This is a genomic window from Sediminibacterium goheungense, assembly GCF_004361915.1.
GTDB lineage: Bacteria > Bacteroidota > Bacteroidia > Chitinophagales > Chitinophagaceae > Sediminibacterium > Sediminibacterium goheungense.
Map to the genome: position 1 here is coordinate 57672 of NZ_SNWP01000012.1, position 57671 is coordinate 115342.

Annotated in this window: 54 protein-coding genes and 1 tRNA gene (1 of these 55 only partly in view); 23 read left to right on the top strand and 32 right to left on the bottom strand. The window is 42.4% G+C overall.

From position 1 onward, the window contains the following. On the top strand, nt 1-1505 hold the 3' portion of the coding sequence (locus tag BC659_RS12765; protein WP_133475187.1) for a hypothetical protein. Its footprint begins 1147 nt before the window's first position; 1505 of the gene's 2652 nt are visible here — the last part of the coding sequence; its start codon lies off the left edge, out of view; it ends in the stop codon at nt 1503-1505. A 20-nt stretch (nt 1506-1525) separates the two neighbouring features. Then, a complete protein-coding gene (locus tag BC659_RS12770) occupies nt 1526-2155 on the top strand; it encodes a LysE family translocator (protein ID WP_133475188.1) in 630 nt (209 codons plus the stop codon). A 21-nt stretch (nt 2156-2176) separates the two neighbouring features. On the opposite strand, the gene BC659_RS12775 is transcribed toward BC659_RS12770, so the two are convergent. Both BC659_RS12775 and BC659_RS12780 read right to left on the bottom strand, forming a co-directional pair. Further along, nucleotides 2177-2506: a DHCW motif cupin fold protein gene (locus BC659_RS12775; protein WP_133475189.1), complete on the bottom strand. Its 330-nt coding sequence runs from the start codon at nt 2504-2506 to the stop codon at nt 2177-2179. A gap of 144 nt (nt 2507-2650) precedes the next feature. Further along, nucleotides 2651-3955, bottom strand: a complete 1305-nt coding sequence (locus BC659_RS12780) for a 4Fe-4S dicluster domain-containing protein (protein WP_133475190.1) — start codon at nt 3953-3955, stop codon at nt 2651-2653. A gap of 100 nt (nt 3956-4055) precedes the next feature. On the opposite strand from BC659_RS12780, the gene BC659_RS12785 reads away from it, so the two are divergent. Together BC659_RS12785 and BC659_RS12790 are read left to right on the top strand one after the other, a co-directional pair. Next, on the top strand, nt 4056-4556 hold the full coding sequence (locus BC659_RS12785) for a phosphoribosyltransferase family protein (RefSeq protein ID WP_133475191.1): 501 nt from the start codon (nt 4056-4058) through the stop codon (nt 4554-4556). Nucleotides 4557-4649: 93 nt separating this feature from the next. Further along, nucleotides 4650-6377, top strand: a complete 1728-nt coding sequence (locus tag BC659_RS12790) for a phospho-sugar mutase (RefSeq protein ID WP_133475192.1) — start codon at nt 4650-4652, stop codon at nt 6375-6377. A gap of 73 nt (nt 6378-6450) precedes the next feature. On the opposite strand, the gene BC659_RS12795 is transcribed toward BC659_RS12790, so the two are convergent. Further along, nucleotides 6451-6981, bottom strand: a complete 531-nt coding sequence (locus BC659_RS12795) for a hypothetical protein (RefSeq protein WP_133475193.1) — start codon at nt 6979-6981, stop codon at nt 6451-6453. A gap of 194 nt (nt 6982-7175) precedes the next feature. Here BC659_RS12795 and BC659_RS12800 point away from each other — a divergent pair, with 194 nt between their 5' ends. Further along, nucleotides 7176-7835 (top strand): protein-L-isoaspartate(D-aspartate) O-methyltransferase, encoded by a 660-nt coding sequence (locus tag BC659_RS12800; RefSeq protein ID WP_133475194.1) that lies wholly within the window; start codon nt 7176-7178, stop codon nt 7833-7835. Nucleotides 7836-7989: 154 nt separating this feature from the next. On the opposite strand, the gene BC659_RS12805 is transcribed toward BC659_RS12800, so the two are convergent. The 3 genes from BC659_RS12805 to BC659_RS12815 form a co-directional block, all read right to left on the bottom strand. Further along, nucleotides 7990-10668 carry a TonB-dependent receptor gene (locus BC659_RS12805; protein ID WP_133475195.1) on the bottom strand — a complete coding sequence of 893 codons (2679 nt, stop codon included), beginning with the start codon at nt 10666-10668 and terminating at the stop codon, nt 7990-7992. A 161-nt stretch (nt 10669-10829) separates the two neighbouring features. After that, on the bottom strand, nt 10830-11432 hold the full coding sequence (locus tag BC659_RS12810; RefSeq protein WP_133475196.1) for a DUF445 domain-containing protein: 603 nt from the start codon (nt 11430-11432) through the stop codon (nt 10830-10832). 50 nt (nt 11433-11482) lie between these two features. Then, nucleotides 11483-11556, bottom strand: a tRNA-His gene (locus BC659_RS12815). 151 nt (nt 11557-11707) lie between these two features. Here BC659_RS12815 and BC659_RS12820 point away from each other — a divergent pair. Beyond that, nucleotides 11708-13870 carry a carboxy terminal-processing peptidase gene (locus BC659_RS12820; protein ID WP_246027140.1) on the top strand — a complete coding sequence of 721 codons (2163 nt, stop codon included), beginning with the start codon at nt 11708-11710 and terminating at the stop codon, nt 13868-13870. Nucleotides 13871-13946: 76 nt separating this feature from the next. Further along, a complete protein-coding gene (locus BC659_RS12825; RefSeq protein ID WP_133475197.1) occupies nt 13947-14450 on the top strand; it encodes a UpxY family transcription antiterminator in 504 nt (167 codons plus the stop codon). Nucleotides 14451-14517: 67 nt separating this feature from the next. Here the strand turns inward: BC659_RS12825 and mtaB are convergent, their stop codons facing one another. Continuing rightward, complete coding sequence (gene mtaB, locus BC659_RS12830; RefSeq protein WP_133475198.1) at nt 14518-15789, bottom strand: tRNA (N(6)-L-threonylcarbamoyladenosine(37)-C(2))-methylthiotransferase MtaB; 1272 nt, start codon at nt 15787-15789, stop codon at nt 14518-14520. 203 nt (nt 15790-15992) lie between these two features. Here mtaB and BC659_RS12835 point away from each other — a divergent pair, with 203 nt between their 5' ends. Continuing rightward, a complete protein-coding gene (locus tag BC659_RS12835) occupies nt 15993-17300 on the top strand; it encodes a sensor histidine kinase (protein ID WP_133475199.1) in 1308 nt (435 codons plus the stop codon). 29 nt (nt 17301-17329) lie between these two features. On the opposite strand, the gene BC659_RS12840 is transcribed toward BC659_RS12835, so the two are convergent. The 4 genes from BC659_RS12840 to BC659_RS12855 form a co-directional block, all read right to left on the bottom strand. Continuing rightward, entirely contained in the window at nt 17330-17863 is a 534-nt protein-coding gene (locus BC659_RS12840) for a hypothetical protein (RefSeq protein WP_133475200.1), read from the bottom strand. Nucleotides 17864-17974: 111 nt separating this feature from the next. Next, nucleotides 17975-18421 carry a hypothetical protein gene (locus BC659_RS12845; protein WP_211340783.1) on the bottom strand — a complete coding sequence of 149 codons (447 nt, stop codon included), beginning with the start codon at nt 18419-18421 and terminating at the stop codon, nt 17975-17977. Between the two features lie 19 nt (nt 18422-18440). Further along, entirely contained in the window at nt 18441-18899 is a 459-nt protein-coding gene (locus BC659_RS12850) for a hypothetical protein (protein ID WP_133475201.1), read from the bottom strand. A 49-nt stretch (nt 18900-18948) separates the two neighbouring features. Next, a complete protein-coding gene (locus BC659_RS12855) occupies nt 18949-19137 on the bottom strand; it encodes a hypothetical protein (RefSeq protein WP_133475202.1) in 189 nt (62 codons plus the stop codon). Between the two features lie 467 nt (nt 19138-19604). On the opposite strand from BC659_RS12855, the gene BC659_RS17050 reads away from it, so the two are divergent. Then, the gene (locus BC659_RS17050) at nt 19605-22832 is read left to right on the top strand and encodes a glycosyltransferase family 117 protein (RefSeq protein ID WP_246027142.1); all 3228 of its coding nucleotides are present in this window, start codon (nt 19605-19607) and stop codon (nt 22830-22832) included. 180 nt (nt 22833-23012) lie between these two features. Here the strand turns inward: BC659_RS17050 and BC659_RS12865 are convergent, their stop codons facing one another. Then, entirely contained in the window at nt 23013-23369 is a 357-nt protein-coding gene (locus BC659_RS12865; RefSeq protein ID WP_133475203.1) for a hypothetical protein, read from the bottom strand. Nucleotides 23370-23738: 369 nt separating this feature from the next. Here BC659_RS12865 and BC659_RS12870 point away from each other — a divergent pair, with 369 nt between their 5' ends. Then, nucleotides 23739-24836: a vWA domain-containing protein gene (locus BC659_RS12870; protein WP_133475204.1), complete on the top strand. Its 1098-nt coding sequence runs from the start codon at nt 23739-23741 to the stop codon at nt 24834-24836. A 118-nt stretch (nt 24837-24954) separates the two neighbouring features. Further along, on the top strand, nt 24955-26508 hold the full coding sequence (locus tag BC659_RS12875; RefSeq protein ID WP_246027143.1) for a sigma 54-interacting transcriptional regulator: 1554 nt from the start codon (nt 24955-24957) through the stop codon (nt 26506-26508). Nucleotides 26509-26545: 37 nt separating this feature from the next. Here BC659_RS12875 and BC659_RS12880 read toward each other — a convergent pair whose 3' ends face one another. The 3 genes from BC659_RS12880 to glmM all read right to left on the bottom strand — a co-directional run bounded on the left by BC659_RS12880 (nt 26546) and on the right by glmM (nt 29827). Next, nucleotides 26546-27040, bottom strand: a complete 495-nt coding sequence (locus tag BC659_RS12880; protein WP_133475205.1) for a hypothetical protein — start codon at nt 27038-27040, stop codon at nt 26546-26548. Between the two features lie 98 nt (nt 27041-27138). Further along, entirely contained in the window at nt 27139-28266 is a 1128-nt protein-coding gene (locus BC659_RS12885) for a cysteine desulfurase family protein (protein ID WP_133475206.1), read from the bottom strand. Nucleotides 28267-28447: 181 nt separating this feature from the next. Beyond that, complete coding sequence (gene glmM / locus BC659_RS12890; protein ID WP_133475207.1) at nt 28448-29827, bottom strand: phosphoglucosamine mutase; 1380 nt, start codon at nt 29825-29827, stop codon at nt 28448-28450. A gap of 84 nt (nt 29828-29911) precedes the next feature. Here glmM and BC659_RS12895 point away from each other — a divergent pair, with 84 nt between their 5' ends. Further along, on the top strand, nt 29912-30655 hold the full coding sequence (locus tag BC659_RS12895; RefSeq protein ID WP_133475208.1) for a class I SAM-dependent methyltransferase: 744 nt from the start codon (nt 29912-29914) through the stop codon (nt 30653-30655). Nucleotides 30656-30722: 67 nt separating this feature from the next. Here the strand turns inward: BC659_RS12895 and BC659_RS12900 are convergent, their stop codons facing one another. Next, nucleotides 30723-31094 carry a hypothetical protein gene (locus BC659_RS12900; protein WP_133475209.1) on the bottom strand — a complete coding sequence of 124 codons (372 nt, stop codon included), beginning with the start codon at nt 31092-31094 and terminating at the stop codon, nt 30723-30725. 104 nt (nt 31095-31198) lie between these two features. On the opposite strand from BC659_RS12900, the gene BC659_RS12905 reads away from it, so the two are divergent. The 3 genes from BC659_RS12905 to BC659_RS12915 are packed head-to-tail and all read left to right on the top strand — an operon-like array spanning nt 31199 to nt 34786. Next, nucleotides 31199-31840, top strand: coding sequence for a phosphatase PAP2 family protein (locus BC659_RS12905; RefSeq protein ID WP_133475210.1), 642 nt, complete (start codon nt 31199-31201; stop codon nt 31838-31840). Then, on the top strand, nt 31833-33500 hold the full coding sequence (locus BC659_RS12910) for a glycosyltransferase family 39 protein (RefSeq protein WP_133475211.1): 1668 nt from the start codon (nt 31833-31835) through the stop codon (nt 33498-33500). Before BC659_RS12905 ends, BC659_RS12910 begins: the two co-directional genes overlap by 8 nt. A 14-nt stretch (nt 33501-33514) precedes the next feature. Then, complete coding sequence (locus BC659_RS12915; protein WP_133475212.1) at nt 33515-34786, top strand: hemolysin family protein; 1272 nt, start codon at nt 33515-33517, stop codon at nt 34784-34786. A gap of 67 nt (nt 34787-34853) precedes the next feature. Here the strand turns inward: BC659_RS12915 and BC659_RS12920 are convergent, their stop codons facing one another. Next, nucleotides 34854-35369: a DUF6702 family protein gene (locus BC659_RS12920; protein WP_133475213.1), complete on the bottom strand. Its 516-nt coding sequence runs from the start codon at nt 35367-35369 to the stop codon at nt 34854-34856. A 27-nt stretch (nt 35370-35396) separates the two neighbouring features. Between BC659_RS12920 and BC659_RS12925 the strand changes: the two genes are divergently transcribed. The 3 genes from BC659_RS12925 to BC659_RS12935 all read left to right on the top strand — a co-directional run bounded on the left by BC659_RS12925 (nt 35397) and on the right by BC659_RS12935 (nt 39269). Further along, nucleotides 35397-35981 (top strand): HupE/UreJ family protein, encoded by a 585-nt coding sequence (locus tag BC659_RS12925; RefSeq protein WP_133475214.1) that lies wholly within the window; start codon nt 35397-35399, stop codon nt 35979-35981. A gap of 11 nt (nt 35982-35992) precedes the next feature. After that, nucleotides 35993-38359 (top strand): M1 family metallopeptidase, encoded by a 2367-nt coding sequence (locus BC659_RS12930; RefSeq protein ID WP_133475215.1) that lies wholly within the window; start codon nt 35993-35995, stop codon nt 38357-38359. 67 nt (nt 38360-38426) lie between these two features. Further along, nucleotides 38427-39269, top strand: coding sequence for an alpha/beta hydrolase (locus BC659_RS12935; protein ID WP_133475216.1), 843 nt, complete (start codon nt 38427-38429; stop codon nt 39267-39269). Nucleotides 39270-39463: 194 nt separating this feature from the next. On the opposite strand, the gene BC659_RS12940 is transcribed toward BC659_RS12935, so the two are convergent. The 4 genes from BC659_RS12940 to BC659_RS12955 form a co-directional block, all read right to left on the bottom strand. Next, nucleotides 39464-40066, bottom strand: a complete 603-nt coding sequence (locus BC659_RS12940) for a c-type cytochrome (RefSeq protein WP_133475217.1) — start codon at nt 40064-40066, stop codon at nt 39464-39466. 32 nt (nt 40067-40098) lie between these two features. Beyond that, on the bottom strand, nt 40099-41427 hold the full coding sequence (locus BC659_RS12945; RefSeq protein ID WP_133475218.1) for a porin family protein: 1329 nt from the start codon (nt 41425-41427) through the stop codon (nt 40099-40101). Next, nucleotides 41420-41977 (bottom strand): RNA polymerase sigma factor, encoded by a 558-nt coding sequence (locus BC659_RS12950; RefSeq protein WP_133475219.1) that lies wholly within the window; start codon nt 41975-41977, stop codon nt 41420-41422. The genes BC659_RS12945 and BC659_RS12950 overlap by 8 nt, the downstream gene beginning before the upstream one ends. A gap of 210 nt (nt 41978-42187) precedes the next feature. After that, nucleotides 42188-42880, bottom strand: a complete 693-nt coding sequence (locus BC659_RS12955) for a toxin-antitoxin system YwqK family antitoxin (protein ID WP_133475220.1) — start codon at nt 42878-42880, stop codon at nt 42188-42190. Between the two features lie 46 nt (nt 42881-42926). On the opposite strand from BC659_RS12955, the gene BC659_RS12960 reads away from it, so the two are divergent. After that, complete coding sequence (locus BC659_RS12960; protein WP_133475221.1) at nt 42927-45410, top strand: WD40/YVTN/BNR-like repeat-containing protein; 2484 nt, start codon at nt 42927-42929, stop codon at nt 45408-45410. Nucleotides 45411-45622: 212 nt separating this feature from the next. Here BC659_RS12960 and BC659_RS12965 read toward each other — a convergent pair whose 3' ends face one another. The 4 genes from BC659_RS12965 to BC659_RS12980 all read right to left on the bottom strand — a co-directional run bounded on the left by BC659_RS12965 (nt 45623) and on the right by BC659_RS12980 (nt 48552). Then, nucleotides 45623-46378 carry a class I SAM-dependent methyltransferase gene (locus BC659_RS12965; RefSeq protein WP_162847430.1) on the bottom strand — a complete coding sequence of 252 codons (756 nt, stop codon included), beginning with the start codon at nt 46376-46378 and terminating at the stop codon, nt 45623-45625. A 269-nt stretch (nt 46379-46647) separates the two neighbouring features. After that, nucleotides 46648-46863 (bottom strand): helix-turn-helix domain-containing protein, encoded by a 216-nt coding sequence (locus BC659_RS12970; RefSeq protein WP_133475223.1) that lies wholly within the window; start codon nt 46861-46863, stop codon nt 46648-46650. Between the two features lie 2 nt (nt 46864-46865). Then, the gene (locus tag BC659_RS12975) at nt 46866-47402 is read right to left on the bottom strand and encodes a DUF2975 domain-containing protein (protein ID WP_133475224.1); all 537 of its coding nucleotides are present in this window, start codon (nt 47400-47402) and stop codon (nt 46866-46868) included. Between the two features lie 220 nt (nt 47403-47622). Further along, nucleotides 47623-48552 (bottom strand): hypothetical protein, encoded by a 930-nt coding sequence (locus BC659_RS12980; protein WP_133475225.1) that lies wholly within the window; start codon nt 48550-48552, stop codon nt 47623-47625. A 242-nt stretch (nt 48553-48794) separates the two neighbouring features. Between BC659_RS12980 and BC659_RS12985 the strand changes: the two genes are divergently transcribed. Then, a complete protein-coding gene (locus BC659_RS12985) occupies nt 48795-49463 on the top strand; it encodes a hypothetical protein (protein ID WP_133475226.1) in 669 nt (222 codons plus the stop codon). Here BC659_RS12985 and BC659_RS12990 read toward each other — a convergent pair. Beyond that, nucleotides 49460-50254 (bottom strand): MBL fold metallo-hydrolase, encoded by a 795-nt coding sequence (locus BC659_RS12990; protein WP_133475227.1) that lies wholly within the window; start codon nt 50252-50254, stop codon nt 49460-49462. The two genes, BC659_RS12985 and BC659_RS12990, sit on opposite strands and share 4 nt — an antisense overlap. Further along, nucleotides 50247-51089 carry a helix-turn-helix transcriptional regulator gene (locus BC659_RS12995; RefSeq protein ID WP_133475228.1) on the bottom strand — a complete coding sequence of 281 codons (843 nt, stop codon included), beginning with the start codon at nt 51087-51089 and terminating at the stop codon, nt 50247-50249. The genes BC659_RS12990 and BC659_RS12995 overlap by 8 nt, the downstream gene beginning before the upstream one ends. 134 nt (nt 51090-51223) lie before the next feature. Between BC659_RS12995 and BC659_RS13000 the strand changes: the two genes are divergently transcribed. Then, nucleotides 51224-52078 (top strand): alpha/beta hydrolase family protein, encoded by an 855-nt coding sequence (locus BC659_RS13000; RefSeq protein ID WP_133475229.1) that lies wholly within the window; start codon nt 51224-51226, stop codon nt 52076-52078. Between the two features lie 105 nt (nt 52079-52183). After that, on the top strand, nt 52184-52786 hold the full coding sequence (locus BC659_RS13005; RefSeq protein WP_133475230.1) for a hypothetical protein: 603 nt from the start codon (nt 52184-52186) through the stop codon (nt 52784-52786). Between the two features lie 73 nt (nt 52787-52859). Here the strand turns inward: BC659_RS13005 and BC659_RS13010 are convergent, their stop codons facing one another. Together BC659_RS13010 and BC659_RS13015 are read right to left on the bottom strand one after the other, a co-directional pair. After that, nucleotides 52860-53387, bottom strand: a complete 528-nt coding sequence (locus BC659_RS13010) for a DUF6438 domain-containing protein (RefSeq protein WP_133475231.1) — start codon at nt 53385-53387, stop codon at nt 52860-52862. Between the two features lie 171 nt (nt 53388-53558). Next, nucleotides 53559-53936: a Dabb family protein gene (locus BC659_RS13015; RefSeq protein ID WP_133475232.1), complete on the bottom strand. Its 378-nt coding sequence runs from the start codon at nt 53934-53936 to the stop codon at nt 53559-53561. Between the two features lie 553 nt (nt 53937-54489). Between BC659_RS13015 and BC659_RS13020 the strand changes: the two genes are divergently transcribed. Then, entirely contained in the window at nt 54490-55140 is a 651-nt protein-coding gene (locus BC659_RS13020) for a hypothetical protein (RefSeq protein WP_133475233.1), read from the top strand. A gap of 72 nt (nt 55141-55212) precedes the next feature. Here BC659_RS13020 and BC659_RS13025 read toward each other — a convergent pair whose 3' ends face one another. The 3 genes from BC659_RS13025 to BC659_RS13035 form a co-directional block, all read right to left on the bottom strand. Then, nucleotides 55213-55638: a hypothetical protein gene (locus tag BC659_RS13025; protein WP_133475234.1), complete on the bottom strand. Its 426-nt coding sequence runs from the start codon at nt 55636-55638 to the stop codon at nt 55213-55215. Between the two features lie 225 nt (nt 55639-55863). Then, nucleotides 55864-56967: a serine hydrolase domain-containing protein gene (locus BC659_RS13030; RefSeq protein WP_162847431.1), complete on the bottom strand. Its 1104-nt coding sequence runs from the start codon at nt 56965-56967 to the stop codon at nt 55864-55866. Nucleotides 56968-57049: 82 nt separating this feature from the next. Then, on the bottom strand, nt 57050-57619 hold the full coding sequence (locus BC659_RS13035) for a Crp/Fnr family transcriptional regulator (protein WP_133475236.1): 570 nt from the start codon (nt 57617-57619) through the stop codon (nt 57050-57052). Nucleotides 57620-57671 lie beyond the last annotated feature (52 nt).

The window sequence follows — 57671 nt, forward strand, 5'->3', positions numbered from 1 at the left end:
TCATAGCCGGGTTATTGATCCTTAGTTTTAACCTACTGGGTTTTAAAGCATCTTTATACCTTAATCTGCTTTTTCTGGCCGTATTGATCAGCTGGTTATTCATTACCAAAGCATCTTACAGACACTATTGTATGATGCTGGCTCAATTTGTAAAACAAAAATTTTCTACAGTAAGAAATAGTACTGCCAGTGAAACTGCTGCAAAAGCTGGAGAGGGTTCCATGATCAGGATGATCTCTCCGCAGGAGTGGACATTGTATCAGGAGATGAATGAATACATTGTAAATGCAGCGTCGGATAAATCGGTGAATGAGAAAAGGTATACCGCTTTCCTGCTTGAAACCATCTTGCCTGCTGTTTATTTTAAAGAATGGTTCGATAGGGATCCCCTGATTGCGCAACTCTTAAAAGCGCAGTTTCAGGCAAGTGAGCTATTAGGTGAACAGATACGCATACTTGATTTGCTTTCAGTAGTAAAAAAGGAAGAAGGGTTTATCAAACAACAACTGATGTCGAAGAACCCTTTTATTAGTCAAGTGGCGGCGATTTGTCTGCATAAACAAAAAGCAGTATTCGACGACAAAGAAAAAGCAGTCTGCAAAACATGGTTACAGGAAATGATGGGTAAGCAGCTATGGTATTTTGCCGCCATACAAGATATTGAAGATGATCCTTTGCTATATGACCTCCGAATGGCGATGGATAAAGAAAACAAAGCACTTACCCATCTGGTATTTGATGTGCTGGCTTTTATATATGAACCATCGGCGGTTGCTGAAATCAGGGAGGGAATTACCGGACAACAATCAGGTGACAGTAAAATGCTTGCACATGAATTGCTTGAGAACTTTTTTGACCAGGAAATAAGAGAAAAAATAACGGGACTGTATTTACATGAAGAAACTTCAACCCGGCTTCAGGTGTTACAGGATGTATATCCACAACAACAGCTATCAGTTGGGGAGCGATTGGTTGATATTGTTCGAAAAGAATACCAATTGGTTCCCTTGTGGTTGAAATTGCTTGCATTGGAAGCCATTACCGTGCGGGATGACCCTTTTAAGGAGGGGATATTGTTAGAATGTTTGCAAAGTGTACATCCTTTACTGGCCATGAGTGCAGCAGCGAATTTAAAAGTATCGTATCCGGAGAGTTATCTGCAGGCATTCGATAAACTGCCCTTGTTGCAACAGAAAAAAATGGAAACCCTTCCGTCCAGATGGCGCGAGGACCTGAAAGAGATAGCCAATCATGCCTTGCCACTCAATATTCCCAATGTATTGTTGCCAATACTTGCTCCTTATTCTATCAGAGAGCAGGAATCAACTACAGGCCATTCACTTTTTATGATACAGCCGAAAAATATATTCGATATACAAGATGCTGAAATGACACATGTAAACAGAGAGCAAAAAATGTATGTACCCCGTCATTCATCAGATATCTTTATAACGCAATCGACCGCCGGGTTTAAGTCGAACCCTGCTCTTTCATTTTTTAACTAAGGGATGATTGAAAGATAATTATGCTGTATATTTTTTTTATAGCTGCCCTCATCAGTTTTCTCGGTCAATTGCCGCTGGGTAATATGAGTATAACTGCCACCCAGATTGGTATTCAGGAAGGGTTTAAAAGAGCTTGGGTCTTTGCTATCGGGGTGGCCATTGTAGAAATGCTGTATCTCCGTTTTGCACTTACCGGTATGGATTGGGTAGTAAAACACCGGCTTTGGTTCCTTGTCCTGGGCTGGGTAACAGTGGCATTGTTTTTATTGCTGGGTATATTGTCTTTTATGTCAGCAAGAAAACAGCAGGAAGAAAAGAAATCAGTTATGCTAAATAACAGGATTCATCGTTTTTTACTGGGCTTGATGATGAGTGCACTGAATCCCGTTCAGATCCCATTCTGGTTTTTATGGACATCTACTATGATACAGACAAATGTTTTACCCATTACGGCTTCAGCTTATAATGTGTTTACGGCAGGTGCAGGGATAGGTACCATTGGCGGACTTGCCCTCTACATACATGGTGGTAACTGGCTGGTAAAGAAAAATAATACCAGTAATAAAACCCTGAATCAGATCATGGGGGCCATCTTTATTATTACTGCACTTATACAATTGTACCGGATGTTATATAAACCCTGGATCTAAATAGGGTTGGATGGGTATGGATCAATCCACGATGAAAAGTGTACAGCCTTCTTTTGAATAGGAGCGATGACCATCTGCCTGATCGCCTACTGTATACAGCTGTCCTTTATGCAGCATATGTTTGGTGCCGTTCTCCAGTTCTGTTTCCATTGCTCCTTCCACGCAAAATATAATATGCCCTTTATGGCACCAGTGATCGGCCAGGTATTCAGGAGAGTATTGTACCAACCGGATTCGAACTTCATCTTTCCAAAGTATTCTCCATTCTGCAAACCCCGTAATGCCCTGATGAATTTCAGGTACAATGTCTGTAAAGTCGGTAATTGAAAATGGGAAAGATGAAAATACCATGGGCTGAAAATATGAAATAAGAAATAAGAAATACGAAATAAGAAAGTGAATGAGACAAATAAAACCTGATAAACAATTACTTCCTTATTTCATATTCCCCTTCGACTACGCTCAGGGCAGGCTTTATTTCTCTGGTCCTCTGTTTTACACGCTCCATTTGTCTCTTTCATCGGGTGAAAATTTCCAGGGGGCGAAATTATTTTCTGTATTACTGAACATGCCGTTCCATTCCTGGGGGGCATTGCTTTCTTCCATGATGAGTGAGCGGCGCAGTTCCAGTATGATTTCAAGGGGCGAAATACTAACCGGACATTCTTCCACGCAGGCATTACAGGTAGTACAGGCGCGTAATTCTTCCACTGAAATATAGTCGTGCAAGAGAGATTTGCCATCATCTGTAAACTGCTTATTGGCATTGATGTTTTTACCTACCTCTTCCATTCTGTCGCGCGTAGCCATCATGATTTTACGGGGACTCAATAGTTTGCCGGTGGTATTGGCCGGACAAGCATCAGTACAACGACCACATTCTGTACAGCTATAGGCATCCAAAAGGTTTTTCCAGCTCAGGTCAAAAATGTCTTTTGCGCCAAAACGTGCCGGGGGAGCCGCATCGGCAGGAGCCAGTTCGGGCTGCATGGCATACAGTACTTCATTCTGTACGCTGGGCATATTTTTCATTTTACCTTGTACATCCAGTCTTGCATAATAGGCATTAGGAAAAGCCAGCATAATATGCAGGTGTTTGGAATAAGGCAGATAGTTTAGAAAAGCAAATATGCCGGCGATATGCAACCACCAGCAGGTTCGCTCAATGGCAACCAGTGTTCCATCGCTTAGTCCGGTGAAAAGACCGCTTAATAAACCGGAAAAATAAAACTGCCCGGTAACAGGATAATGACTGTTGCCTCTTTCCTGCAAGACCAGATCTGTGGCGTTCATGGTTAGGAACAAACTCATGAGTACAATCTCTGTAATAAGGATATAGTTGGCATCTGAACGGGGCCAGCCATTCAGGTCCTTATTTATAAAGCGTTTCAGCTTAATGATATTTCTCCTGCTGAGAAAAATAACACAGACCAGTATTACACCTGCAGCCAGAAATTCAAAAGCATTGATTAACCAGTTATAAAGGGAGCCCAAAGGAGCTGCAAATAAACGATGCTTACCCAATATGCCGTCCAGTACAATTTCGAGTACTTCAAGGTTGATAATCAGAAATCCGGCATAAATGATAAAATGCATGATGGCTACCAACGGATTGGAAAACATTTTTTTTTGCCCGAACGCCAGCAGGAGCAGGTTTTTCCAGCGTAAGGATGCATGATCGTTGAAGTTCTCATCTTTGCCGAGAAGTATATTACGGCGTATTTCACCAATTTTTTTGGCAAACAACCAGATGGATACTGCAGAAAGTGCCACGAATAAAATTTGCTGGATATACTGCATATATAAGGCTTAATGACGCTAAGATAATAGTTTTGTGTCTTAGCCCGGATGATTGTTGATTGCTTTTATTGTTATTACATTTGAAGTATAAACCCGATACATGTCTGAACGTAATTATATACTCGATAAAGCGGCTGCGGTTCGTAAAATGCACCGTATGGCCCTGGAACTGGCCGAACAGCTGAATGGTGATCTTACGCCCGTTGTCGTATTCGGTATCCGTAATAGTGGTTCAGTGATTGCAGCGCAAATAGCCGGTTATCTAAAGCAATATGTTACCAATGAGATACATACAGCATCTCTTACGCTCGATAAATCCAGACCGGTTGAGGTTGCAATGAATACTTCGGTTGACCTGAATGGGGTTCATGTGGTGATTGCTGATGATGTAACCAATAGTGGTAAAACGCTTTTGTATGCATTAAAGCCCTTACTGCAGTTTCATCCGAAAACCATCCAGACGCTTGTATTGGTTGAGCGTATGCATAAACTATTTCCGGTGAAACCCGATTTTGTAGGTCTATCGGTTGCTACCACCATTCAGGATCATATTCAGGTGGAAGTAAAGGATGGGGAAGTGGAAGGTGCCTATATCTCATAAAAAAAATTACCAATAGAAGGCTTAGCCTGAAAATGAACAAAGATTCCCAAAACTTATTATATTCAATCAACGCAATACTAAAAGCGATTAATTATGGATGCTGCCATACTCGAAAAAGTGAATAGCTGGCTTACCGGCAATTATGATGCGGATACCAAAGAGGCTATCCGGAAAATGCAGGAGAACCAGCCTGATGAACTTGCAGATGCCTTTTACCGAAACCTTGAATTCGGAACGGGTGGTTTACGCGGTATCATGGGCATCGGAACCAATCGTGTCAATAAATACACCATTGGTATGGCTACACAGGGTTTTGCCAATTATCTCAAAAAGTCTTACGGTGATCAGGAAATTAAAGTGGCTATTGGTCACGACAGTCGGAATAACAGCCGCTTTTTTGCTGAAACCACCGCCAATGTTTTTGCTGCAAACGGCATCAAAGTATTTCTATTTGAAGCTTTAAGGCCTACACCTGAACTTAGTTTTGCCATCAGGTACCTGGGATGTCAGGGTGGAGTGGTTTGTACAGCATCACATAACCCTAAAGAATATAACGGTTATAAAGCTTACTGGAATGATGGCGGTCAGTTGGTACCTCCACATGATAAGAACGTAATCAAAGAAGTGGAAGCGATTACGAATGTGAATGATGTGAAATGGGACGGTGGAGCTGCCAATATTACCCTGCTGGGGAGCGATATGGATGAAGCCTACATCAATATGGTAAAACAACTTAGTGTTTATCCGGATGTAATAGCGAAGCAGCATGATCTTAAAATTGTATATACACCCATTCATGGAACAGGTATTACACTGGTGCCTCAGGTATTGAAAACTTTTGGGTTTACCAATGTTACGGTGGTAGAAGAACAGTCTACACCAGATGGTAATTTCCCAACGGTTGTGTACCCGAATCCGGAAGAAAGTGAAACCATGGGTATCGGTTTACAGAAAGCCAGGGAACTGGATGCTGATATCCTTTTAGGGACTGATCCTGATGCAGACAGGGTTGGTATTGGTGTAAAAAATCATAAGGGTGAATGGGTACTGATGAATGGTAACCAGACTGCTGTACTTGCTTTTGCTTATATGATAGAAGCCAGAAAAGCCAAAGGTATTGCGGCCTCTAATGATATGGTGATCTCTACGATTGTTACGACCCAAATGATCAATGAAGTAGCAAGACAGAATCAGGTAGCCTGTTACAACGTACTTACCGGCTTCAAATGGATAGCAGAACTCATTAAGGAAAAAGAGGGGAAGGAAAACTATGTAATAGGAGGGGAAGAGAGTTTTGGCCTGATGATTGGCGATAAAATCCGTGATAAAGATGCGGTAAGTGCTGTGGCATTGATGTGTGAAATGGCGGCCTATGAAAAGGCAAAGGGCAGAACCCTGTTTGATAAAATGATTGAGTTGTATATCCAGTATGGCTTCTATTATGAAAACCTGATCAGTATTACCAAGAAAGGAATGAATGGTCAGAAGGAAATTGCTGCTATGATGGAAAGCTATCGTCAGCAGCCACCGGCTACTATCGACGGAGCAAAAGTTATTGAGTTGCTGGATTATGAATTGCAAACCGGTAAAAACCTGGTTACAGGTGAAAGCTGGAAAATCTCCTTGCCTAAGAGTAATGTGTTACAGTTTATTACAGAAGATGGTAGTAAGATATCGGCCAGACCATCGGGTACAGAGCCCAAGATTAAGTTTTATTTCAGTGTGAATACAACCCTGAAAGACAAAGCTTCATTTGATGTTCAATATGCGGCTTTGCAGGAAAAAGTGAACCGTATTATTGCGGATATGCAATTGAAATAAATACAAAGCTTACATAAAAAGCCATCCGCCCTAGGCGGATGGCTTTTTGTATGGAAAGATCAATTTTTCTTCTTTAGTTGATTCTTTTGATTTTCAGATGACTGAACCTGCCACCCTGAATAGGGTATTCTCCGGTTTTATTGGCCTGCTGATCGAAAGTGAAATAAGTGAACTGGAAACTACCACTGATATAATCAGCACCAATCTGCTCTATCACCAGTTGTCCTGACTGGAAGAAATGATATTTTCCATGGGTGGAATTTGTGGTTTCTTTCCATTCAATAAAGTGACCTGGGAAATTCGTAGTTAGCGGAAAAGTTTTGGAGCCCCCTGTATTGTTTCGGGTAAAGTCTTCCACCATAAACTGAATCAGTGTGCTGCTGTCGTTGCTCAGCTTTCTTTCAGCTGAAATCCGGAGCAGGTGTTTACCTCCTTCTACAATTTTTTCAGAAGTTACCGTGATCTTATTTTCAAAGCCAACTTCAATACCGGAAACAGTGGCCTTAAAAATGGGATCAGGAACCGTATAAACCGGTTTTTCCGATTCCTTGGTACAGGATAATAGTGCAAAAGATAAAGTGATAAAAACCAATAACTGCCTCATTGTTTAATTTTTTGCAATACTATTGGCAAAGTGTAGTTGAAAGAGGAAGTCTTTATATATCCGGTCATATCTAAGTAACAGAGGTTTTCCCTGTCACATGAATATGTGGGTAATTTACATCTGATGAAATTCTTTTCACACTTATCTGATTTTCTTATTCCAGCCATATGGAAAGAGTATATTCGTAATTGCTTATGAAACCAAAATTCGACGATACTTATCAGCATAAGGGGCTAAGACGGCAACTGATTCAATTGCTGCGTGAAAAGGGTATAACCGATGAGACGGTGCTGGACGCCATGAATAATATTCCCCGTCACTTTTTTCTGGATTCAGCTTTTGATAAAATAGCCTACGAAGACCGGGCTTTTCCTATAGGGGAGGGACAAACCATTTCACAACCTTATACGGTTGCTTACCAGACCCAGTTATTACAAGTGAAAAAAATGGAAAAGATTCTGGAGATCGGAACCGGTAGTATGTATCAGTCTTCGGTACTGGCAGAAATGGGTGCCCGTGTATTTACTATTGAACGGCAAAAAAAATTATACGACCAGCATGGTAGTTTTGTTTTCAAAGGCCGTTATCCCAACCTCAAGTTTTTTTATGGTGATGGCTTTGAAGGATTGCCCGCCTATCAACCCTACGATAAAATATTAATTACAGCAGCAGCTCCTTTTATACCTCCCAAATTAGTAGCGCAGTTAAAAACAGGCGGTATGATGGTATTACCGGTAGACGAAGGCGAAAACCAACGTATGCTGCGCCTCACCAAAATGGAAGACGGCTCCCTTGCCGAAGAAGCTTTTGAAGAGTTTTCTTTTGTACCCATGCTTACGGGGAAAAACAGATAGAACAGAGGAATAAGGAATAAGAAATATGGAATGAGGAAGTGTTTACTACTTTTCATTCCTTTTTTATCTCTATAAAATGGAAAAAGTCCAGGAGAAATGATCTGCCTGGACTTTTTCTGTTTCTTATTCCTTATTCCTCTGTTTCTCTGTTCTCTTACTGCTGTATCATATCCATTCCACCGCCCTGATCGGCTTTGGTATTTTTGCGTTTAAAGAGGGTAGCATCAAACTTGCCAAAGCGGAAGTTGAAGTTCAGGCGTAATACCTGAGGGTCTCTTCTGCGCTGACTTGTTTGCTGGAACAGGTTGCTTTCAGAATAAGATTCAAATAACTGGGTACGGAAAATATCATTCATGCTCAATGTTAAAGATCCGCTCTTTCCGTTTTTCCAGGTCCATTCTTTACGGATAGCGAGGTCAAATCCATAACGTGGCAGGTTGTAACCCTGAGCGGTACCTTGCATACCACCACCCCACATCATACCACCGCCGCCACCGCCACCGCCGCGACCACCACCGCCACCGCCACCTGGAGGTAATACGGTTTTGGCCTGGTAGTCACCACTGAACTGGATAGACAATGTTTTCGTTACTTTAAAGCTACTGTTCATTTTTGCAAACCAGCTTACACGGGCATTGTTATTAATATTCTGGCCAGGGATGGTTGCATTGATTTTTGCACTGAACAGGTTGGCACTCAAAGTGAGATCCCACCACTTGGTAACAGGCATTTTATTGCTCAGTTCCAAACCATAAGTAATACTGTTATCAGCATTGATATAAGAGTTATAGAATACCGGTGTAGTATCAGATGGGTTCAGCTCATTTTTGCCAGTATAAGAATACCGGGTAATGAGATTGGTACTGTATTTGAAGAAAGCTGTTACCAGAAAATTGGCACCACGCTTATAAGCATTATTATAAGAAACTTCAAATGAATTGGTGAACTCTGGTTTCAGTCCGGCATTACCGATATTGATATTCTGTGGATCAGAATAATCAGGGAAAGGCATTAACTGGAAGAAGTTAGGTCTGTTCACACGGCGAGAGTAGTTTAACTGTAAATCTTCCTTATCATTTACTTTATAAGTAATAAATGCACTAGGGAAAAGACTCAGTGGGAAATCCACTTTGAACTGAGACGAATCAGCGCCGGTTGTTTTCAATAATGTACCGGTGTAGTTTGAGCTCTCAGCACGTAAGCCGAGCTGGTAGCTGAATTTCTTTACTTTAAAGCTGTATGTAGCATAGGCAGCAAATACCTGGTCAGTAAATTTATAACGGTTACTGATGGCAGGAACCAATGTGTATTTGTTGGTGCCATAATCATATCTGTACTGGTTGCTGTTGTTTCCGAAATCGCGGAAAGCAGCACGTGCACCCAATTCCAGCTTGCTGTCATCACTTAAAGGATTTTCGTAGTCTGTCTGAAAAGTGTAGAACTTGTTGGTACCACTACCTGTTGTTTGTTGTAACAGGGCAGGAAACTTGATGGTATTATCAGTTTTATAGGTGCTGGTACCCGTATATGCGTTATTGTCGTTTTTGCTTGAGTTGAAGTTGATGTCTGCAGAGATATTTTCTCCGTTACGTGCAAAATTGTGTTTATAGCTTAATTGAGTACCAAAGTTTTCAAAATTACTACGACTGTTATTTTGAATCTGGTTGTAAGAAGTATAAATATTATTTACTGTAGAATCAACTTTCTGTGTATTTACGTTATCAAACTGTCCTTTGTTGTAGTTGGCAGCAATTGAAATGGTATTTCTGTTATCTACCAGGAAGTCGAGACCACCACGGAAGAAACCAAAATAACCATCACTTACGTTTTTACCGTTTGTTTTTACAATGCTTGGTGTGGTAAACAGGTTGGTTCTGTCTGTAAAGTTGTTGGAGATAGATTTACGTTGATTATAGTTCGCACTCAGGAATGCGTTTATTTTATTCTGACGTATATTGATATCAGCACCCAGGTTTACACGGGCACGTGAATCAATACCGGTTCTGACACCACCATTATAACCTACTTTTTTATTCTTTTTCAGTACAATGTTCAGGATACCTGCATTACCACCCGATGCATCAAATTTTGCAGAAGGGTTAGTTATGAGTTCTACTTTTTCAATGATATCTGCTGGCAACTGGTCCAGTGTAACCGTTGTTGGGCGACCATCAATGAAAATGGTAGGGGCAGCATTTCTGAGGGTCACATTACCATCCACATCTACGTTTAACGCAGGAATGTTTTTCATGATCTCAGTAGCTGTCTGACCTGCACTAACCAGGTTTTTATCAACGTTAAATATTTTTCTGTCGATACCCATTTCAAACTGGGGTTTGGCAGTTGCGGTAACGGTTACGTTACCCAGATCAGTCGCATCCTGCTCCATTTTAATATTGCCAAGGTCTTTATCGGTCATGCCAGCCATTTGCTGCATACCGCCGCCAGCCTGACCACCTTCTCCACGTGCGGGCATTTTAATGCCGAAGGATACGGTTTTTTCCAGCGCCGCATAGCCTAAAGCACTGAATTTCAGCTTAAAATCTCCGAATAGAGGGAGGTTATCAAAGCTGAAATCGCCATTGGCACGGGTAATCTGTGTATTTAAAACGGCCTGAGCCATTTTTTTGGTTACCGTATCGAAGCGGTTACCTGAAATTTGTACGGTCACGCCCTCGATACCTTTATTGGTCTTACTGTCAACGATTTTACCGTAAAAATGCCCCACATTCATACTGGCGGGGGCCCCACCACCCATTCTGGCGCCCGGAAACTGGGCAAAAAGGGTAGAAGAGAGAATCAGAAAAGCCAAACTTGTCAATAACTTACTCATGTTTTTATGTTGAATTATACTAATGCAAAGTTGCAACGTTGTTTTTGTTTGTTATTTTTCATTACACAGACGGTAGTATGACAATCATAAAAGGGTAAAGTTTGAAGTACCATACCCCTTAATGGATGACTTGTCGGTGATAGTGTGGTTTAATTCGGTGATCAGGCCAGCATACTGATAAAAACCTGCAGAAGACCAATGACAAAACCCAGAATGGCGCCCAGAATTTCAATAAAACGAAATTCTTTAGACATAATTGAAACCAATATACTTTCCAGTTTATCGGTTGAAAAGCCGGCTACCTTTTCTATTACAATACGTTCCAGATCGAGTTGCTGCTGCAGGTTACCCATATATCGCTGCATAATGACCGGGAAAAGTGTTTCCAGTTCTTTCAGAAACACTGTTTTTAACTGCTGTATGGTGTTTTCACCGATAAACATGCTGATGATGGGCATTTCGTCGGCCAGCTTCTTACGCAGAAACTGGTCTATATGTGCTTCCACTACCGGCATTAGCTGCTGAATATTATTAGGGTCTGTGATCTTTTTTTCGATATCTGCAAAAGACAGCAACTCCTCGCTTACCAGTTTACCCAGTTTTTCAGCGAATTGCTGTTGTCTTTTAGGGAATATCCCCTGAATGGTGATACCCAGTATCTTTTTGGGTTCACGCGGGTGAAACAGCATTTTAATCGCAATCCAGTTGGTAAACCAACCGATGAATGCAGAAATGATGGGGATAAGAAGTAAAGAATAGCTCATGTGTAAAAATTTAAAAAACCTATAAGCAGTCAACTTATAGGTTTTTTCAGGGAGAACGATGGGTCTCGAACCCACGGCCTTCAGTGCCACAAACTGACGCTCTAACCAACTGAGCTACGCTCTCCGTTTTATTGGAGTGCAAAAATAGGGGTAATTGAACATTTTTCATATAGAAATCACCTGTTTTTTTATAATAACCACTCATCAAAACCTTTGTTAATTGCTAAAAACAATGCATAACTGATCAGGCTTTTCAGTTATTTTTGGAGAGTATCATGCAAAAAATTAAGGATTTTATGATGAGCAGAAAAGGTTTGGTCGTTCTCGCCGTAGTATTATTCGGCGGTTTGTTCTTCGCATTCAGGTATACAGGTGGTGGAACAGATACGGTTTTATCGCAACGTCAGCGTTTATTATCAGCAGTAGGCTCTTTATTGGAGTCGCAGCATTACAGTCCCAAAAATATCAACAACGATTTTTCAAAAAAACTATTTCAGAAGTTTCTGGATGAGTTAGATGGTGATAAAAGTTTCTTTCTTAAGTCTGATATTGCTGCTTTGCAGAAATATGAACTTACCCTGGATGATGAAATAAAGGGAGCAGAAATTCGCTTTGCCCCGGCAGTGGGTGTTATTTATGAAAAACGCCTTGCTGAAGTTAGTGCCTTATACAAAGACATCCTGGCACAACCATTCGATTTTACGAAGGATGAATCTACCATGCTTGATGGCTCCAAACTGCCTTATGCAGCGAATGAAGCGGAACAAAAAGACCGCTGGCGAAAGCTCCTTAAATATTATACGCTGGAAAGATATGCGGAGTTGGTAGACCAACGCGAGCAGAATAAGGATAAAAAAGATTTTCAGGTTAAGACGGATGCAGAACTTGAAGCAGAAGCAAGAGGACTGGTACTGAAAGCCATGAACAAACGTTTTGATCGTATCAAGAATACAGTGAAAGAAGAACAGCGTTTCAATACATTCATCAATTCTGTAACCAGCCTGATGGATCCGCATACAGATTATTTTGCACCGGTAGAAAAAAGATCATTCGATGAACAGATGAGTGGTCGTTTTTATGGAATTGGTGCGCAACTTACCGAAGATGATTTCGGTGTGAAGATTGCATCCGTACAGCCGGGTGGTGCAGCATGGAAATCAGGAGAGCTGGCAGTGAATGATATGATATTGAAAGTGGCACAGGGTAATGCAGATCCTGTAGATGTAGCTGGTTATGCAACAGAGGATGTAGTAAAACTTATCAGAGGTAATAAAGGAACAGAAGTAAGGCTCACCGTAAAAAAATCAGATGGCACCATCAAAGTGATTGCCATGCAGCGTGATGAAATAGTGTTGGATGAAACTTTTGCACGCAGTGCCGTAGTTAACGAAGGTGGTAAGAAAATAGGCTATATATGGCTCCCTGAATTTTACGCTGATTACGAGCGTGAAAATGGTAACCGTTGTTCTGAAGATGTGGCCAAGGAAATCATTAAACTGAAAAAAGAAAATATTCAGGGACTGGTAATGGACCTTCGCAATAACGGCGGTGGATCATTGTATGAAGTAATACAGATGGTAGGTCTGTTTATTAATCAGGGACCGGTGGTACAGGTGCGCGACAGAGACGGTAAGGCCAATGTTTATGGCGATCAGCGCCCCGGAACCTTGTATGATGGTCCGTTGGCGGTATTGGTAAATGAGCTCAGTGCATCGGCCAGTGAAATTTTTGCAGGCGCCATTCAGGATTACAGAAGGGGCGTGGTCATTGGCAGTACTTCTACGTATGGTAAAGGTACCGTCCAGAAAACCGTTCCTTTCGGAAATGTCGTAGACATGAACAGTGGCAGAACGGATATGGGTGCTGTAAAACTTACTTTTCAGATGTTCTATCGGATCAATGGTGGTTCTACACAGTTGAAAGGGATTGAACCGGATATCGTATTACCTGACTCATATGAATACCTCAAGATCAGGGAAAAAGATGTGCCGAATGCGTTGCCCTGGGATAAGATTGACAAAGCCACTTATTTAACCTGGCATAAGGATTATGGTCATGACCTCGTGATTCAAAATGAAAAAGACAGGGTGAAAGAGAATGCATCATTGAACCTCTTAAAAGACAACCTGATTTGGTTATCTAAATTGAATGATGAACCTGCCAGTCTGAATATTATTAAATACCGCGAATTGCAGAAGAGAATCCGTTCAACGGTGAACCAGAATAATACATTGCTGAAGCTGGGGCAGGAGTTGACAGTGAACCCTGCTGAAGCTGATAAGGATAAATTCTTCAATAATCCAGATAAAAATAAAGGAGAACGCTATCAGGCATGGCTTCGTTCGCTGAAGAGTGATATGCATATCGGAGAAACCATAAAAGTATTGAATGGACTTGCTTCCGAAATCACCAAAGCCACAGCTGCTGTAAATAAGTAAGCAATTAGACGAATTGTAGTAAATTTGCAGGTGACCTTGATACGGTCACCTGCTTTTTTTCTAAACAAAGTGAGCGATGGAGCCTGAAAAGAAATGGTTTGCCCTATATACGAAACCCCGATGGGAGAAAAAAATAGATTCGGTGCTTCTGAGAAAAGGGATCGAAAGCTGGTGCCCACTACAGAAAGTGGAGCGTCAGTGGAGTGATCGTAAAAAAATAATCGAGGACCCTTTATTCAAATCATATGTTTTTGTAAGGATTACGCCGGATGAGCGAACCAAAGTGTTAATGACGGATGGGGTACTCAATTTTGTTCATTATCTCGGCAAGCCTGCGGTCATCAAAGATGAAGAAGTAGAAACCATCAAAAAATACCTGGCTGAAAAAGATGCCAGTATTGCTATTCTCTCTGAAGAAGGTTTTCAGAATGAAATGAAGATCAAAGTAAATCATGGTGTTTTCATGGGCAATGAAGGAACCGTGATCAGAGGGGGCAAGAAAAAAGTCTATGTAAAACTCGAGAGCCTTGGTCAGGTAATGGTGGTTGAATTCCCGGCTGAGTACCTATCTGTTTTGTAAGAGCTTTTAGCATATGGTTCATAGCGTATAGCTATTGGCCCATACACTATGAACCATATGCTAAAAGCTACATCCTCCATTCCACAATTTCATTCGCCCATTCTTGTCTGTAAGGGGTTGTGATACGGATATAGTTATCGGTATAACCTTCCATCATGCCATTTTTCTCAAAAGCTTCAAACAATACTTTACGGGTCTGACCATTGTGCTGCTCAGTAAAATATTGCATCTTCATATAGGACAGATTGCGAAGTGTTTTATTTCTTTCATTCCTTGTATGAACAGGTATAACCGGTTTAATTTCCAGGGCTTTGGTATGATCGCGTTCAGAATAGGTAAATACATGCAGGTAAGAAATATCCAGCGAGTGCAGGAAATCAAAAGTTTCTTTAAAATGCGCATCTGTTTCTCCCGGAAAACCCACAATCACGTCTACGCCAATGGCACAATGCGGCATCAGTGTTTTAATAAGTTTCACCCTTTCTGCATACAATTCTCTCTTGTAACGTCGGCGCATCAGTCCCAGTATTTCATTGCTCCCGCTTTGTAAGGGGATATGAAAATGCGGCATGAATTTATCGCTGTTGGCAACAAATGCAATGATATCATTGGTGAGCAGGTTGGGTTCAATAGAAGAAATCCGGTATCGCTCAATGCCTTCCACTTTATCCAGTTCCTGGATCAGTCCAAAGAAATCTTCCTGGTGTTTATTGCCTTCGGGACCTTTTCCAAAATCGCCCAGGTTTACACCGGTTAATACAATTTCCTTTACACCATCGCTGGCCAGTTTACGTGCATGCTTTAATACATTTTCAATACTGTCGCTGCGGCTTTTGCCACGTGCCATGGGTATGGTACAGAAAGAGCAGTTATAATCACAGCCATCCTGCACTTTGAGAAAAGTACGGGTACGGTCGTTTTGCGAGAAGGAAGCATGAAACCCACTCACTTCATCAATATCGCAGCTACAGATGCGGGCGGGATCGCCTTTCGATAATTCGCGTATGTGTTGCGCTATATTGAATTTCTCCGCTGCGCCCAATACCAGGTCAACACCGGGTATCTCTGCAATTTCTTTGGGCTTAAGCTGGGCATAACAACCGGTGATTACCACAAAGCTTTCAGGGCTTCGGCGCTGAATCCGGCGAACCAGTTGCCGGCATTCTTTATCGGCATTATCGGTAACAGAGCAGGTATTGATCACATATACATCTGCAAGCCCATCAAAATCTCTCTTTTCAAAACCTTCCTGTTCCATCATCCGGGAAAGGGTGGAAGTCTCTGAGAAATTCAGTTTACAGCCTAATGTGTGAAATGCTACGCTACGTTTCTGACTCATGGGTTGCAAAGGTAGGAAGGAATGGGTAATTGTTATCTACCACGAAGCCGTGTTATGAAAAGTGGCCGCATAAATAATTGAAAATCAGCAAAATCCTTATTGTCTAGATGGCATAACATTAAAACAGGATTAATAGGTAAGACGATATCAGTAATACGCATTTTGTTTAATAACTTAGAATAAATCTGGTAATTGCCATTAACATGCTTGTCCTGGTAAAAAAACATATCTGGAACAGATGGATAGGGTCAGCAGAGCAGTTTACGCTGGAGCAAAGGATATTTCATGCCATTCTGCTGATTCTCCTTCCCATATTACTGATCTCTTCCATTTTCGATCTTTTGATCGGATTGATATGGATGGGGCTTTATATGTTATTTGCATTAGGCTGCCAGTTACTGGCATATTATCTTTCCCGCTACCGTAAAAAAAATACCATTGCCATCATACTCTTTGGTGTGAATGGTTATGGTTTTCTGGCTGTGAATTATTTTCTGAATTCCGGTATACAGGGCCCCACTTTATTATTGTTTTTATTGGCAGCCATGATTATACTGGTAGTGTCGCCCGACAAAATGAACCGGGTGTGGATGGGATTGAATCTGTTACTGGTAGCACTACTCGTTTGGCTTGATTACAGCCGACCCGGGTTTATTGAAATTACCTATGAAAGCAGATCCTTATTCTTCGCCGATATCAGCTTTTCCTACTGTTGCAGCCTGCTGGTGATTTATGGTATCACTACTTATATCAAATTCAATTATGCACGGGAACATAAACTTGCTACCGACAGGGCAGAAATAAATGCACAACAAAAAATTCAGTTAGAGAAAATTGATGAACAGAAGAATAAACTTTTTTCCATCATCGGTCATGATGTAAGAGGGCCTCTTACGCTGATACGTGGTTATCTCGATCTCATGGAGCATAAAGATGCACTCAATGAATCCGAATCGGAACAATTGAGATTGCAATTGCAGGAAAGTGTAGACGGTACCATTGAAATGCTCGAAAACCTCCTGGAGTGGTCAAGGTTACAGTACTTGCAGGAAACACAGTGGGAACAGGTAGATGTATCGGCCGCAATAGATCATGTACTCGTGCTGCTTGAAAAACAAGCTGCCAAAAAACAGATAGAGATCAGTAGAAACCGGACATCCGGAAAACAGATGATATCGGGTAATAAAAGAATCATAGAACTGGTACTCCGCAACGTAATCCAGAATGCCATCAAGTTTACACCCGTGCATGGTGCTATTCATATCTCTGAAACACTGTCTCCCGGGAAATACAATGTTGAAATAAAAGACAATGGCATGGGTATGTCTGAAGTACAGTTGAAAAGTCTCTTTACATTCAAAGCCAAGACCACTTATGGCACCAACCGCGAAAAAGGAACGGGTATGGGCCTTATGCTTTGTAAAGAATTATTAACAGGTATTGATGGAATGATTACGGCTTACAGCACAGAAGGGCAGGGTAGCCGGTTTTTGATACAATTTAAAATGTAATGGTGCGGTTTGTATGGCGGATCTTTCATTCAGAATAACCTGACCGACAATCCGAAGCTGAGGTATCCAAAATTACTGCTGTACAAACTGTTTTCCCTTAACACATGGTCAAAACTACAGTAGAACCCCAGTTTTTCTTTTTTTGATGTGAAAATTTGGATCGCTTGCCTGAATCCCAGTTTTGTTTCATTCAGGAAAAAGCTAGGTCCGACACTGGTATTTATCCAGCAGTTGTTTGCAATACGATAAGTTATTCCTGCATGGATACTGTTGATTGCATCTTTGGGTATCAGTGGCTCTCCGTTGATAATCAGAATATCCTTCGTTCCTCCCAATGCAAAGGCTGTACCTTCCATAAAGGCCTTGATTTTCTGATTGATGGGTACTGCAATTTGTACAGATCCTCCAAATCCAGTTCCGTTTTGCTGTCGGGTACGATCGTACAACATATTCACCACCTGGGCCTTGGCTGTAACGGATATTCCGGGGAGCTTATTTTTTTGTTGTGCATGTATCATTTCGCCACAAAAAACAAGTGCTATCAGGCATAAGATATTTTTCATACGAGGAAGAGAACAATCAGTATGAGAATGCTGCCTCATATAAAAGACTTTACCGCTATTGACTATTCAATAAACGGCAAAGTTGAGGGGGAACTAAAACTACAAGACGAATCAGAAATTTGCTGTGGTCAGCATCTTTTTACCAGTAGGATAAGATGTATTGGGTTCATTTTCGGCGGTTATATAAATCAGGGTGGGTTTCACCGATGACACCGTTTCAAATGAAACAGTTAAACGTTTGGATAGTAAACTACCTGAACTATTAATCCGGCCTATGTTTTTTACTGAATTGCTTTCCGATTCCATCCATACCACATAACTTTCTTTTGGAGGATCCAGTCTCTTTACTTCAGCCAGATTAGAGAGTTCCAGTTTGATCTGGTAATTGTTGTTATTGTCTTTACTTACCTTAACATATCCTCTGGCTGCCGGTACTTCAGCAGAGTTCTGGAAGTTTATTTTTTTGGAACATCCCTGCACGCTCAGCATAAGGATGGCTCCCAAACACAGGGTTCCCGATAGCATACGCCATGTATGGTAAACTGATGATATTTTCATTTGTATGCTGGTTTAATTATTAATCTTTTTTAGTGACAAAACCTGCAATGGCCTTGCCTAATTCATCCATATCGTTACCGAATTCGGTTTTAAAGGATGCCCAATTCCCTTTTTCTTTGTCATATGCATCAAGCCTGGCTTTCAGGTTTTTGTTCTGTACTTGCATGGCATTGATTTTAGAGGCATATACCGCATCCATTGTTTTACCCGATTTTGTCATTTTAACCCTTAATTCGGCAATCCGGATCTCATTGTTTGCAATGGTGGTTTCTGCATTGTTTTTATAAATTTTCCATTCCGCATCCGTGGCTTCTTTTTGTGCATCGGTAATGGTTGCTTCCTTAGCGTCTTTCAGATCAGTTTGCGCATTTTCTACTTTAATTTCAGCAGCTTCTTCTTTTTCTGCAGCAGTTTTACAGCCATGAATGGCAAATAGTATAGTAATTGATAAAACAGATGCAAATAGATTTTTTTTCATTTTTTAGAATTGATGGTGTGTTAATATATATGGTTGTAGGCAACCATTGTTACAGAAAGTGGTTGAATCTTTGTTCTGTGATGGTGAGGCCTGTTTTTTCTGGCAGCCATTGCCCCAGGTTGTTTTTAATCATCCATTCCTGCCATCTTTTTTTTAATGGCATAGAAGGGTCTTTTACGATGCGGTAATCTTTTTTCGGAATCAGGGGTAGGGGTACCCAGTTTTCTGGATTTGTCATGATGATAAATAGTATTCAATGATTCACAAAGGTGGTTCATTCAGTAGCATTGCTATTACAGCTATCACTATAAGAGTTACATCTTTTACATATAACGGATGGTTATCTTCAGCGCATGGGTATCGTCATCCATTTATTGTATCCGGATGATATTAGGGCCGGGTTTCATATTACAGTTTGTGAACAGGCCTGGAAACTAACCTGCCATTTGCTGCGGGTAGCACTACGGCGATACCTGGTGGTAAAACAGACGAAATAATGGGTGTTTTTAATATCTGTGGCCTAAATTGCCTGCATCAGGCACCCATTGATCTGGCCCCGGCTTATGCGCCTGCCGAAGGGATGAAATTGGCATATATAAGTTCCTGCTTTATAACATTTTCTTAAAAAAACGGAAACAGCTCCCGTCATTTTCAATTTTAGGATTAATAAGGTATGTTTGCCAGTCTTAAAAAACCAAAACGAATATGCAGTTTACCCGTATTAATAATCTGGTGGGTTGGGTAGTATGTTTTATTGCCTGTACCGTGTATGTTTTAACCGCTGAACCCGGAGGCAGTTTCTGGGATTGTGGTGAGTTTGTGAGCAGTTGCTACCGGTTACAGATACCTCACCCTCCCGGTGCCCCATTGTTTGTAATACTGGGTCGCCTGTTTATTGTTTTGTTTGGTGATGGTCCGATGGCCGCATCCAGAGCCGTGAATATCATGAGCGCACTGGCGAGTGGTTTTACGATCCTCTTCCTGTTCTGGACCATTACCCATTTCGCACGTCGTATTATCAATGTAAAAACAACAGATACCCTGAATGGTGGTCAGCTCTGGAGCATTATGGGTGCTGGTGTGGTAGGTGCGCTGGCTTATACCTTCAGCGATTCTTTCTGGTACAGTGCTGTGGAAGGTGAGGTTTATGCTTTGTCATCTTTCTTCACTGCCATTGTATTCTGGGCCATCCTCAAATGGGAAAACCATGCAGATGAACCCGGTGCAGACAGATGGATTGTTTTTATCTTCTTTATGATGGGGCTTTCCATCGGCGTTCACTTATTGAACCTCCTCACCATTCCTGCCATTGTAATGGTATACTATTTCAGAAAGAAAGACAATTTCAACTATACTGTTATCCGTAAATGGTTTTTACGTTTAACAGCCATCGGAGGTGTATTGGCATTTATCGGTGCATTGATTATGGCGAATGCAGATGTTACAGAACGTAACCCATCTATGGATAGTACACTGGCTGGTTTAATGATTCTGGCAACAGCGTTGGCTATTGGTCTGCTTTTCCTGGTAGAAGGTATCAATAAGCAGAAGAAAACATTGTATGGTGGTATCTATATATTCTTTGTACTGGCTTGTATTATTACAGGTGTGGTACAGGTGGGTGTGATTCAATACACTGTAAAGTTCGCAGGTACCTTTGACCGCTGGTTTGTAAATGGCTTTGGTATGCCTTTCTTCTCGGGTTTTGCTTTCTTCTTCATAATAATGGCCGGATTGATCTGGTATGGGCTAAAGTATGCCGCGAAGAAAAACTGGGCTTACCTGCGTCTGGGTTTATGGTGCGTTACTTTCATGCTGATCGGTTACAGTACTTATCTCACTACCATGATCCGTAGTAATGCGAATCCTTCGGTTGATATGTATAATGTAGACAACCCGATCAGTCTTGTTGGGTACCTCGGTCGTGAGCAGTATGGCGATTTCCCTTTGTTGTATGGACAGAAATTTACTGCACGCCCGGTTGACCTGAAATCAAATGGTATGCGTTACCAGAAAGCAAGGGATAAATACATAGAACTGGGTGAGGACAGAAAATATGCTTTTGCACCAGCTGATAAAATGATCTTCCCACGTGTATGGGACATGAGTAATGATCAGAACCACGCCGATTACTATGCGTTCTTCCTCGGCATCAACCGGATGAACGATGGCAGTTGGGAGCGTGATCCTACACAGGCCGATAACATTAAATTCTTCCTGCAATACCAGATGAACTGGATGTATTTCCGCTACTTCATGTGGAACTTTGCGGGTAAACAAAACGATAACCAGGGGCTCTTTGCGGGTAATGTAAGAGATGGTAACTGGATCACAGGTATCAAACCACTCGATAAATTTATTTATGGCGATCAGAACCTGATGCCCGACAGTCTAAAGAATAACAAGGCACACAATACACTATTTGCTTTACCCCTGATTCTCGGGTTATTAGGATTGTTCTATCACCTGAAAAAACGTGGAGACGATTTTGGGGTCAACTTCCTCATGTTCTTCTTTACCGGTTTTGCCATTGTACTTTACCTGAACCAGCCTGGCTATCAGCCACGTGAGCGTGACTATGCTTATGTGGGAAGTTTCTACGCCTTTGCGGTATGGATTGGTATCGGTGTACTCAAAGTAAGAGACTGGCTGGGTAAAGCCGTAAAACAGGCAGGTACTTCGGCGATGCTGGCTACTTTTATCTGCTTACTGGCTGTGCCTGTATTAATGGCGCAGCAGGAGTGGGACGACCATGACCGCAGCAAGAAAGTACTGGCACCAGACCTGGCAAAAGATTACCTGGAAAGCTGTGCACCCAATGCCATCCTGTTCACTTTTGGCGATAACGATACCTATCCTTTATGGTATGCACAGGAAGTGGAAGGCATCAGAAGAGATGTTCGTGTGATCAACTATAGTTTATTGGGTATCGACTGGTACATCAACCAGCTTCGTTATAAAGTAAATGAAAGTGCGCCTATCGACGTAATCTGGTCTCCTGAGCAGATTGAAGGTGGTAAGCGTGATTACATCGAATACAGACCCGATCCGAATATTCCTGAGAACAGGTATTATGATCTCTATGATCTGATGAAGAACTATGTAGGTAAAGACAATGAGCAGAATGAATACAGCTATCCTGTTAAGAAAGTATCTGTAGCTGTTGACCGCGACTTTGTTATTAAAAACGGAACAGCCAATGCTACCGACAGCATCGTAGGAGAAATGCGTTTTGAAATCGGCAAAAATGCCCTGATGAAAAACGATCTGGCCGTGCTGAACGTAATCGCAGCCAATAAATGGCAGCGTCCGATTTACTTTACTTCACCGCAAACAGAAGGGCTTGGTATTGATCAGTTCCTTCGTAGAGATGGTATGACGTACCGTCTGGTACCTGTAGAAAACGACAGGGTAAATACCAACTGGATGCTGGATAAAGTAACCAATAAATTCAGGTTTGGTAATGCCAATGTTCCGGGTGTTTATTTTGATGAAGAAAACCGTCGTCACCTCAACAGTATCCGTACAGCTTATGCTGATCTGGCATTGGATCTGGCATCTAAAAACAGAAAAGAAGAAGCTCGTAAAGTGCTGCACCAGGTTGATAGCATGATGCTGGAAAGCAATTTTGCTTATGGTATGTCGAGCCGCGGTAATATGCATAACAGAAACTCTCTGGTATTCCTCGAAGCCTGCTACCTGGCGGGTGATACCAAGCTGGCAGAAAAAGTGGCAGCTTCAGTAAAGAAAGATCTGGAGCAACAGGTAAGATTCTATAACTCACTTACCGGTAGAAAGGCAGAAGCTATGGATCCGGAAAAGCGTGGAGCTGAAAACTACCTGCAGGCTATATCGCAGATGCAGACCATGTATAACCCGCAATTACAGATTCCGGGTAAGATGATGGCAAAGGATACAGTGGGAAATAAGTAAGAAAATTCGTATCTTTATACAAGGGACTTTCTGAAAGGGAGGTCCCTTTTTATTTTGCCTACCTGAAAATTTCAATTGTCATTATCTATTTTAGGTAACCTTACAGATAGCTTAGTGGCTAATTCATTACCTGTATTGTAAAAACAGGGTTCTTGTCATATGCCAGGTGCAGGCATCCATTTACTTGTCATCATCATCCTGTTCAACATGTAATATGTGTAATAGCCGATGGATAATTGGCGCAAAGAAAACGGCTGTGATACTCAAAAAAGCCACTCCGCTATACAAGGCGTACAGCGATGAAAAAATTTTTGCTTCCGGGGCTTTCATTTCAACCACCGGTCCCATTCCTGTAAGAATCATACAGGCCATATGAAAGCTGTCTAACCAGGATATATTGCCATAATAGTGATACCCAAAGGTTCCCATCAATACTGAAAATACAATCAGCCCCAACGCAAATAGTCCATATCTGCCCAACCTGAACAGGAATTGTGGAAAGGGCGTTACTTTTTGGGTACGGTTTTCGAATTTCATTTTCCTGTGTTCCTTTATCATATTTGTCAATATTCTTTCCGAATGTACAGCATATCCGGATCAGGTTACCTAAAATCCAGCTTTCGTTTCTGCAAGGTAGACAGGAAGTATTTTATCCCTGATGAGGCTTTTGTAAAATTGTTGCTGTACTGAAATATACCATTCAATTTCTTATAGCCGGTAAACAAATGCTGTTGCAAGTATTTGATAATCTATTACTTATAAGGGTTGCCGATACCTGTCTTACATGTGGATGAATTGCCATCTGCGAAACGGGCATGCTGTGATCTTGGTATATCGAGACAGAACGATTTTCTTTTACGGAAATCGCAAACCTTCCCATTCCTTTGCTTGTTATCTTGCATACAGATGATTGGACACAGATTTATACATTTCGATCCCAATGAAAACAGTCAGAGTAAGTTTGAGCAGTTACTTAATCTTTTCATGCAACTGCTTACCTATACCAATGGCGATGCAGGAGAGGCTTTACAATGGCTGAATGAACTCGATAAACAATACCAACTTACCGATAATGAGTATGGTATGGGCGATTTTATTGAAGACCTAAAACAAAACGGTTATCTCAATGAAGATCCCGCCAGTGGTAATTTTAATATCACCGCTAAATCGGAACAGACCATCCGTAAAAAAAGCCTGGAAGAAATATTCGGAAAGCTTAAGAAAAGCAAACAGGGTAATCACCAGACTTTTAAACCCGGACAGGGTGATGAGATCAATCCGGATACCCGCCCCTTTCAGTTTGGTGATATGCTGGAACAGATTGATTTTACGGAGAGCATACGCAATGCGCAGATCAATCGTGGGGTAGAAAGTTTTACCATGCAGGAAGATGATTTGCAGATCAGGGAAAGTGATTTCAAAACACAAACTTCCACCGTGTTGATGATCGATATTTCACATTCCATGATTCTGTATGGTGAAGACAGGATCACGCCAGCCAAAAAAGTGGCCATGGCACTCAGTGAACTTATTACCACCAAATATCCCAAAGACACGCTTGATATTGTGGTTTTTGGCAACGATGCCTGGAGCATAGAAATAAAAGACCTGCCTTATCTGCAGGTAGGGCCCTATCATACCAATACGGTGGCAGGGCTGGAACTAGCCATGGATTTGCTTAGAAGAAGAAAGAATCCGAATAAGCAGATATTCATGATTACAGATGGTAAACCCACCTGTTTAAAAATAGGAGGGCGCTATTATAAAAATAGTTTTGGGTTAGACAGAAAAGTGGTGAACCGTTGTATCAATCTGGCCGCTCAGTGTAAGAAACTGAAGATACCGATTACTACATTTATGATTGCCTCTGATCCTTACCTGCAGAAGTTTGTGCAGGAGTTTACAGAAATGAACAATGGCAAAGCCTTCTTTGCCAGTCTTGATAAACTCGGCGCCTTTATTTTTAAAGACTTTGAAAGCGGAAAAAGAAGAACCGTTTATTGATAATATAACCCTGCGTAAACCCTCCGTTCTACTTTCTCTGCGGTGATCTTACTTAGAAAAATCACCGCAGAGAACATGGGTTAACGGAGATTACGCAGAGATGAATATAATATAAGCTATGATGAAGATTAAGGACATTAATACATTAGGACAACTGAAAAAGAGCGGGTACCAGCCACGCTCTGTAAAAGAAGAGATCAGGGCCAATTTAATTCGTACCATACAGCAGAAGGAACAACCCTTTACGGGCATTATCGGTTATGAAGACACCGTAATACCCGATACAGAAAGGGCTATTCTCAGTAAGCATAATATGCTGTTTCTCGGTTTACGTGGACAGGCTAAAACAAGAATGGCCCGGCAAATGGTGGATCTGCTGGATGAATATATTCCGGTGATTGCAGGTTCAGAGATCAATGATGACCCGCTGCAGCCATTGAGTAAGTTCGCCAGGGACCTGATTGCAGAACATGGTGATGAAACACCCATACGCTGGTTACACCGTAGTGAACGTTATGGCGAGAAACTGGCAACACCCGATGTAAGTGTGGCGGATCTGATTGGTGATATTGATCCCATCAAAGCGGCAAACCTGAAACTGAGTTTTGCCGATGAAAAAGTGATACACTATGGTATCATACCCAGAAGCAACAGGGGTATTTTTGTGATCAATGAACTGCCCGATCTGCAGGCAAGGATACAGGTAGCACTCTTTAATATTTTACAGGAAGGGGATATACAGATTCGTGGATTCAAATTGAGAATGCCGCTGGATATTCTCTTTGTATTTACCGCCAATCCGGAAGACTATACCAATCGTGGCAGTATTGTTACACCGTTGAAAGACAGGATACAGAGCCAGATACTTACGCACTATCCAAAAACCATTGAACATTCACTCGCTATTACCGAACAGGAAGCTTCCCTGAGTAAAGAGCAGGCATCGCTGGTAAATATCAGTGACCTTATTAAAAGACTCATTGAGCAGGTAGCTTTTGAAGCGCGTAACAATGAATATGTAGACAGGAAAAGTGGTGTTAGTGCGAGGCTTACCATTGCAGCTTTCGAAAATGCAGTAAGTACAGCTGAAAGAAGGGCCCTGATTCATGGCGAAACGCATACACAGGTCTGGATCAGCGATCTTAGTGGTATCATTCCTGCCATTACCGGAAAAATTGAATTGGTATATGAAGGTGAGCAGGAAGGACCCTATCAGGTAGCGGTTAACCTGCTAGACAAAGCCATCCGTTCCCAGTTTCTTACCTATTTTCCCAATCCTGAACAGGCCAAGAAAAGAAGACCGGTTGGAAAGAAATCAGTAGAAGAAAAAGAAGTAGAAAATCCATACAAAGCCATTATCCGCTGGTTTGATGCGGGTAACCACCTCGATCTTTTGATGGATAGCAAAGATGAAACACGAATACACAACCTGTACAAGGTAGATGGTCTGTATGCTTTTGTAAAAAAGCATTATCCGCAGGCCAATGAAATGCAGCAGGCTTTACTGATGGAATTTGTATTACACGGACTCGCAGCCTATTCACTGATCAGTAAGAAAACCATCGAAGGCAAAATTGAATTTAAGGATCTCATCGGTAGTATGATGAACCTTGGAGATATGAACCTTGGTGGAGAAGAAGAGGATGATTTTGATGAAAATGATTACAAATAATATTTATCGCCGGACTTGAAGTCCGGCGATAAATTTATCAGAACTTAAATCCTGCTGATATGCCCCCGTAAAAGGGAAATACTCCTGCACCTGTAATGAGTGGTGATATAAATACCCTTGCAGTAAATCCTTTTTTCTCCGGCTGATAGCGGTAGCCAAAATTGAGGTAGCCAAAAACCGTAGAGTTGCTGTTTTCAAAAAATGATTCTCCATCTGTAACCGTAATAGCGCTGGCTCCTGCGCCCAGTTCGAGATAATGTCCATCACTGCCTGATAAATGGTTAAAGCCTACCGGCACAGCAAACACCCCGGAGGTAAGAAAGCCAATGCCCCCCATGCCTACACGAAAACCCCATCCTTTCTGTCCTTTAAAACGCTGATCGTAGTTGGCTGAAAAAAGGCATGGTCCTCCAATCTCACCAAATACCGATCTGGCTGGTGGTTGGGGCACATCATCTAAATTTCTTTGTGCAAAAATGGGCTGGATACCAATAGTAAAAAGCAGGCATAATGCGAATAAGTTCAATTTCATGGTTCAGTTTTTTATCTGACACCAAAAATCTTTGATCCGCTGTTTTTGTTATTACCACTCATCCAATATCACCCATTCATGTGGGCAGGTGGGTGAGTTTATATCATGTCTTTTAACTGCTCAATTACCTTATCAATTTCTTCTTTGGTATTGCTTTTGGAGAAAGAAAAACGAACGGTAACCTGATTGGGGTTATTGTTAATGGCCCTGATGACATGTGAACCCTGATCGGCACCACTGGTACAGGCACTACCACCGCTGGCACAGATATTATTGATATCGAGATTGAAGAGAATCATCTCGCTTTTTTCTGTTTTAGGGAAGCTTACACTAAGAACTGTATACAGGGAACGACCCAGGGTATCGCCATTGAAAGAAACACCTTTGATATGTTTCTTCAACTGTTCCATCATGTAAATTTTCAAACCTTTGATATAGGCACTATCGTTTTCATAATGGGCAGTAGCCAGTTCCAGTGCTTTGGCAAAACCAACTATTCCATACAGGTTTTCTGTACCCGCACGCATATTTCTTTCCTGACTGCCACCATGTACAAAAGGTTTGATTTTTACATTTTCATTGATGTAAAGAAGTCCCACACCTTTTGGTCCATGAAACTTATGGCTGGCGCCGGTAATAAAGTGAACCGGTGTATTGCGCAGGTCGAATGGAAAATGACCAACCGTCTGTACCGTATCACTATGAAATATGGCACCGTATAATTTACAGAGTTCGCCTACTGCATGAATATCGAGGATATTGCCGATTTCATTATTGGCATGCATCAGGGTAACCAGACATTTCTCTTCACTCTCTGCGAGCAAACGCTCCAGGTCTTCCAGATCAATATGTCCGTTGGGTAACAATTTTACATAACTGAGTGCTGCTTCACCCGTATGGTAGAGGTATTCTACAGTATGGGTAGTAGCATGGTGCTCAATAACGGAAGAAATGATATGCCTGCAACCAAGGTCACGTACAGCAGCTGTAATGGCCGTATTACTGCTTTCAGTACCGCCACTGGTAAAGAAGATTTCTGCAGGATGCGCATTCAGGATTTTAGCCACTGTCTTACGTGCATTCTCAATAGCCAGACGGCTCTCACGGCCATAGCTGTAAATGGATGATGGATTGCCAAACTGATTTGTCAGATAAGGCATCATAGCATCTAAAACCACCGGATCCAGTGGGGTAGTAGCAGCATTATCGAGGTAAATCCTTTCCATGGCGCGAAGGTAAGAAAAAGTCAGTAGTCAGTAGTCAGTAGTGAGTAGTGAGCAGTGAGTGGGAGGGGGTGAATGGTGAATGGTCAATGGTGAATTTTAGGTTTACTCACTACTGACTACTCACTATTCACTACTCACCCCTTCTCATTCACCATTGACCATTGACCATTCACCATTCACACTACATCACTTCCTGAATATCCTTAATCAACTTCCCCGCAATATTAGCGGCAACGGTTTCTGAATTACTTTCTGCATAAATGCGGATGATGGGCTCTGTATTGCTGGTGCGTAGATGAACCCAATCGGTTTCAAATTCAATTTTCAATCCGTCTTCTGTATTGATGGGATGATTTTTATATTTCTTCTTGATGTGTTCGAAGATCTTCTTCAGGTCGAAGCCTGCAGTCAGTTCAATTTTATTTTTGCTCATGAAATAATCCGGATAGGTATTTCTGAGTTGTTTCGCCGATTTCTTTTCATTGGCAAGATGGGTCAGGAACAAGGCAATGCCAATGAGGGCATCACGTCCGTAATGCAGGTCGGGAACAATGATACCGCCGTTTCCTTCACCTCCGATCACGGCATTTACCGCTTTCATTTTGGTTACTACGTTCACTTCACCTACCGCACTGGGGGTATAAGTGCCACCATGTTTTACGGTTACATCTTTCAGGGCACGGGTAGACGACATATTACTAACCGTATTACCTTTTCTGTTTTGTAAAACATAGTCGGCTACGGCTACCAGCGTATATTCTTCACCAAACAATGAACCGTCTTCACAAACAAAACAAAGGCGGTCCACATCAGGATCCACGGCAATACCCAGGTGGGCATTTTGCTTGACCACTTCATTGCACAATTCACGCAGGTGTTCGGGTAAGGGTTCGGGATTGTGTGCAAAGCGGCCATTTACTTCTGCATTCAGTACCGTTACTTTTACGCCCAGTAATTTCAGCAAAGCAGGAACAGCAATAGCGCCGGTACTATTGATGGCATCCAATACCACGCTGAATTTAGCTTTTTTAATAGCAGCCACATCTACCAGCGGGTAAGCCAATACGGCATCTATATGTTGCTGTAAGGCCTGATCGTTCACTGTATAAGTACCCAGTTTATCTACCGGGGCAAATTCAAATTCATCTTTGGCGGCAATCTCAAGCATGGCAGCACCGTCGGCACCACTGATAAATTCGCCTTTTTCATTGAGAAGTTTTAAGGCGTTCCATTCTTTGGGGTTATGGCTCGCAGTAAGTATAATACCGCCTGCTGCTTTTTCAAATACAACCGCCATTTCAACCGTAGGGGTGGTGCTCAAACCAAGATCCACCACATCCAGTCCGAGTGCATTGAGTGTACTTACTACCAGTCTTTGTACCATTTCACCACTGATGCGTCCATCGCGTCCGATTACAATTTTTTTATTACTCCCCGACTGTTGTAATAGCCAGGTGCCATAAGCAGCTGTAAAACGAACAACGTCGAGAGGGCTCAATGTTTCACCGGGTTTGCCGCCAATGGTTCCGCGAATGCCTGAGATACTTTTAATCAATGCCATGACAGGGGTTTTTAACGGCTGCAAACATAATTCAAATTTTTTGTAAGGTTGCTTAGTGTAATTTTGTGCCAACAAAGTGTTTTTATGCCGGATAAAGCGTGGTTTAAGGATTGGTTTAACTCTCATTATTATCATTTGTTGTACCAGCACAGGGATGATCGTGAGGCTTTGGCATTTATAGACACGCTGATTGGCTATCTCAAACCCAAAGCCGGGGCCCTCATGCTCGATGTGGCCTGTGGAAAGGGCCGGCATAGCAAAGCTTTGGCAGAAATGGGTTTTGATGTAACCGGTATTGATTTATCTGCAGCATCCATTGCAGCAGCCAAAGAAGATGAAACAGATAAACTTTATTTTTACCAGCACGATATGCGTTTACCTTTCCGGGTAAACTATTACGATTACGCTTTTAATTTCTTTACCAGTTTCGGGTATTTCAGAACCCGTCGTGAGCATGATAATGCCATCAGAACCATTGCGCAGAGTTTACAGCATGAAGGTTATTTTATCATCGACTATCTCAATGTGCATTATGCGGAAGATAACCTGGAAAAATCTTTTACAAGCCAGATAGGAGATGTTACTTTTCATATCACCAAATGGCAGGACGAAGAACATTTTTTTAAACAGATACAGGTAACGGATCCTGCTCATAAAAGTCCGCAACATCTATTTACGGAGCGTGTGGCAAAATTTTCTTTGGGCGACTTTACCGATATGATGGCCTATCAGGGTATGCAGGTGCAGGAAGTGTTTGGCGATTATCAACTCGGCCGTTACGACGTGCGCCGCTCACCACGTATGATTATTATTGCCAGAAAAAATTAACGCTGCAAAAACTCCGCACCATCGCATTCTCTGCAGTGAAGATCAGGTCATTGCCACAAGAGGGTTATTAATCTTTCTTAGGAACCACTTTTTCCACCTGGGGCTTGATGAAAAAAACACCCCCTTTCACTTTTGTAGGGTCAAATGCATGGGTGCCGGGCATATTAAAGACATAGTCGCTATCCGGATACAAAACGGGCATGTTGTTTTTCATGTCCGCTTCTTTCAGCAACGGAAGTATATCAGCCATAGTTAACTGTTGTGCAACCGGCTCTTTCTTTTTGAAAAGCTGAAGGTAGGGTTGTGATGAAGCATCATTTTTCTGCTGGTTTTTCCAGTATTGTGACAGATTCAAAGGTTCATCAGACTCTTTTTTGATCTGGGCAAAAGATGCCATGGTAGCCAGCAGGGCACTGCCCAACAGCAGTAAGTTTTTCATAATAGAAAAATACGCAATTTGTTCTATTCCTGCAAGTTTTTCGTGTTAAAACTTTATCTATCTCCTTTTGTAAACCCTTGGGCTTATAGTACCTTTACGCTACAATGGTCCATAACTTATTGCTGGAGACTTTTTTTCAAAGGATAATCGATCAGGTAGTCGCATTCGATACCTGGTTGTTCCTGAAAATCAATACCGTATTTACCCATCCCATACTGGATACGGTATTACCGCTTTGGCGCGATTCTGAATTATGGGTGCCGCTGTATTTTTTCCTGATCATTTTTGCCATTATGAATTTTGGCAAACAGGGGTGGACCTGGATTTTATTTGCCATCATCAATGTAACCCTCACCGACCAGGCCAGCAGTTCGCTGATTAAAAAATGGGTAGCGCGTATCAGACCCTGCAATGAAGAAGCCCTGGTGGGAAAAATGAGACTCTTACTGGAACATTGTTCAGGTGGTTTTAGTTTTACTTCCTCACATGCTACCAATCATTTTGGTTTTGCGGTATTTGTGTTTCTTACTACCCGGCATTTTATGGGTAAATGGAGCCGCTGGTTATTGTTATGGGCCGCTACCATTAGTTATTCGCAGGTATATGTAGGGGTGCATTACCCTGTTGATGTATTGGTGGGAGCCCTGCTGGGCACCGGTATAGGTGCGCTTACTGCCAGGTATTACAATCAGAAAATCGGGCCGATCCGGATTGATCAGCCTTCTTTATCTTCTTCTCATGAATAATCGTTTATTTGGCTTTGTCCTTTCAGCCTGTGTGGTCGTCTACATCATTTCCATGTGGCAGATTCCTGTGATTGATATTGATGCAGCGCAGTATGCATCGATGAGCCGCGAAATGATGGAAAACGGATCGTACCTGAAACTGTATGATCTCGGGTTCGATTACCTCGACAAGCCTCCTATGTTGTTCTGGTTGTCCTCACTCAGTCTCAGTTTTTTTGGTGTATTCGACTGGGCATACCGTTTACCCTCGGTACTTATGTTATTACTGGGTATTTATGCAACCTATCAATTCACTTTATTATTTTACCAACGAACCATTGCACAGCTGGCCGCAATCATACTGGCTTCTTCGCAGGCGGTATTTTTAATGGTGCATGATGTGCGTTGCGATACCATGCTGTTAGGATGGGTCATGTTTAGCCTCTGGCAACTCGCCGCATGGTACGAGACGAATCAATGGAAGCATTTTTTCCTTGCTTTCGCAGCCATTGCGGGGGGCATGATGACAAAGGGGCCCATCGCATTGATGATACCGGTATTTGCCTTCGTACCACATTTTATGTTGAGAAGGGAGTGGAAGCAATTCTTCAGGTGGCAATACATTCCGGGGCTGCTCATTGTGGCTATATTACTCATACCCATGAGTATCGGACTCTACCAGCAGTTCGATTTGGAACCCGGCAAGGTATTTCATGGCAGGGCCATACAATCAGGATTGCGTTTTTACTACTGGACACAAAGCTTTGGTCGTTATACCGGCGAAAATGTATTCAATGAAATGAATCACTTTACTTTTTTGCTGGAGAATATGCTCTGGAGCTTTCTTCCCTGGATTCTCTTTTTTCTGGTGGGATTATGGCTCGTTATTCGTCAGCTCATACAACAGAAATGCAGGATCGGTAAAGAAGAAGAATGGATCAGTGCCGGCGGTTTTATCATCACCTATTGTATCCTGGCGAGAAGTCAGGCACAATTGCCGCATTATATTTTTGTGGTACTGCCACTGGCCGCCATCACCACAGCCAGAGCAGTTTATACTTTGTTGTTTGAGAAAAAATACCCACGGTTAACAAGGGTACTTTTCTGGATACATACAGTTATCTTTCTGTTATTATGGGCGGCTGCCATTGTCTTAATGGTATGGCCCTTCCCTGAAATACATTGGCTGGTGAAGCTGATCAGTATATTTGGTTTGTTGCTCTATGGCTGGGTACTTTTCAAACCCGGTGGTAGTTTACCCAAGCTCATGCGGATGGCACTGCTTACTGTTATAGGTGTAAACCTTTGTCTGGCAACTGGGTTTTATCCGCACCTGCTTCAATACCAGTTTGGTAATACGGTAGCCAAAGTACTGGATGAAAAAAAGATCCGTAAAGAGCGGGTGATATTGTACAATATCGATGAAAGCAGGGCCCTTCATTTTTATGGTAAGCATATTTTTCAGCGTAAAACAGATAGTCTTTCTCTACAGTCTGGCGATATACTCATCACCAGAAAAGAAAGTCTTTCCGCGCTTCAACAACGCTTTCCCAAGCTGAATACTATATTTGAGGGAGCATATTATGGGGTAAGCATGCTCAGCCTGCCTTTTCTAAACCCTCAAACAAGGTCAAAAGAAACGGTACCCTATGTGCTGGTTGTGCTGAACGGGCAACCTTAGAAATGTAAAAAATTATGACTGAAGTACTCATCATACTGGGTTTGATTATACTGAATGGTTTTTTTTCCATGGCTGAAATAGCACTGGTCTCGGCACGTAAGGCCCGTTTGGAAGCACAGGCAGCCAAAGGCGATGTAGATGCCCGGAGGGCACTGGAACTGGCCAATCATCCAGATACTTTTTTATCTACCATACAAATTGGTATTACGCTGGTGGGCGTGTTAACGGGTATTTATTCCGGTGATACTTTTAAGGAACCCTTAAAAGCCTGGCTGGAAGGGTATCAGATCAACAGTGATTATGCAGGTACCATTGCTACTATCATCATTGTGATCATCGTAACCTATTTATCATTGGTACTGGGCGAGCTGGTGCCAAAAAGAATCGGACTGAGCAATCCGGAAGGTATTGCTAAATCGGTAGCGGGTCCCATGCGTATTGTTTCCTGGATTACCTATCCATTTATCTGGTTATTGAGTAAATCATCACATGTTATCATCCGCCTGCTGAATATGAAGCCGAATGATAACCAGGTAACAGAAGAAGAAATCAAAGCCATCATTAGTGAGGGAACTGAGCAGGGAACCATAGAAGAAGCTGAGCAGGAAATCATTGAACGTGTATTTCACCTCAGCGATCGTAACATCACTTCTTTAATGACACACCGCAGCGATATTGTATGGCTTGAAGTAGATGATACGGTGCTGGTTGTTCGCGATGAAGTGATGGAGAACATGCACTCCGTTTACCCGGTTTGTGAAAAAGATATTGACCATATTAAAGGCGTGGTATCCTTAAAAGATTTATTTGCCGCCGAACCCGGCAGCAGCATCAGCGACCTGATGAAGGATGCCATGTATGTTCCTGAAAACAATACAGCCTATCAGGTGCTGGAAAAATTCAAGCAAACCAAAATTCATCATTGTTTTATTGTGGATGAATATGGTTCGGTGCTGGGACTGATTACGCTGAATGACATCCTTGAAGCCATTGTAGGCGATATTCCACAGGAAGAAGATGAAGCCTATGAAATTACTGAGCGGGCCGATGGCAGCTTCCTGGTTGATGCACAGATTCCTTTTTACGATTTTCTGACCCATTTCGATAAAACAGAATGGATGATGGAAGGCGACCGCGATTTCGATACACTGGCAGGCTTTATTATCCATGAACTGGAAAAAATACCGGTAACAGGGGATACCCTCGACTGGAAAATGTTCAAATTCGAAATCGTAGACATGGATCAGCACCGCATCGATAAAATCCTCGTTTCCTTAAGCGAATAAAGCCCTGCGGCTATCCCTGCGTACTCATGTTCTCTGTGTTGGATTGTTCACGTCACCGCAGGCTAATTTAGAAAGAAAAAGAGATATCCCGCCTTGGGTAATCGAGTTTGTGGGTTTTTTGTACGCCCTTTGATTTTACATGTACAATGTTCACCTGATTGGTTTCATAATCATATAAAAAACTACAGTCAACCGCTACCTGGTTCACCACCGGCTGTTTTTCAATTTCAAAATAGCACCAGGTACTTTCCATCTGTTGCTCATAACCCACCAATGTAAAGCGGACGGGTTTACCATTCACGTTTAATTTCAGGTGCTCAGTCATATAAGCCAGTAATTGTTTTTCAATGACTGGTTTGTCTTTAGGACTTAGGATATCGAGCTGTTGTTTGCTGTATTTTTCAAGTGTCTTTTCAAGATCGTCGCTGAATACACGTACGCTGATTTCTATACTGGCATCTTTGGCATTGTGGTTAATATCAATCACCGACATAAAAAAAGGGTGTACCACCGTCAGCATTCCTGTAAGCATCCATTGAATCAGTATATTTACCATTTTAAATGCGGCTTTATAACGCTGCAAATGTCACAATAAATTTGCAATTCATTTATGGATCAGTTTCTGACGTATTTCCAGGTAGGTTTTGAGCATATTGTGAGCCGTAACCTGGGTGTGGATCATATCTTATTTATCGTGGCGCTGGCTATCCGTTACCAGTTTGCCGACTGGAAGAAATTACTGGTACTGGTTACAGCATTTACCATCGGTCATTCTGTTACCCTGGCACTCAGTGTGTTGAATATGGTGAATTACTCGGTAAGCTGGATAGAGTTTCTGATACCGGTTACCATCGTTATTACGGCCCTCAGCAATTATGCGGTAAAGAAATTCAGTTTCAATACCCGGTTCCCGCTGATTTATTTCTTCGCATTATTTTTTGGTTTAATACATGGCCTGGGATTCAGTAATTACCTGAAAAGTATGCTGGGAAAGAATTCTTCCGTGATATGGGAGCTGTTTTCCTTTAATGTGGGGTTGGAAGCGGGTCAGTTGGTGATTGTACTGGCTATGTTGATCATTTCATTTATATTCGTCAATCTTTTTAAGTGCAACCGCAGGGAGTTTATGCTGTATATCAGCGGCGGCGCTTTTGCTGTAGCACTTTTAATGGCATTAGAAAGAGTTCCTTACTAAAAAAACAAACGATGAGAAAATTGGCTTTACTGGCACTGGGGTCAGTATGCATGATGGCTGTGCAGGCACAGAATATCATGAACAACCCTACATCCAATCATGGCAACAGGTTTGAGCAACTGGGTACCATTCTGCCAACCCCGAATGAATACCGTACTGCAAGTGGTGCGCCGGGCCCTAAATACTGGCAGCAGCGTGCCGATTACAACATTAAATGTGAACTGGATGAAGCGAACCTGAAATTAAAGGGAATCGAAACCGTTACCTACTATAATAACTCTCCGGATATGCTTACTTATATCTGGTTGCAGCTCGATGAGAATGAACACAATTCGCAGAAAAATGCGGGTTATGATGATCCATCCTCACTCCGTCAGGTATCAGCCAATGCACTCGATGCCCTTGAAGAACGTAAAACGGATAATGGTTATGGCCATATCATCAGCAAGCTTACCGATGCAACAGGTAAGGCACTGAAATATACCATCAACCGCACCATGATGCGTATCGACCTGCCTGCAGCTTTAAAGCCCGGACAGAAATTTGTATTCAATCTCGACTGGAGCTATAAAATTTCTGACCGTATGGTGAAAAATGGTCGTGGTGGTTATGAACTGGTAGATGGGAATCACCTGTTTACCATGGCACAGTGGTTTCCTCGTCTCTGTGTATACAGCGATTTTCAGGGATGGCAGAATCATCAGTTTACCGGAAGAGGAGAGTTCGCCCTCACTTTTGGTAACTATACCGTACAGATTACCGTACCAGCAGACCATGTGGTACTGAGTACCGGTGAGTGCCAGAACTATGCACAGGTATTAACACCTGCACAACAGGCACGTTGGGCAAAAGCACAAACGGCTACAGAGCCTGTTGAAATTGTAACCCTTGAAGAAGCCAAAAAAGCAGAGCAGGGCAAAAGCACACAAAAGAAAACCTGGATCTATAAAGCAGACAATGTTCGTGACTTTGCATGGACTTCAAGCCGCAAATATGTTTGGGATGCGATGCCTGCCTATGTTGAGGGCAAGAAGATTATGTGTATGAGTGGTTATGGTAAAGAAGCCTATGGTCTGTATAGAAAATATTCAACCAAAATAGTGGCGCATACCATTAAGTCTTATTCTAAATTCTCTATCCCATACCCATACCCTGTGGCACAAAGTATTGAAGCTGCCAATGGTATGGAATATCCAATGATCTGTTTCAACTACGGACGCACCAATCCTGATGGTACTTACAGTGAAGCTACCAAGAATGGTATGATTGGTGTGATCATCCATGAAGTAGGACATAACTTCTTCCCGATGATTGTGAACAGTGATGAGCGTCAGTGGTCATGGATGGATGAGGGTTTGAACACTTTTGTGGAATACCTGGCAGAAGAGTTGTGGGATAACAAGTTCCCTTCTCGTCGTGGGCCGGCCTGGGGCATTGTAGATTATATGAAATCTCCCAAGGAACAACTGGAACCTATTATGACCAATAGTGAGAACATCATTCAGTTTGGTCCAAATGCCTATGCTAAACCAGCTACCGGTTTAAATATTCTGCGTGAAACCATTATGGGCAGAGAGCTGTTCGACTTTGCTTTCCGTGAATATGCACGCCGTTGGGCTTTCAAGCACCCAACACCTGCAGATCTGTTCCGTACCATGGAAGATGCCAGTGCGGTTGATCTTGACTGGTTCTGGAGAGGTTGGTTCTATGGTATTGAGCCTTGCGATATTGCCATTGATACCGTTCGTTATGCCGTATTCGATGCCAATGCTGTACCACAGGCAAGAACTGGTGGAAGCCCACGCATGCTTTCGATCGACAAACCATTGGTGAATGCGTTTGAAGACATTTCAAAAATCAGAAACCGTGAAGATAAGAGTATTGTATTCCAGACCGATGCCGATACTTCTTTACGTGATTTTTACTGGAGATACGCACGTGGTTTAGAACCTTATGATTCAGTTACCAAAGTGCCGATGCCTTCTTTTGGTACCCCCGAAGTTTTATCAGAAGCCGAGAAAGCTAAATACAAAGACATGCACCTGTATGAAGTAACTTTCAGCAATAAGGGAGGTCTGGTAATGCCATTGATTGTAGAGTTTACTTTTGAAGATGGCACCAAAGAAACACAACGTTTATCTGCACAGATCTGGAGAAAGAATGAAAACAAGGTAACACGCGTTTTCATGACGAAGAAAAAAGCGGTAAGCATTAAGCAGGATCCTATGCGTGAAACAGCCGATATCAATGAAGGCAATAATACATGGCCCTCTGCAGCCGAGCCTACCAAGTTCCAGCTGTTTAAAATGGGTGGTGCTGCCCGCGGACAATCACAGGGTGTGAATCCGATGCAGAATGCACAGCAGAAGAAAAATTAATCGATATAAAAGTGTTGTTAGCCGTCCAGCCTCAGGCTGGACGGCTTTTTTTATTAATATTGTTACCATGAAAAAGAATACCCTCCTCCAGCTTTTTTTCTGTACCTGTTTTGTATGGATACTGAATTGTACGGTTACTGCGTCAACGGTTGATACCATTGATGTTCACAGTAAGGTGATGCATAAAAATATCAAGGCCGTTGTGATTACCCCACAGGGCTATGATGCGAAAAGCGGAAAAAAATATCCGGTTGTATACCTGTTGCATGGGCACAGCGCTAATTACCGTTCCTGGATAAAAGATGTACCCTCCATTAAAAAATCTGCAGATGAACTGGGACTGATTGTGGTTTGTCCGGATGGTGGTTTCAATAGCTGGTATATCAACAGCCCGGTAGATACATCCGTAAAATATGATAGCTATATTGCTGAAGAACTGGTGCCTTATATAGATGCCAACTATGCAACCATAGCCGATAAAAAGGCAAGGGCCATTTCAGGTTATAGTATGGGCGGACATGGTGCGCTTTACCTGGGTATCAAACATCCTGATCTTTTTGCCAATGTAGGTAGTATTTGTGGTGGGGTAGACCTGCGTCCTTTCCCCAATAACTGGCAGTTGAAAAATATACTGGGCGATTTACAGACAAGTCCTGCCAACTGGGATGCTTACTCCGTAATTAATATGGTGGATCTGTTGGGTAAGGGACAACTGAACCTGATGATTGATTGTGGTGTGGATGATTTTTTTCTGGCCGTAAACCGCAAGCTGCATGAAAAACTGGTGAACATGAAAATCTCCCATGAATACATTGAAAGGGAAGGAGGACATACCCGTAATTACTGGGCCAATAGTGTAGACTATCATTTCTTCTATTTCAAAAGAATGTTCACCCAGGCAGGGTATTGATTCTTTTAACACAGCATTACAGGAAGAAAAGAATGAAATACGAAGGATAATTATTTTACGGAATACACCTCCGTGTTTCACTTTCTGTAAACCTGGGGTTCATTTTATGAATACCTCAACACCTGCAAATAAAAAAAGCAACCTCCTGCCAAGGTTGCTTCGTACTGCATTGATTGTTTACAGTGGCCTCGTTATCAGTCACTATATTTACCACCTGCAGCAACCCAGTTAGTAATTTTTTGTTTATCTGTTGCATTCAATTGTCCGCCCTGTGGCATAAAGGATGGATTGCCATCTACTGCTCTTGCTTTAATGCGCGCAGCAGCATTCACAATATTACAATCGCTACCAAAATTTTGTCCACCCTGTGCAGCAGCGCCTGTATGACAGCTATTACAGTTGGCAACAATCACCGCTTTCACCGCTGCGAATAAAGGTCCGCTTGCGTTAGCAGCTACTGTTACGGTTGCCGATTTGGTACAGCCTTCGCCATCTTTTGCAATGATGGTATGGTCACCCGCACTTACATTACTGAAGGAAGCTGAGGATTGAAAAGTCCCACCATCGATATTATAGGTAAAATTCGTACTGCCACTTGCAGATACGGTAATGGTGCCGCCGGTACAACCAGCTGCATTGGTAGTGGTGGCATTCACCACAATATTTTTTGAGGCACAGCTACTACCGGCTGGTGGATTGGGTGATGGGGAATCACCTCCCTTACTACAGGCCACTACAACGATGGCGGTGGTTGCCATGGATAGAATAACAATTGCTGATTTACGTATCTGCTTCATAAATTGGTTTTAGATATTTAAACCTATATACGTTATTTCTTTTCTGAAGGTTGTCTGAGTTGTAAAGAAAAATTTAAGCCAAAACTGCTAAGTCTGATACTGCCAAACCCAACACCTCTTAAAGGCAAAGCTGCATAGGGTTCTATCAGTACACTAGCACCGGGACCTATATTTTTTCTCCAGCCTGCTGAGAGCCTGAGTATCGATAATAAATGTGTATTGCCATTTGGGTAATTACTATTGCGGGTTACCGGTTGCCCGTTCCAGTAATAAGAGTAATCGTAATTTTCTCTTGTCATGAAATAAGAAGAAATACCACTGCTCACAAAGAAGCTGCGCTTGCTGCCTGGCTTAAACTGGTAGCGAACCAGTAATGGTAATTCCCACATATTACAAAAGCCTTCCACTTTGGTGAGTTTATAATTGGCTATCCAACTGTTTTTCGGTGCATGAAAATCTTCGCCTGCTACTGCATAGTTTTTCTTTGTATAGATTATGCCCGTATGTAAAGACCAACTTTCATTAAAATGATAACCCAGTATTACGCCTGCATTAATACCCGACTTACCGGTGTATGTAAATTTTACGGTACTGGCATCCATACCTGCCAGGAATGCAAAGCTGAACTTGCTTTCTTTAGCTTTTTCTTTTTTTACAATATCATTACGTGTTTCCAAAGTATCGGTAAGGGGCACTTGTGTGGCTGTATCTGTTTTTTCAATGATACGGTCAGTTGTTTGTTTGCTGCCTGAATCGATCGTGGGGCGGATGCTGTTAACAGTTGTCGTATTTGTTGTGGCAACAGGTTCGGTGGCTGGCACAACCGCTGTGACAGTCTGCACCGTTGCTTGTTTTGGGGCTGCTTCTTTTACCTGTTCTGTGTTTTTATCGGTTACCTGTAATGAACCCCGATTGGATGTTACAGCCGTTGCAGTAGTACTGATGTACTTTTGCTTTTTGACAACAGGAATAACAGCCGCTACAGTTTTGCTTACGTTGTTGCTGTTAATATTGGATATATTTTCCTTCGTAATGGCTGTGTTGTTGTCTGGCTCTTGTTCTGTTGCAGTACTGGTATTTTTTTCCGGCTTGTCAGTTTTATTTTTTGCAGAAGCTGGTGCTGTTGAGGAAATAGCGGCAGGCTCCGGCCATAGGGTATACAGTATGCCTGCACCTGCCAGTAATAAAAATGGTAGCAGCCACCAGAAAATAAAGGGTCTTCTTTTCTTTTCTTCAACGGGCATCACTTTATCCAACGCCGCTTCCATCTTCTCCCACGAAGCCCCACCCGGTGCTGTATATGCATCGGCAGCCTTGCGGCTCAGTTGCTCGAGCCTGTTATCGTTGTTCAGGTCAGACATAGTTTTTTATTCCGCTTCGTTCTGCAATCATTTTTCTCAGGTTGCTTTTGGCTTTCGATAAATTCGATTTGGAAGCACCCACACTGATGTCGAGTGTTTTGGCAATTTCATCATGGCTCAGTCCTTCTATCACAAAAAGGTTGAACACGGTTCTGTAAACCGGTGTCAACTGCCTGATGGCTTCAATAATTTCATCATAAGCCATTTTATCCAATCCCGATTCCTGCTTGTCAGCATAGATATCCTGTTCCGGGTGCTGATCCATACTGATAATGTTCAGCTGCACTTTTCTCAACTGATCAATACAGGTATTTACAATAATCCGTTTGAACCAGCCTTTCAGCAGGGCCTCGGTATCGCCGTCTCTGTTGGCCTCAAAACGGTGGATATTTTTGAAAAGTTTGATAAATGCCTCATGAACCATTTCCTCCGCTTCTTCCTGCTGGTGTATATAACGGTAACTGATTTTCAGGGCATAATCAAATAGCCACTGGTACAGCATACGCTGACAGTTACGGTCGTTATTACAACAACCGTTAATCAGGGTCATTATTTGAACAGTCTCACGAAGCAAAATGTGGCAGTATGTTAGTGAATTCCTCTCCGTTAATCTACGAATTATATCTGGAATACGAGAGGTGTAGGGGAAAGGTTGCCTGGGGGAAAGGTTCAAGCTTCAAGCTACAAGTGTCTTGTGCAGTACTTATTTTCCTTGAAGCTTGTGGCTTGAAGCTTGCAGCTTGAAACCTATGGTTTCGTTCTATCCTCCTGTTCTTCCATCCCTTATTTTGGTTTTTTTCTTGCCGGAGTTCTTTTTTTCAAAGTCAAGCACTTCTTTGGGCTTATTCTTTACCGATGCGCTGTCCTTTTTCACCGACGTGCTGTCCGCTCGTTTTACGGTTTTTTCCGGATTGCCGGGTTCTTTTCCGGGTTCAACAAACTGATCGAGGAACCAGTTTTCTGTGCGTATAATTTGTCCGGTAACGGGATCATAAAAACGCCAGCGGCCATGTTTAAGGGCGTTACCGGTTACTTTTACAATCACCTGTTCTACCTTGGTGGGGTCATTTACATCCTGTACATCTACGGTGTCAAACTGTCTGGCCGGGTTCATGGCACGCCATCCCTCTTCACGCTCTAAGCCAGTTATAGTAAAGTATTTACTGGTTCCGTCCTTGAGCCCCCAGCGATAATTTTCAATGGCTATCATATCACCCATGAGGTTAAAACGACGCCAGGCACCTTCTTTTTTTCCATTAACAAACTGCCCTTCTTCCTCATAGCCACGCTCACCCCTGATAGGAGGCACTTCCACTTTCCAGCGACCCTGTTTGAGTCCGTTTTTGTCTGTGCAGTTGATCGTATCCCGCTTCGATGTAAGCTTAAAACTAACACATTGGGCGGCAGACCCCAGTGAAAAGAAAATGAACAATGGTATTGCTATCAAACGCATAATCGTTTAAATTGGGCATCCCAAATTACCAACTATTTACTTTAGTATGAGAAAATTAACAACTGCTTGCTTCCTGTTATGGTCCATCATTGGCGTAGCACAGGTGAAGCCAACATCTGCGGATGTTCGAATGAAAGCTGTTCAGCAAAGAAAACAGTTACAACAGTCGCCGGTAAACAATACCAGCTTCCGTAATATCGGTCCAACCGTTATGAGCGGAAGGGTAGTAGATATGGAAGTAAATCCCGATGACCCTACTGAGTTTTATGTAGCTTATGCATCTGGTGGTTTATGGCATACCATCAATAATGGCCAGAGTTTTACACCTATTTTCGATTCAGAAGATATCATGACCATTGGCGATATCGCTATGCATTGGAAAACACGTACCCTCTGGGTAGGTACCGGTGAAGTAAACAGCAGCCGTTCAAGTTATGCAGGTATGGGTGTGTTTAAAACCACCAATAACGGTAAGAACTGGGAATACCTCGGTTTGCCCGAGAGTCATCATATTGGCGAAATTGAAGTGAATCCCAATGATCCCAATACTGCCTGGGTAGCCGTACTCGGACACCTGTATTCTCCCAATAAAGAGAGAGGTGTTTATAAAACAACCGATGGCGGTAAAACATGGCGCCTCACACTTTCCAGCGATGCCAATACCGGCGCCGTTGACCTGGAAGTGAATCCCAAAAACCCGAATGAATTATATGCGGCTATGTGGTATCGTACACGTACGGCGTCTAATTTTGAAGAAGGTGGCAAAACAAGTGGTATCTACAAAAGTACCGATGGTGGCGAGAACTGGCAGCTCATATCAAAAGAAGGCTCCGGTTTCCCGAATGGTGATGGTGTGGGTAGAATCGGTTTGATGGTGTATGCTGCTAATCCCAATACCATTTTTGCTGTAGTGGATAATAATTTCCGTCAGCCTGCCAATGCACGTCAGAATACAACGGATACCAGCCGTTATGTACTCGCAGATTTTAAGGACCTCAGCAAAGAGCAGTTCCTGGCACTGAACGACAATAAGCTGAATGCATTTGTTCGTTCACCCAGAAATGGTATCCCTGCAAAATATACAGCCGCCTCCCTGAAAGAAGCCGTAAGCAACGGAACACTGGCACCTACCGCTATCTGGGATTTTCTGTATGATGCCAACACTGCATTATTTGAAACACCCATCTATGGTGCACAATTATACCGCAGTGATGATGGTGGTGCTACCTGGAAAATAACACATAAAGATGCGCTCCCTAACCTTTACAGTACCTATGGTTACTACTTTGGTAAAGTATGGGTTAGTCCAACCGATGATAAGAAAATTGTACTCACCGGTGTAGGTTTGATGATGAGTACCGATGGTGGTGCTACTTTCAAACAGATTGGTAAAGAAAATGTACACTCCGATCACCATTTTGTATGGATCAACCCCAAGCGTGATAGCCATATGATTAATGGTAACGATGGTGGTTGTAATATTACCTACGATAATGGGGAACATTGGTTCAAAGCCAATACACCTGCTGTAGGACAGTTTTACAATATTGCCGTTGATATGGCCCGTCCATACAATGTGTATGGTGGTTTACAGGATAACGGTACCTGGTTTGGTGCCAGCACTACCCGTGAAAACTACGACTGGTATGATGGCGGACATAACCCTTATACTTCTATCGGAGGTGGTGATGGTATGCAGGTGCAGGTTGACTGGAGAGACAATAAAACGGTTTACAGTGGTTCTCAGTTTGGTGCATATAGCAGACAAACCATTGGCACGAGAGAAAGAAGAAGTGTGCGTCCTGCACGCGATCTGGGAGAAACACCATTGCGTTACAACTGGCAGACACCGATTCTGTTGAGCCGTCATAATCAGGATGTATTCTATTATGGTAGTAATAAGTTCCACCGCAGCATGAACCGTGGCGATAGCCTGGTAACCATGAGTGCCGATCTTACTACCAATCCACAGCAGGGTGATGTACCATTCGGTACTTTAAGTACCATGAGTGAAAGTCCGCTGCGTTTCGGTCTTATCTATGTAGGTTCTGATGATGGTAATATTCAGGTGTCTAAAGACGGTGGTTATACCTGGACATTGATCAATAAAAAATTACCCAAAGGTTTATATGTGAGCCGTGTTACTGCCAGTGCCTTCAGTGAATCAAGAGTATATGTATCACTCAATGGTTACCGTAACGACCATTTTGAAGCTTATGTATATGTAAGTGATGATTATGGTACTACCTGGAGACAAATCATGAAAGACTTACCAGCAGAACCTGTAAACGTTGTAAAAGAAGATACCGAAGATGGTAATATTATCTATGTTGGTACCGATGGTGGTTTATATGTGAGTATCGATGGCGGTAACAGTTCAATGATGTGGAACAAAGGCATGCCCAACAGCATCCCCGTTCACGATCTGGTAGTGCATCCAAGAGATGGTGAAATCGTAATAGGCACCCACGGCCGCAGCTTATACGTAGCCAAACTCGATGAGCTGCGTAAGATGGCGAAGAAGAAATAATGTAGGATGTCAGATCGCAGATGTCAGATTTGTGATTTGGATATTTTGTAGTGCTTGATTAACTCCGTGCGATTGTATCGCACGGAGTTTTTTTTGCTTGGCTGATTGATTTTAGCCGTTAGCTATTAGCCATTAGCCAATCGGTAGTAAATTTTACACTATCTCCTCTATTCAAAATCTGACATCTGCTATCAGACATCCGCGATCCGACATCAGCCATTTCTTCTCCCAATCCACAAATCCTGCCTGCCTGCTTTTTCAGGATGGGTGGTGCCGTTGAAATGGGAGAGGAGTTCAAATTTTTCTTGCAGTAGGTTTTTACATGTTTCGGGTTGATGATAGGTGCTCATCATTCTGTGTCCGGCGATGGGGTACTGGGTGCTATAGATACCTTTTTGCCGGATGGTTTGTTTGCTTTCTTCAGGTAGTTTGTCTATAAAGTATTGGCCATGTGTGGTGATCCAGCATATACCACCGGGTTTTAGTATGCGGTGCAGTTCTGTGAGCCAGGCTTCCTGTTCCGAAGCGGGAATATGGGTGAGTACGGAGAAACCGATGATCAGGTCAAACTGATGGCTGCTGAATGGGAGTGGGGGCTGTTGTGGTTGTGTGATAAAATGAATATGATCAATATGTTGCTGGTTCCATTGAATGGTTTGGGTATTGGTATCGCAGCCGGTTATTACGGCATCCGGACAAACTGTTTTTAAGTGGCGTGTAATTCTTGCCGGGCCGCAACCCCAGTCTAATATCTGCGGGGTCGGGGGCAGATAATCTTTTATGCTGTCTATTATTTCCTGTGCAGTCAATGCGCCATCTTCTATGTACTTTCTGTAATTGAGTTGATACGATTCGTATAAGGTATAGGCATCAGGTAAAGCAGTGGTTGGATACTCTTTACGGAAGCGTCTGTTACTGCCTGCATACCTGAGCTGCTGCCATCTGAACAGCAATCTGTCTGTAAGCACAGGGAACAAAGATTTCAAGGTATGCACCAATGACATGTGTAAAGAAAATAAAGAATATCCAATGTGCAATATCGAAGTTGTGAAAACCTTCCCTTCTCCCTTTCTCCTCCGCAGGAGTCATTAGGACCTGCAAAAAGGTCGGAGAATTACTAAGCTTACTATGTGGGAATTTTTTTCGCAGGGACAAGGGGAGAGAACAGAGAAATATCGAATAGCTAACTTCGAAATTCGATATTCGATATTCTTCTGTTCCTCTGTTACTCTGTTGTTCATTCCTTCCCTTCTTCCACATATTCCAGTATATCTGACGGCTGACAGTTCAATGTTTTACAAATGGCTTCGAGGGTGCTGAAACGGATGGCTTTGGCCTTGCCTGTTTTCAGGATAGACAGGTTTGAAAGCGTAAGCCCTACTTTATCTGATAGCTCATTCAGCGACATTTTGCGCCTTGCCATCATTACGTCTAAGTTTACAATGATGGGCATGTTTATACAGTAAATTCGTTTTCGGTTTGTAAGGCAACACCTCTTTTAAAAATCACGGCAATAACATAGATCACCCCACCCATCAATACAAAAGCCTGACTATCTGCCCAGAAAGGATTCAGCTGATCGATGGAATAACCATAATGTAACAGGCTCTTGGTGGTTTGACGGGCCACATAGCTGATGATACCGATTGAAAAAGTACTGGCAGCAATATTCATGATTTTGGTGGCCGCAAATTCACTAAAAGGTTTTTGCAGATCAATTTTCTGCATCAGCATCACTACTGTATAAAAGAGATGAGCTTTTAAGCCGGCAATAAAAAGAATAAAACTGTAGGTACCAAAGAAGGTCCATTGGCTTTGCGCATACATAGCGCTGAGGTCTAATTTCTGGTACAGGTTCTTCACCATTTCAGGTTTGAAAATGGAAAAAAGAAAATTTACGATGAGGGCACTGGCTTCAATACAGAGCCCCACAAAAATGATCCAGGCTACGATCTGTAAGACCCTGAAAATGAAATTGTTGCTGATTGTCATGGTGAACTGGGTTTTGATTGATAGGTCAAAAGTAATAAATATTTATTGAAAAACAATAAATATCTGTTCTTTTTCAAAAAAATGAACGGAGCGTCATTTCACCACAGGGGAAAGGAGGGCGCGGAGGGAACCGCAGGGTGTTTTTTCTACGCTGCCAACTTCGAAATTGGACATTCGATATTCCTCTGTTCATGATTCATCAAGTTCACCACAGGGTTGTTTATCGGATCAGGTGATGGTAGGCTCGGGTGCCATAATATTGATAAAGTCTGTTTTCGGCGGCAGTGCCGATCAATACCGAATGAATAAAGCCATTCAGTTCTACCTGTTGGGTATGAAATATTTTGCGGTCGGGATTTTTTTTCAGGTATACATTCATTTGTTTGTTCTGCGACTGGTAATGCATAATCGAATCATCCTGTACGCGGAAAGCTAAGTCCTTCAAATCATGCATCATCATTTTACTTCTGTACCAGGTACCGCCGGTAGCACTTACAATGGGCTTGTCGTTGTACAATGCCACACTATCGTTGTAGGCGAATACAGTAAGGTGGTTCTTACGGCTGCGTAAGAGCCAATGCTTTAGTTTATCGGCATAGCTGGAATCATATCCGTAATTGCTGTCTATAAAACTGATGCGCTGAACCTTATCAGGAATTTCTTTGACGGTATCGAGGTAACCGAAAATAAAACTGCCACCACCGCTATGCCCGTTCAGGTGGAGGCTATATTTTTTCAGTGCCAGTACCTGTACAATGGTATCCAGTATGGCAGTAATCTGTGCAGGATAATCGGCAGTGGAACGTTTCCATAAGGGCCATGATTTTTTATCGTTTTCTAAATAGGCGACAATGATATTATCACTGGAGCTTTCTCTGATAAAGGCTGTCTGTGCTCGTATATGCTGAATATCATAGTGCCAGTCGTCTCCCGGTTCCATTTTCTTGCCCATGGTTTGTGCAGTGGTATTGCCATTGGGTAAGGCAAATACAATGAGTTGTGTGGACTTGCCTGTTGGCTTAACCGGCCTGTCGATCGTGATGCTCACATCTTTTCTGAAACGAATGTGTAAGAGTGTATCAACACTGCCAACTGCAGTCAGGGTTTGCAGTAAGAACAGCGTACCGTAAAAAAACGTTTTTAGAGGCATTCTTGGAAATTGTGCATTAAGCTACCATTTTTTGCAGAAATGAGTAGTAAACAAAAGAATATCATTTGATCAGTGATTGAGAAAGTTCAACCATATATCACCTGCTGGGTGGGCATATTCTTACAACCCATCACTTGCATTCGCCGCTCATCTATGCCTCTGTATTTTATTTATAATTCTACCAATCGGCTTTCTCATTCATTGTATCTTGACCGGATCGTAAACAAATCATACTTAGCACCATGTTTCGTCTGCTCCATCAAATCAAACAACAAATCTTTCTGCAGGTATTCACAGTTTATCTACGTTACCTGATCGGCGCTGCCTTTATTATAGCCGCTTTTGGGATGGGTAAATTGAATGGCAGGTCGAACCTCATGCAGTCGATGGATAAACCCATAGATCAGTTGATGCCCATTCAGCAGTTTTTCAGGGTCATGGCCGACTCAGGATTGTACTGGCATTTTATTGGCTGGAGCCAGATTATAGCTGGAGCTTTATTAATGACACAAAAACAGGCCCGCCTTGGAGCTGTTATTTTCTTTGGTCTCATCCTGAATATTTTTATCATCACGGTTTCTTATGGCTTCAGCGGCACACCTTTTATTACCGGACTCATGCTGCTTGCGTCCATTTATTTACTGGTATGGGATCTGCCGGCATTTATGCCCATCATCCTGAATCGTTTCGATTATCAATACGAACCATTGCGCTTAGCAGATCACCGCTTCTGGACCATCTTAGGATTGTTGATGGTAGCTTCCATTGTTGTTATGGGGCTGCTCCACATCAATACCCTCCTGCAGTTGGGAACCGCTTTTGCAGAGGGCCTCATCGGGTTTGTCATTTACATGATAGTGCTGCATAAGAAGGCAAATGTCAGATCTCAGATGGCAGATCGCAGATATTAGATTGCAGATTTTATATCTGCGATCTGCCATCTGACATCTTCCATCTGAAATTCATTGCCATCATGGTAGCTGTAGACTTTCATCGCTGGGTAGGTGTTCATCAGTGTGCGGATTTTTTCTAATGATTGCATACGCAATATATTATCATCGGCCCTCATGGCGGCCAGTGTATGTACGGGATGTAATGGGTTGGTAAATTCTTCACGCAGGTAATAGGCATCACCAGCATACAATAGCCAGCCCTCGGCTGTTTCAATCGCTACGCCGCAATGCCCCATGGTATGACCCGGTAGCGGAACCAAATACAATGCAGTGCTGATAGGTATATCCAGCTTTCTGGCTTCCATACCCAACCATCGATCTGCTGAACCTGGGTATGTGTGTAAGCGTGGGCCATGCGCCATGGGGGGTGTGAGGTATCGTGGATTACCATTCGTATAGTTTTGCATTTCCTCCTCACTCAGGTGTACCCTTGCATGCGGAAAATCGGCCAGTCCACCGATATGGTCATTGTCGAGATGTGTAATGATACAATCTGTAACCTGTTCAGGTTTAAATCCCAGCTTTGTTATTTGTCTGGTGGCTGTCTGGTTTTCGTCAAATACATAACCCACCAATGTTATCAGTTCTTTACCAATGCGTTCTTCTGGGAATTGTACATCATTAAGACCGATACCGGTATCTACCAAAATCAATCGTTCACCCTCTTTGATGAGAAGGCAATGCCCACCCACATTTTCACTAAGTGGTGAGTGAATGGTGACACAGTTGAGATGAAAAAACTCAGGCATGGGTTCTTTTTGCCAGTAAGCTCGGCATCAGTTTATACTGTTTTTTAAAAGCAGTGGAAAAATAATCGGGATTCATAAAGCCGCAGGAGAGCGCAATTTCCCCTACGGGTATCTGTGTGTTTTTCAGCAGCATTTCTCCATGTTTCAGCCTTATGTTGAGCAGGTATTGGTGCGGGGTTTGCCGGGTATATTTTTTAAAGAGTCTTGAAAAATAAAATGGACTGGCATAACTGTTTCTGGCAATTTCCTGTAAGCCGATGTTCTCCCTGAAATGGGTATGTATATATTCTTTGGCCCTTTCCACAATCTGCAATTGATGGGCTGGATGAGCGAATAGGTTCTCAGTTAGTTCCTGATCGGGTGCACTGGATAATACCTGGTATAATAATTCATACACCAGATCGTCTGTTTCGAGGCGGGGTGTATCTGTAGTTAATCCCAATGCTTTATAGTGCAGGTAGTCAATGGCAGGTGAGGCCATCTGGCACTGAGATATGATGCGTTTGTTGAGAAAAAAGGGATGTTGCCTTATCAGTTGTTCATCGGCCATTTTTTTATAAAACTGCATACTGAAACTGAAAATGGTACAGGTGGCTTCGATGGGGGTGAGTGCATATTCGTAACAAGGTTTTTCCAGCAGTACATGACCGGTATGTGTAAGGTATTTTTCACCTGAACTATTGAAGCTGCACTGGCCACTGCGCATAATCACAATGCAGAAACAATCGTTCCATCCATCGAGTCTGCCTTTTGCACTACCAAACTTCCATTGTTTGATCTCATAGTCGTCTGTCTGACAAATAAGGCCAATTTCTATTTCAGTGTTTGCGGGCATAATTTGTTTTGTGCGTTAAAGGTAAAACAGTGTTTGATAAGAAAACTGCTCAGGCAGCAGTGTAAACTTGAAAAGCAAGATTTCAAAGTTCATTGCCAAACCGGTGGTCTATTTTGCTGCCCCAAAAAAATGACATGCAGGAAGTACGAATTGTTGCAAGCGACGGATATCATCTCAGTGCTCTTTATGGTAAACCGGTTTTAACATCTCTGGGTACGATTGTACTGGCACCCGCTACGGGCATTAAAAAAGAGTATTACCTGCATTTTGCCCATTACCTGATTCAACAGGGTTATAGTGTGTTGCTATTCGATTACAGGGGTATTGGTGGTTCGCTGCGTGGCGATATCAGGGAGATCAAAAGCTATATGCATGAATGGGGTACCAAAGACATGCAGGCAATGATTGATTACCTGGTAAAAGAAAAAAACTGTCAGGATATCATCTGGCTCGGACATAGCGCAGGTGCTTCCTTACTGGGTTTTACGCCCAACAAAACGGCGGTGCGGAAAGTAGTGGCTGTGAATGCAGCATTGGGTTACTGGGGACATTTTCCCGCCCCGCAAAAATGGCTGATCTATTTTTTATGGAAACTGATAGGTCCGCTTATGATTGGTATGTATGGCTATGGAAAAATGAAAGCCATTGGCTGGGGTGAGAACCTGCCACCCAATATGCTGAAGCAGTGGCGTTCCTGGTGCCTGCATCCACAGTATTTCCGTGATACGATTCTGTTACTCACCGGGAAAGATTATTTCGACGATTTCCGTATACCGATGGTAAGTGTTTATATAAGTGATGACTATATCGCTAATACCCAAACCGCCCGTTTGCTCTTAGACTTTTTTCCGCATGCAAACAGAAGATTACACCAATTGGCTGTGGCCAATCTGGTAAATGAACCCGTAGGTCATAATGGATTGTTCCGCAAACGTTTTGAACGAACACTCTGGCCTGAGTTGATGCGTATTATTGAAGAAAGTGAATGACAGTCATCATAGTCTGCAATTTTAAATGTCAGATGGCAGATCTCAGATCGCAGATTTTATATCCGACATCTGCCATCTGCGATCTGTTTTGTATCTTGTATATAGATGTTTAGCCGGAAAAATAAAGAGGGAACAGAAAGGCTCAGCAGGTCGATTGCTGCGTACAATGCTGGTATTGGCATGCGCGGTGCTGCTGTACATTCATTACCTGCCAAACAGCCCTATTTTGTACAGGCAGCTCCATCGGCAGTTGTAAAGCCTGTTCAGTTACTGCGTATTACTACGCATGGGCAGGGGAATGCTGAGCGGGCAGGTGGGGGTGTTGGCAGTGGTATTAAAACAGGCAATGAGGTAAGAGCCATCATACAATCGAATGATACAAGTGATATAACACAGGCTATCAGTCTGTTAAGAAGATCTATCCATAACAGGGAGCAATACAGTCATTTATTTACCAACATTGAACCCAATCATGCAGAACGTATTGCGCATGAAAGAAGATGGTTGGCTGATTTGGAAGCGGCATTCAGCAGCATACAAAGTAACCATGCGGCCAACCTGCATCGTACAATGAATGGCGGTCCTGCAACGGTTAACGTTACCCATCATGGCAACGCTGCTGCTATACAGGGGAATGCAGCTGATTCGAGATTTGTATCGTTACCTTCTTTAGGAACGCAGGATAATGACAAGAAGCAGCAAGCATAAAAATAGACCGGGCATTATTATGCTTTACGTAAAGTGTTTTATGTCTCTATAGCATAGGGCTGGCTAAGAAAGCTTATTGATTTTCAGTGGCTCTTTCAACAGTAAACTGCTGTGCTGATCTCATGAGCTGGCTCTTACCACATATATCATACAGCATACCAATCAGTTTTAGGGCTTTTTCTGGTGGAAACATAGAGCGGAGTATTTTTCTTTTACCATTGTAGTACACAATCATGGTAATAACGCTACCGTCGCAGCATTGTGCATTGTTGAACGCCAGGTTGTTCAGATCAATGACAGATAATTCTGTAAACAGATTTTTATACGTACTGTCTTGTATAGTACCTGTGAAATAGCCGATTTTTGAAGAATCCCGCGTGAAAGAAAATTTTTCAGATCTCAGATAAGCATCTTCTGTGTGGAGTCTTATTTGTTTGTTCTGGGTAACCTCTAAATGGTAGATAGGGCATAGGCCATTACAGGCTGTTGTATGAAAAATGATTTTTTCAAATGAAAATGACTGATTATCTGTCTTTATTTTTCTTGGCTCTATCCTTAGGAGTCCGGTTAAACAAAGAATGATAGCTGCGATTTTTATCATCTGTTTTTCTGTTATCTATAAAAAAGTGAGAATGCGTGGTTCTACATAGGTTTTCCTCACTATGGTGTCTTCTGTTGAACAATCATAGATATCAGAACGCAGATTTACATCTGACATCTGCGATCTGACATCTGAAATTTCCTGCAGTCAACAAAAATGAGGAAGTTATTATCATTGCTGTACCCAGTAATCCACCACCGTTACCTTATCCAATATATCCGGTAATAAGGTAGTAAATGCTTTATGTGCCGGGTGCACTAAATATGCATCACGGTCTTTTTCACTGGCAAAACTGAGCAGGAAACAATGGGTAAGACCATTGTTTAATTTTTCCGGACTGTTATTCGTTCCCCATTCAAATTTTTTTATACTGCTGATCTGGCCAGGCAGTTTTCCGAAAGCAACAACTGCTTTACTGATGGCGGCTGTATCGGCTTTTTCTTTCCATCCAAATAATACCACATGTCGCAGTTCTTTTTTTGTGGTCTGTGCAAACAGGCCGGTAGTGAGGCAAATAAGGCATGCCATTGATAGCAGCATTTTTTTCATTTGGTGGTTTTTATTGTGTTTAAAAATAGCTATTCTGTTCATGGTTTGTAGGGTTGTGCAAAGCTATTGTACAAAAAAAGATCTGAGGGGTGGCGGGGGTGGCGCCACCCCCGCTAAGCTATTGATAGTAAGCTCATAAATAACAAAAAACAATTCATCCCTAACGTAAAAAAACTTCCAAAGGGTGGCGACATTCGGCAGCGCTTCGGAAAAGTGCCTTATTTCTTCGGGTTTTGCCGTACTTCCTTCGGGGATTCTTCGGGAATGCTTCTGGTTTTCTTCGGGAACTCCCGAAGAAACACCGAAGCGGCTTCGGCATTTTCCGAAGTTGATACGGAGATGGTAGGAGGGAATGTAAGATGGCAGATGGCAGATCTCAGATGTCTGATGTAGGATGTCGGATATAGTTTTAATTCTTTGCTGCATCTTCCGGATGAGAGAACCTGCAGAGGCTAAATTTAACATTTGAATTATATTAAATATGTTTATTTTACTGATAAGATCGTTGGCTATAACGATAGCCATTGATCCAATATCCTCATAAACGATGCTTATGAAACTGCTGATGCTCGTTGCTGTTTTTCTGCTTGGCACTGTTTTATTTGCACAGGTACCACCGACTAAACCCAAAGTTTATATTCATCCAGGGCTTGGCTTTTACCGACTAACCGATGATCCCTGGAGTATTCATAATACGCCCTTGCTGCTCGATTTTAAAGTAGGTATGTCAGTGGGCAAGCATGGTGCACTCGGCTTTCAGTTTTCATCGGCCTTTCAATCTGAGCAAGTGTCGGGGCGGTCGAATATACAGCAGCCAGGGTCGGGTACGGTATGGACTAAATCAGGAAAACATACGATACATACAGCTGGCATGGGTATTTTCTATGAAAGATTTTTTCAGATGGGTAAACGCTTTACTTTTTTTCCCAGTGCTTATGTGCAATTTTTCTTTTCTAAGAATATAGAAGAGGGTGCTGTTTATACAGGCACCGAGTCAACACCTTCTATTACTTATAAAAGGGAAGTATTACACAATTACAAAGTAAGGCTAGGGGTTAACCTGAATATGCAGTATGCCCTTTCAGCATCAACAGCCATTACCCTGAGGTTTGCACAAACAGAAGGAAGGTTTAGTTATAAATTTAACCCGCAGGTATATTTTGAATTGCCTGTTTTGGTAGGGGTTAAATATGAATTTAAATAGGGTGGATTTTTTTGTTCTCCGCAGCGTCTTCTAAGCACGAGGAAATATGCGCATTACACATCCGGGGTATTCTTATAGCCCGATTGTATGTTTCCCGAACAAAAGGGTTGCTAAAACAATGAATGAAATCAAAGTGCCGAATGGTAGGTACCAGATGCTGAGTATACTTATCATCAGACCAAGTGGGTAGACCCATGTTTTGTTTGCAGATAGGCCATACACCCAAACAAGCCAAACCAGCCCATATACAACAAAGAGCCAACCAAGGTTAAATACATTAAGATTCATTTTATAAAACAGGTTGGCCCAGGGCCCCGGTTTCGCTGGTCCGATATATTTTCCTTTCACCATTACAAAAATCCCGTCCAGTAGCATATAGCTTCCGTTTAGGAGTGCAAGCAGGGTAATGAGTATTTTCATTTCAGGGTATTTTTCAAAGTTGTATACAGGCGATAATGAGGCATGGTCATTGGGTTTTCCGCAGAGTCTCCGAAGCATGAGGGACTCTGCGTGTTACACATCTGGGGTGTTTCATTTACTTTGAATGTAAAATTATTCAGAACGAATTTTCGTTGCCTGGTATTAATAGATAACGAACTCATGCGGGAGTGTCGCAGAGTCCCTCGTGCCTCGGAGACTCTGCGGAGAACAAATGAGTATTTTCATTTCAGGGTATTTTTCAAAGTTGTAGGCAGGTTATCATGAGGCATGGTCATTGCTTTTTTAGTAACCATGATGCTCTTTCAGCTTACGCATCAATATCCTTACACCTTGTTGTGTATCGGGGTTGTAGGCATTGGTGAAAATGATGTAGGCGGTATCTTTCTGTTTGTCTATATGTACAAGGGTGAAATAAGTAAAAGCACCCGTGCCGGCATGTACGGATAGCTGTTTGCCGTTTTCAAAGATGTTAAACCAGCCCAATGCATAGTTGGCTGTTCCGTTGTGAATGCGGTTATAGGTGCTTGCTTTCAGGTAATTGTTTTCGCCTTTGAGTCCTTTCAGGTTCAGCTGAATAAATCTGATATAGTCTTTCAGTGTGATGTTGAGGTCGCCGGCGGGTTCGGTATAATCGAGCTGATCACCCATACTGGAGGGTACCGGTTTGAGCTGATCATTTTCTGTCTTATGGCCCCAGGTATCTTTTCTTTTTTGGTTCTCGGGCCATGAAAATTGTACCTGTAAATGAAGCTCTTTGTTTAATACCTGATCTATCAACTGTTCCCAGCTTTTGCCGGTTAATTTTTCTACCATCAGGGTGGCTAGGGTATAACCGGCATTGGAATAGATAAAGGGGTTTTGCTCATCGGGTTTTACCGGATCCAGTGTTAGCACAAATTTGCCAAACTCTTTTCTTTTCTGCTGTTTGGTTCCTTTGAAATCGGGTATTACAGGATCATCTTCTCCCTGAAAAGCTTGTATGCCGGCTTTGTGTGTAAGCAGGTCCTGTAAAGTGATGTGCAGGTAGGCGGGCTTACTTTTATTTTTCCACTCGGGAAATACTGTAAAGAATGGGGTGTTCCATGTCAGGTATCCTTTTTCAACATAACGGGCAATCATAAATGCCGTCATGGCTTTGGTATTGGAGCCAATATGGTAACGGTCGTTCAGCGTGGCGGTATCGGGCAGGTGGATGGCATGTTTGCCCAGTGCAGCTATTTCGAGCGTGGTATGGCTATTCACAACGGCATAACTCATTTCAGGAATCCGGTACAGTTTCCGGATGGAGTCTGCAAACACGCTTGTTTTTTGGGCATGTATACTTATGTGCTGTAAAAACAGACTGGCAATGGTAAGCAACCTGATTATACGATATCTTCTCTTCATATACATGAAATAAGGGCCAACAGATTTTATGCTGTACGGCTGTAAAAGTATTTCAGTGCAGCGCCGGATGATTTGACTTAGGTCAAATCTTTATTTTTCTGCGTATACGGCTCAGTCTTTCCTGTGTAATGCCCAGATAGGCTGCTATCTGCGACAGGGGTATTTTATCGATGAGCTGGGGTTGCTGTAATAGCAATTGCTGGTAACGTTCTTCGGCTGTCAGGGAAAGGGCTTCGATCACCCTGTTTTCAAGAATGGATATATAGTTTGCGAGGATGTTCTGCGTAATGGTATAGTATTTTTTTTCGGAACATACCTGCTGGAAATCTTTTAATTGACAAACCAGGATTTTGGTATCGGTTACCGCTTCGATGGCAAAATTATTGGCCAGTCCTTTCCAAAGCGAGGTAGGGCAGCAGTCAACATCACCTTCGAAAGTAAAGCCGAGGATATAGGCTTTATCGTTTTTCCGGATCGAAGTTTTGCAGGCACCGCTGACAATGTAAAAAAAGAAAGAAGGGTGTGAACCGAAGCGTATAATGGTTTCCCCTTTTTTAATGGTTTTCTCTTTGCCTATTTTCCGGATCACCGAAAAAAAATAGGCCGACTGTTTCTGGGGTATATTGCTGAAGAGGAATTCCGGTGAAATCATAGTGGCTGTTTGGGAGATGGATAGGCTGGATACGAAGTAAAGGAGTTTTGAG

Excerpts from the sequence above, each read along its gene's own strand:
- BC659_RS12770 (WP_133475188.1), top strand. The coding sequence starts at position 1,526 with ATGCTGTATATTTTTTTTATAGCTGCCCTCATCAGTTTTCTCGGTCAA.
- BC659_RS12775 (WP_133475189.1), bottom strand. The coding sequence starts at position 2,506 with ATGGTATTTTCATCTTTCCCATTTTCAATTACCGACTTTACAGACATT.
- BC659_RS12780 (WP_133475190.1), bottom strand. The coding sequence starts at position 3,955 with ATGCAGTATATCCAGCAAATTTTATTCGTGGCACTTTCTGCAGTATCC.
- BC659_RS12785 (WP_133475191.1), top strand. The coding sequence starts at position 4,056 with ATGTCTGAACGTAATTATATACTCGATAAAGCGGCTGCGGTTCGTAAA.
- BC659_RS12790 (WP_133475192.1), top strand. The coding sequence starts at position 4,650 with ATGGATGCTGCCATACTCGAAAAAGTGAATAGCTGGCTTACCGGCAAT.
- BC659_RS12795 (WP_133475193.1), bottom strand. The coding sequence starts at position 6,981 with ATGAGGCAGTTATTGGTTTTTATCACTTTATCTTTTGCACTATTATCC.
- BC659_RS12800 (WP_133475194.1), top strand. The coding sequence starts at position 7,176 with ATGAAACCAAAATTCGACGATACTTATCAGCATAAGGGGCTAAGACGG.
- BC659_RS12805 (WP_133475195.1), bottom strand. The coding sequence starts at position 10,668 with ATGAGTAAGTTATTGACAAGTTTGGCTTTTCTGATTCTCTCTTCTACC.
- BC659_RS12810 (WP_133475196.1), bottom strand. The coding sequence starts at position 11,432 with ATGAGCTATTCTTTACTTCTTATCCCCATCATTTCTGCATTCATCGGT.
- BC659_RS12820 (WP_246027140.1), top strand. The coding sequence starts at position 11,708 with ATGCAAAAAATTAAGGATTTTATGATGAGCAGAAAAGGTTTGGTCGTT.
- BC659_RS12825 (WP_133475197.1), top strand. The coding sequence starts at position 13,947 with ATGGAGCCTGAAAAGAAATGGTTTGCCCTATATACGAAACCCCGATGG.
- mtaB (WP_133475198.1), bottom strand. The coding sequence starts at position 15,789 with ATGAGTCAGAAACGTAGCGTAGCATTTCACACATTAGGCTGTAAACTG.
- BC659_RS12835 (WP_133475199.1), top strand. The coding sequence starts at position 15,993 with ATGCTTGTCCTGGTAAAAAAACATATCTGGAACAGATGGATAGGGTCA.
- BC659_RS12840 (WP_133475200.1), bottom strand. The coding sequence starts at position 17,863 with ATGAAAAATATCTTATGCCTGATAGCACTTGTTTTTTGTGGCGAAATG.
- BC659_RS12845 (WP_211340783.1), bottom strand. The coding sequence starts at position 18,421 with ATGAAAATATCATCAGTTTACCATACATGGCGTATGCTATCGGGAACC.
- BC659_RS12850 (WP_133475201.1), bottom strand. The coding sequence starts at position 18,899 with ATGAAAAAAAATCTATTTGCATCTGTTTTATCAATTACTATACTATTT.
- BC659_RS12855 (WP_133475202.1), bottom strand. The coding sequence starts at position 19,137 with ATGACAAATCCAGAAAACTGGGTACCCCTACCCCTGATTCCGAAAAAA.
- BC659_RS17050 (WP_246027142.1), top strand. The coding sequence starts at position 19,605 with ATGCAGTTTACCCGTATTAATAATCTGGTGGGTTGGGTAGTATGTTTT.
- BC659_RS12865 (WP_133475203.1), bottom strand. The coding sequence starts at position 23,369 with ATGAAATTCGAAAACCGTACCCAAAAAGTAACGCCCTTTCCACAATTC.
- BC659_RS12870 (WP_133475204.1), top strand. The coding sequence starts at position 23,739 with ATGATTGGACACAGATTTATACATTTCGATCCCAATGAAAACAGTCAG.
- BC659_RS12875 (WP_246027143.1), top strand. The coding sequence starts at position 24,955 with ATGATGAAGATTAAGGACATTAATACATTAGGACAACTGAAAAAGAGC.
- BC659_RS12880 (WP_133475205.1), bottom strand. The coding sequence starts at position 27,040 with ATGAAATTGAACTTATTCGCATTATGCCTGCTTTTTACTATTGGTATC.
- BC659_RS12885 (WP_133475206.1), bottom strand. The coding sequence starts at position 28,266 with ATGGAAAGGATTTACCTCGATAATGCTGCTACTACCCCACTGGATCCG.
- glmM (WP_133475207.1), bottom strand. The coding sequence starts at position 29,827 with ATGGCATTGATTAAAAGTATCTCAGGCATTCGCGGAACCATTGGCGGC.
- BC659_RS12895 (WP_133475208.1), top strand. The coding sequence starts at position 29,912 with ATGCCGGATAAAGCGTGGTTTAAGGATTGGTTTAACTCTCATTATTAT.
- BC659_RS12900 (WP_133475209.1), bottom strand. The coding sequence starts at position 31,094 with ATGAAAAACTTACTGCTGTTGGGCAGTGCCCTGCTGGCTACCATGGCA.
- BC659_RS12905 (WP_133475210.1), top strand. The coding sequence starts at position 31,199 with ATGGTCCATAACTTATTGCTGGAGACTTTTTTTCAAAGGATAATCGAT.
- BC659_RS12910 (WP_133475211.1), top strand. The coding sequence starts at position 31,833 with ATGAATAATCGTTTATTTGGCTTTGTCCTTTCAGCCTGTGTGGTCGTC.
- BC659_RS12915 (WP_133475212.1), top strand. The coding sequence starts at position 33,515 with ATGACTGAAGTACTCATCATACTGGGTTTGATTATACTGAATGGTTTT.
- BC659_RS12925 (WP_133475214.1), top strand. The coding sequence starts at position 35,397 with ATGGATCAGTTTCTGACGTATTTCCAGGTAGGTTTTGAGCATATTGTG.
- BC659_RS12930 (WP_133475215.1), top strand. The coding sequence starts at position 35,993 with ATGAGAAAATTGGCTTTACTGGCACTGGGGTCAGTATGCATGATGGCT.
- BC659_RS12935 (WP_133475216.1), top strand. The coding sequence starts at position 38,427 with ATGAAAAAGAATACCCTCCTCCAGCTTTTTTTCTGTACCTGTTTTGTA.
- BC659_RS12940 (WP_133475217.1), bottom strand. The coding sequence starts at position 40,066 with ATGAAGCAGATACGTAAATCAGCAATTGTTATTCTATCCATGGCAACC.
- BC659_RS12945 (WP_133475218.1), bottom strand. The coding sequence starts at position 41,427 with ATGTCTGACCTGAACAACGATAACAGGCTCGAGCAACTGAGCCGCAAG.
- BC659_RS12950 (WP_133475219.1), bottom strand. The coding sequence starts at position 41,977 with ATGACCCTGATTAACGGTTGTTGTAATAACGACCGTAACTGTCAGCGT.
- BC659_RS12955 (WP_133475220.1), bottom strand. The coding sequence starts at position 42,880 with ATGCGTTTGATAGCAATACCATTGTTCATTTTCTTTTCACTGGGGTCT.
- BC659_RS12960 (WP_133475221.1), top strand. The coding sequence starts at position 42,927 with ATGAGAAAATTAACAACTGCTTGCTTCCTGTTATGGTCCATCATTGGC.
- BC659_RS12970 (WP_133475223.1), bottom strand. The coding sequence starts at position 46,863 with ATGCCCATCATTGTAAACTTAGACGTAATGATGGCAAGGCGCAAAATG.
- BC659_RS12975 (WP_133475224.1), bottom strand. The coding sequence starts at position 47,402 with ATGACAATCAGCAACAATTTCATTTTCAGGGTCTTACAGATCGTAGCC.
- BC659_RS12980 (WP_133475225.1), bottom strand. The coding sequence starts at position 48,552 with ATGCCTCTAAAAACGTTTTTTTACGGTACGCTGTTCTTACTGCAAACC.
- BC659_RS12985 (WP_133475226.1), top strand. The coding sequence starts at position 48,795 with ATGTTTCGTCTGCTCCATCAAATCAAACAACAAATCTTTCTGCAGGTA.
- BC659_RS12990 (WP_133475227.1), bottom strand. The coding sequence starts at position 50,254 with ATGCCTGAGTTTTTTCATCTCAACTGTGTCACCATTCACTCACCACTT.
- BC659_RS12995 (WP_133475228.1), bottom strand. The coding sequence starts at position 51,089 with ATGCCCGCAAACACTGAAATAGAAATTGGCCTTATTTGTCAGACAGAC.
- BC659_RS13000 (WP_133475229.1), top strand. The coding sequence starts at position 51,224 with ATGCAGGAAGTACGAATTGTTGCAAGCGACGGATATCATCTCAGTGCT.
- BC659_RS13005 (WP_133475230.1), top strand. The coding sequence starts at position 52,184 with ATGTTTAGCCGGAAAAATAAAGAGGGAACAGAAAGGCTCAGCAGGTCG.
- BC659_RS13010 (WP_133475231.1), bottom strand. The coding sequence starts at position 53,387 with ATGATAAAAATCGCAGCTATCATTCTTTGTTTAACCGGACTCCTAAGG.
- BC659_RS13015 (WP_133475232.1), bottom strand. The coding sequence starts at position 53,936 with ATGAAAAAAATGCTGCTATCAATGGCATGCCTTATTTGCCTCACTACC.
- BC659_RS13020 (WP_133475233.1), top strand. The coding sequence starts at position 54,490 with ATGAAACTGCTGATGCTCGTTGCTGTTTTTCTGCTTGGCACTGTTTTA.
- BC659_RS13025 (WP_133475234.1), bottom strand. The coding sequence starts at position 55,638 with ATGCTTCGGAGACTCTGCGGAAAACCCAATGACCATGCCTCATTATCG.
- BC659_RS13030 (WP_162847431.1), bottom strand. The coding sequence starts at position 56,967 with ATGAAGAGAAGATATCGTATAATCAGGTTGCTTACCATTGCCAGTCTG.
- BC659_RS13035 (WP_133475236.1), bottom strand. The coding sequence starts at position 57,619 with ATGATTTCACCGGAATTCCTCTTCAGCAATATACCCCAGAAACAGTCG.